The organism is Neoakkermansia glycaniphila, assembly GCF_001683795.1.
GTDB classification, from domain to species: domain Bacteria; phylum Verrucomicrobiota; class Verrucomicrobiia; order Verrucomicrobiales; family Akkermansiaceae; genus Akkermansia; species Akkermansia glycaniphila.
The window spans coordinates 56437-114107 of record NZ_LIGX01000040.1 but is presented as its reverse complement, the minus strand read 5'-3'; the positions used below and the strand labels follow the sequence as shown (position 1 = coordinate 114107).

Here is a 57671-nt window from a genome sequence, read left to right as displayed (position 1 = left end):
GCCGAGGGTGGGATCGTAGGCTCCGTCCGTTTCTTCCGCGAGGCGGCAGGCCAGTTGCAGGGATTGGGCGAGCGGCCGGGAGATGGGGAAGGGGCTGCCGGACGGGGCATTGTTGAGGCGGTTCAGTTCGCTTGCGGCATCCCGGCAGGAGAGTGTTTTTTCCAAAGCTGCTGCAGCCTCGAAGGCACGAGCAAGAGCTTTTTCGACTTCGGAGGCAGGCAGGTTCGTGTAGAGATGGGCCGTGAAGGCGGTTCCCGCCATGGGGCGGGTCATGGTCCATGCACGGAGTTCTGCGTGTTCCGCGAGGCCGGACGGAGGCGAGGAGCGCGATTCCGTTTTCTCGCCGCATGAACAGAGGAACCCCATGGCTCCAAGCAGGATCATGGGGTTCCGAAGAGGGTGCATGCTGCCGGATATCAGGCAAAGAGCTTGTGGATGCGCCGGCACACTTCGTTCACGTTGTCGCGCGTGTTGAAGGCGGAGATGCGGAAGAATCCTTCCCCCATGGAGCCGAAGCCCGCGCCGGGCGTGATGACGACGAGGGCTTCTTTCAGCATTTTGTCGAACATTTCCCAGCTGCTCGTGCCTTTGGGGCATTCGACCCAGATGTAGGGGGCGTTTTCACCGCCCCAGACGCGCAGGCCGACCTGGCGGCAGGCGGAGGCAAGCAGGGAGGCGTTGCCGAGGTAGTGGCTGATGAGGGTATGGGTTTCGAGCAGGCCCTGTTCGGTAAAGAGAGCCGCCGCACCGCGCTGGACAATGTAGCTTGCTCCGTTGAATTTGGTGCTGTGGCGGCGTGCCCAGAGCTGGGAGACGGGGACGCGGTTGCCCTGGCCGTCCTTGCCGGTGAGTTCCTGCGGGATGACGACGTAGCCGCAGCGCACACCCGTGAAGCCGCCCTGCTTCGAGAAGGAACGGAATTCGATGGCGCAGCGGCGCGCACCGGGGATGTCGAAGATGGAGCGGGGAATCAGCGGATCGGTGATGAAGGCCTCGTAGGCTCCGTCGTAGAGGATGATGGCATCGTTCGCCAGTGCGTATTCGACCCATTTGATCAGATCGTTGCGGCGCGCGACGGCTCCGGTGGGGTTGTTCGGGAAGCAGAGGTAGATGAGGTCCACCTTTTCCTTGGGAATGTCCGGCACGAAGTTGTTTTCCGGAGTGCAGGGCAGGTAGACGAGCCCTTCGTAGGTGCCGTCTTCCTGAATGTTTCCGGTGTTTCCGTTCATGACGTTGGTGTCGACGTAGACGGGGTAGACGGGGTCGGGTACGGCGATGCTGTTGTCTGGCCCGAAGATGTCGAGGATGTTGCCCATGTCGCACTTGGCGCCGTCGGAGATGAAGATTTCATCGGCGGAGACTCGGATGCCGTGCGCGGCGTACGCGTTTTGGGCGATGGTTTCGCGGAGCCATGCGTAACCCTGTTCGGGGCCGTATCCGTGGAAGTTTTCATGCGTGGCAAGGTCGTCGACGGCCTTGTGCATGGCTTCGATTGCAGCCGAAGGCAGGGGTTCCGTCACGTCGCCGATGCCGCAGCGGATGATTTGCCCGGCTTTGTCGGGATGTTCCGCGGCGAAGGCCTGAACGCGGCGTCCGATCTCCGGAAAAAGGTATCCGGCCTGGAGTTTGAGGAAATGTTCGTTGATGCGTGCCATATCATCGGAAGTATGTGCAATGTTTTGTGCCAGGGCAAGTATGGAATGAGGCAGTAATCTAAATGTTTGGAGACATAATTAGTGATTGTGGGCGAGCGTGTTCGATGGTATATTGCACGCGCAATGTCCCTGCTTCGTTTCCTCCTTTCCTGTAGTGTATCCCTTTCCATTGCCGGTCAGGGGTTTGTGCATGCTCAAAGTGTTGTCGCCGATCCTGTCGACGCCACGGAGCCGCCGATTGCCGAAGAGGTGGAAGAAGATGTGGTGCAGACGGTGAAGATGGCCGGCGACCGTACGGATACGGTGTCGGGTACGGGTGAACGCGAAGGCGTGGACGAAGCTCCGGAGTTCGAGGCTGTGCCGGATACTCCGACACCGGGCAATGTGGGAACTCTGCCCACCTACAAGCCGCTGCCGACAAAACCCGCCATCGGTACGGATCCGTTTGACCCTTCCCGGGTGACGTATGCCAGCACCCGCAAGGATGCACGGACGATTTCCCTGCTGATTCCCGCTCCGCGCGGCCAGATTACCGACCGTTTCGGCAACCCTCTGGCGCAGTCGGAAGTCGCTTACCGCGCTTCCATCGTGTTCGGGCAGTTGAAGGATGAGAGCGATGCCCATATTTTGTCCGTGGCCCGCAACTGCCTGGCCGAAGTGGCCCGCCTCGGTATTGAGGTAGGTGAATTCAAGGATGAAGATCTGATTGCGCATTACCGGGATCGCCGGTGGCTGCCTCTTCCCATTTCCGATGTGCTCCGTGCCAAGGATGCCGACAAGTATCGCAAGCGCATACAAAAGATCGAGGCGGCGGAATTGTCTCCCCAATATATCCGCACTTACCCCGGCAAGAACAGCGCATGCCATCTGCTTGGCCATCCGGGCGTGAAAAGCAAGCTGGCGAAGGGGCCGATCAATTACAACGACCCCGTGTTCGAGTTCAGCGAGGGGCGTTCCGGCCTGGAGCAGAAATACGACGCGCAGTTGACTGGCAGGCCCGGCGTGCGCCGCCTGATGTTCGATGAAAACGGCAAGGAGCTGATCAACAATATCCAGTCTCCACCCAAGCCCGGCGGTACGGTGGTGACGACCCTGAATGCGAAGTGGCAGAAACTGGCGGAGAAGGCTTTGCAGGGTACGGCGAAACGCGGCGCGCTGGTCATTCTCGATTGCCGGACAGGTGAGGTTCTGGCCATGGCTTCGAATCCTACCTTCGATCCGAATTCCTTCGTGCCGGGCATTTCGCAGAAGGAATATGACAAGCTGCGCAACGATCCCAGCAGCCCGCTCGTCTCCCGCGCCTTTGCAGGCGTGTATCCTCCTGCTTCGACTTTCAAGGCGATTACCGTCGCTTCGGCCCTGTACAACGGGGCCATTACGGAGGATACGCTGATCGATTGTCCCGCTTCGATTACGATCGGCAATCACATTTTCCGCAACCACAGCAAGAATCCGGCCGGTTCCATCAATTGCGTGCAGGCGTTGGCATCGTCGAACAATGTGTTCATGTACAAGGCTGCCGTGTACAGGATGAAGAACGAAACGCGCCTGCTGATGGATACGGCCCGCCGTTTCGGCTACGGTTCGACGACGGGTATTCCGCTTCCCGACAAGGCGGGATGCGTGCCCGACGAGTTGTTCATGTCGCGGAGGATGAACCGGACGAAGGACAAGCCTTATCTGGAAGGCGATAGCGCCAATATGTCGATCGGGCAGGGAGTGCTGCTGGCGACTCCTTTGCAGGTGGCGCATGCCATGTGCGGCATTGCGAACGGCACCTATCTTCCCAAGCTTCATCTGGTCAAGCAGATTCTCGATATCAACGGCAATGTGGTGTATAACGCCAATATGCCGGAGATTCAGAATAATCTGACGGATTACAAGGATGCCTGCGCCGTTGTGCGCAAGGGGATGCGCGCCGTCGTGGACGGCGGCACCGGCAGCCGCGCCGCCTTGAGCTATACTTCCAATTCCGGTAAGACGGGCACCGCCCAGTGGGGCAAGGAGAGCGACGAGTGCCTCCTGGCATGGTTCGCCGGATTCCTGCCGAGCGATAATCCCCGCTATGCGTATGCAGCCCTGTATGAGGGCAGTCCTCATGAAGTGATCGCGGGGGGGCGCGTGGCGGCATCCATCGTGAAGAAGTTTTTCGAAAGCGTGAAGGATGATGTGAAAGCCACTCTGGTGGAGGATGCGAATGCCCAGAAAATCAATGTGCCGGAACTTCCCGCAGCGGATCGCCCGGCGATTGCTCCCTCTGCCGGCGATGATGCCGCTGCTCCTTCCGGCGGCGGGCAGGCTCCCTCCGGCTGGGATGACGGGCGCAACAACCGCACGACTGTCGGCGAGATTCCCCGGTGATGCTTTGCATCCGCCGTCTGCGGCATGTAGTCTGCGCCGACGCGGGGCCATCTTGACCTGCAACGGAAATTGTGTTACCGTTGCAGGCGATGTCACGCATTCTAGAAACGCTCATTTTGAGCCTTTGTGCCGGTACGGCCGCTCAGGCCGTGGAAGCCGTATGCTCCCAGACACAGCCCGTATTTTACGCCGGACTGGAAAAACAACCCCTGCTTCGCGTGCGCATAGCGGACGGGCAGGCCGGGAAGCTGGACAAGCTGACGTTCGATTTCGAAGGAACGAGCGATCTGAAATCCATCGGCAATGTAACGCTGTACTGTTCCGGCGGCACACCCTACTTCTCGCTGAATGCTCCCGACCACTACCGGGCGAAACCCGTCGATATGAAGATGGTCAAAAAGGGTGGCCGGGAAATTTCGTTCGCTGGCAACCAGAATCTTCCGGCTTCCGGTGATGCCTATTATTGGCTGGTGGTGGATATGAAGAAATCCGCCCCCGGCAATGCGAAGGTGGATGCGGAATGCACGAATGTGACGGTGAACGGCCAGCAGGCGAAGATCGAGAATCCTTCTCCTGCGGGTGCTGCCAAGGTGTTCCCGTTCAAATACCGCGTCGTGCCGTATTTCCGCAGTTCGAATCTGGTGGACTGGTTCCCGGATCTGCTGCAGCCCGACCATTTCAAACTGATTACCGATATCATCTATTTCAATGTGAGCGTCGATCAGGAGGGCAATATCGTAGGCGGCGAGGATCCGAAATTCCTGCAGGGTTTGGAAAAGCTCAAGAAGCTGCGCGGCAAACGTCCGGTATCCATCATTCTCGGCATCGCCCATTCGTCGCCCGGTTTGAAAGCGACGAGCGCATCTCTTGACAAGAGGATGAAGCTGGCGAAGACGCTGGGCGAGTACGTCAAGAAGCACGGCTTCGACGGTGTCGATTTCGACTGGGAATATCCGGACAACGATGAGGACTGGCAGAATTTCGCGTGGCTGCTCTGCGAGGTGAAGCCCGTGCTGTTCGAGCAGGGATGCTCCGTGACGGCGGCTTTCACACCCTATTACAAGATGGCTTCTCCCAGTGTGCTGGATCAGCTGGACTGGGGCAATACGATGAGCTATGACAAAGGCGGCGAACACTCCACCATGCAGGCCATGCTGGACGATATCAATACCTGCCGCAAGGCGGGTATGCCGGACTGCAAGATCGTGGCCGGAGTGCCGTTTTATTCGAACGAGGTGGAGAACCGCAACTGGGACGAGCAGAAGGGCTACAGTTATATCGTGAGCTCGTTTCCGCGCATGAAGGCTTCGGAGAATACGTTCGTCGATCCCAAGTCGAAGAAGAAGCATTACTTCAACGGTCCGGACCTTATCAAGCAGAAGGGGCAGGAGATCATTCGGCAGAAAATCGGCGGTGTGATGATCTGGGGATACGACACGGACGTTCCCTTGTCCAATGCGCGCTCATTGTCTGCTGCTCTGGGCAATGTGATGAAAGCCGTTGCCAAGTGAATTCTGCCGAATCTTGAAAAAATGTTAGTTTGTTAGGTTGAAATGGCATGGTGATCGTGAGACAGTCGTTTCGTAGGGCATAATTCTGTGCGATTACGAACCCATACCCAGTTCACCATGACACAACGTAACATCACGAGGTACACATACGAGACAACGTCGTTTCAGGGCTGGAGATTGAGTATTTGCCGTAAATGGAATCAGTTTACGAAGTACTTCTCCGACCGCCAATACGGTAGCGAAGAGGCCGCCTTCGAAGCGGCGCTGCAGATGCGCGACAAGATTTTTGAAGCGCTGCAGAAGAATCCGAGCGAACCCCGTACCGTTTTCGAAAGCTTCAAGAACAGCGGACCGGAAAAGGCTCTCCAGAGCGAAGAAACGGTTGCGGCAAAGTCCTGAAAGCAGAGATTTCCATCCAATCCCGGACGTATGAGTCGATACGTCCGGGATTTTTTTGTCTGGATGGGTGGCGGGTTGCATGGTTCAGGCGGTGCCGGTTTAGTGGGTGGAGGTTTCCGGCGCGATGTTCGTTTCGGCGAGCAGGGCGACGAGGAGGTTGAACCGCTGCTCCGTTTGTTTGCCGGGATGCAGGGTGATGTGCGTGCCGGCCGGAGCGGTGCCGGGCTCTCCCAGCCACACGAGCAGCGGCTGCCGTGTGCCGTCGGCGGGCGGCCAGTAGGCAAAATCCTCGGCGGGGAAATGCGGGATGGCGGCAATGGCGATGATGCCCGCTCCGGCAAGCGTGTAGGCCAGTTCAGCCAGCCGTTGTACGCCATCGGGGGAGGGTACGGACGTTTCCGGCTGCGTTTCGGCGAGGTAGTATGTTTGCAGGCCTCGTGCGAAGAGTTCCTGCTCGAGCGTTTTGGCCCAATGGCGGGACTGTTCGGCATCCGTGCCGGAAAGCAGGATGGCCCTGCCTGCATAGCCCTGCCTCCGGATGCGCTGGGTGGCGGTGATGTACCCCTGTTCGAGGGAGATGGGAGTGAGTGCCGCCGGAGCCGATGCTGTGCCGGAGCCGTCGTTCTCTTCGATGGGACGCAGGATCATGGCGCCGCCTGCCGTGGTGTTGGTGACGGGGTCGATCAGGATGAAGACTCCTGTGGAGCGGTTGTCCCGGTAGTTGTCCAGATAGAGAGGAGCGACGGTTTCGAGCCGGATGCGGGCGACGCCGTTGAGGGGGATATTGTCCGCGGCCTGCTGTTCGAGCGTATTGACGTCGATCTGGTGGACGATGTCCGTGATGTGGGCCTTGACGTTGCGCCCGGCATGGCGCAGGAGGTAGTTGTTTCCTTCGCGCAGCGGGGTGTCCGTCATCCAGATGACGATGGCTTCCAGGTGCCGGGAGACGGTGGGCAGGTTGTCCGCTTTGACGATCATGTCTCCGCTGCTGATGTCGATTTCGTCTTCCAGTTCCAGCGTGACGGCCTGGGGAGCGAAGGCTTCGCCGAGGTCGCCGTCCGCTGTGACGATGCGCTTGATGCGCGAGGTGCGGAGGGAAGGAAGTACGGCGATTTCGTCTCCGGTTCGGATGGTGCCCGAGACGACCGATCCGGCAAAGCCTCGGAAATGCAGGTCGGGCCGGATGACGTACTGGACGGGGAAGCGGAAGTCGTCGAGGTTCCTGTCCGCTGTCGTATCCACTGTTTCAAGGATGTCGAGCAGGGAAGGGCCTTCGTACCACGGAATGGCCTCGGAGGGCTGGACGATGTTTTCGCCTTTCAGGGCGGAGAGGGGGATGTAGCGGATGTCCGGGATGTGGAGGCCCGTGGCGAATTCCTCGAAGGAGCGCCGGATGTTGTCGAAGACGTTCCGGTCGTAGTCGAACAGGTCCATCTTGTTGACGGCGACGATGAGGTGCCGGATGCCGAGCAGGGAGACGATGAAGGCGTGCCTCCGGGTCTGGGTGAGCAGGCCGTGCCGCGCATCGATGAGGATGATGGCGAGGTCGGCCGTGGAAGCTCCGGTGGCCATGTTGCGGGTGTACTGGACGTGTCCGGGGCAGTCCGCGATGATGAACTTGCGCTTTGGCGTGGTGAAGTAGCGGTAGGCTACGTCGATGGTGATGCCTTGTTCCCGCTCGGCCTTGAGGCCGTCGAGCAGGAGGGCGTAGTCGAATTCTCCCGCTCCGGTGGTGCCGCTTTTTTCGCTGTCGCGCCGGAGGGCGCTGAGCTGGTCGTCGAAGATCAGCTTGCTGTCGTAGAGAAGGCGGCCGATGAGGGTGGATTTGCCGTCGTCCACGGAACCGCAGGTCAGGATGCGGAGGAGGCTTTTGTTTTCATGTTCGTTGAGATAACTGTCGATGTCCATGTTCGTGAAATGATTCTGGGTATAGTGGTGGTCAATGTCCGGGCGGGCGGGATCAAAAGTAGCCTTCGCGCTTTTTCTGCTCCATGGAGGAGTCTCCGTCGTGGTCGATGATGCGCGTCGAGCGTTCGCTGAGGCGCGTCTGAAGCATCTCGGCCACGATTTCTTCCACGGTGGAGGCCGAGGATTCGATGGCTCCCGTCAGCGGATAGCAGCCCAGCGTGCGGAAGCGGACGAGGCGTTCCTGTGGTACTTCGCCGGGTTGCAGGGGCAGGCGGTCGTCGTCCACCATGATGAGGGTGCCGTCCCGCTCGACGACGGGGCGTTTGCGCGCGAAGTACAAGTCCGGGATTTCGATTTTTTCATGGCGGATGTATTGCCAGATGTCGATCTCCGTCCAGTTCGACAGGGGGAACACGCGGACGCTTTCGCCGGGATTGATGCGGCCGTTGTACAGCGACCAGAGTTCGGGACGCTGGTTTTTCGGGTCCCACTGGTGGTATTTGTCGCGGAAGGAGAAGATGCGCTCCTTGGCGCGGGATTTTTCTTCGTCGCGGCGGGCTCCGCCGAAGATGACGTCGTATTTTCCGGCCGTCAGAGCCTGCAGGAGAGCCTGCGTCTTCATGATGTCCGTATATTTGCGGCTGCCGTAGTCGAACGGGTTGACGTTGGCGGCGATGCCGTCCGGGTTGCTGTGGACGAGGAGGTCGAGGCCGTGCTTGCGGGCGAACTCGTCGCGGAATTGGATCATCTCTTTGAACTTGAAGGTCGAGTCGATGTGCAGCAGTTTGAAGGGCAGTCTGCCGGGGTGGAACGCCTTGCGGGCGAGATGGAGGAGAACCGAGGAGTCCTTGCCGATGGAATAGAGGAGGATGGGGTTCTCGAACTGGCTGACGGCATCCCGGAAGATGTGGATGCTTTCGGCTTCCAGTTGTTTCAGTTGGCTCAGGTTATATGGAGGCATGGTGGTGGATGTGGTGTGGAGTGGGATTGTTGCCGGAGGCGCCGTGTGGGCATGCCTCCGGCCGGGAGGGATGGTGTTCCGGCTGCCTGTCGGGCGAACCGGGGGGCTGGATGGCGGCGGAAGGAAGGGAATTCCGAAGGTCCGGTTCAGTGGCGGGGCCTGTTGTGCAGGCCGCATTCCTTGTGTTCGGGCTCTTCCCACCACCAGCGGCCCTGCCTTACGTCGTCGCAGAGGCGGACGGCGCGGGTGCAGCATGCGCAGCCGATGCTGGGGAAGCCGCGGTCGTGCAGGGCATTGTAGGGAACATCGTACGCCTTGATGTACTGGCGGAGATCGTCTTCCGACCAGTCGAACAGGGGATTGAACTTGTACAGGCCATGCGCGGAATCCCATTCGACGGCTTCGACGGATTGGCGCGTGACGGACTGGCTGCGCCGGAGTCCGCATATCCATGCCTTCTGGTCTTTCAATGCCCGGGAAAGAGGTTCCAGTTTGCGCACGCGGCAGCAGTCCTTGCGGTATTCGACGCTTTGCGTGAACGAGTTGATGCCGCGTTCATTGACGAGCTGCTCGACGCTGGAGCTGAGCGGGAAAAACGCCTGAATGCGGATGCCGTAGCGTTGTTCCGTCCGTTCCCAGAGTTCGTAGGTTTCGGGGAAGAGGCGTCCCGTATCCAGCGTCACGAGGGGTATTTGCAAACCCTGCCGGATGATGAGGTCGGTCAGAACCTGGTCTTCGAGTCCGAAGGAGGTGGCGCAAACAATTTCGCCCTTGAACTGGTCGGCCACTCGTTGAAGAATGTCACCGGCATTTTTGCCGGACAAGTCGCGGCTGATGGAAGAAAGCACACTGCCGGATATAGAACCGGGATCCGTGTGCACCGTTGGTTGATATGATGATTGTACGAATGCGCGCAAAGATTACCATGACAATGACGGAATGCAAGGAAAAATTGAAACTTTTTGTAATGAATCAAAATTATTGCATTTGGAATAATTATAATCAATGAGTTTCCGTTTTGTCATACTGGAATGTGCGGCAAGGTGCAAAATCCGTCGTGCAGTTGATAACTGTTATCGAATAGGCTTGTTGCCCGACTGTTTTCCTTCTATCATCCCATTATCAAGGTATGAAAAACAATATCAAACTGACAACGGCGGAAGGCGCTCCGGTGGATAACGATCTCGCGTCGATGACGACAGGGCCGCGCGAGGGCTACACGATGATGCAGGATGTGCATTTGCTGGAAAAGCTGGCGCATTTCAACCGCGAACGCATTCCCGAACGCGTGGTGCATGCCAAGGGCGGGGGTGCTTACGGCTATTTTGAGGTGACCAATGATTTGTCCAAATACACTTGCGCCCGCTTCCTTTCGGAAGTCGGCAAGAAGACGGAAGTTTTTGTCCGCTTCTCGACGGTCGGGGGCGAACGCGGTTCTTCCGATACGGCGCGTGACCCTCGCGGTTTTGCCGTCAAGTTCTATACGGAGGAAGGGAATTACGACCTCGTCGGCAACAATACGCCCATTTTCTTCATCCGCGATGCCCTCAAGTTCCCGGATTTCATCCACACGCAGAAGCGCAATCCCCAGACCCACCTGCATGATGCGAACGCGTTTTGGGATTTCCTTTCACTGACGCCGGAATCCCTCCATCAGGTGACCATTCTGTTCTCTGACCGCGGCACGCCCATGAATTACCGCCGCATGGGCGGCTTCGGCAGTCATACGTTCATGTGGTACAATGAGAACAAGGAATACGTCTGGGTGAAATACCATTTCCGGCCGGTCGGAGGTTGGAAGACCCTTTCCCGGCAGGAAGCGGCGGAGATGGATATGAAAGATCCGGATTCCAATATCCGCGACCTGTTCGAGGCTATCGACCGCGGCGATTATCCCGAATGGGAGGTTTGCGTGCAGATCATGACTCCCGAGCAGGCGCAGGAGTACCGTTTCGACCCCTTCGACATCACGAAGGTGTGGTACCATCAGGATTTTCCGCTGATCCCCCTTGGCCGGATGGTTCTGAACCGCAATCCCGACAATTACTTCGCGGAAGTGGAGCAGGCCGCCTTTTCGCCGGGCAATTTCGTGCCGGGCATTTTCGCCTCACCGGACAAGCTTCTGCAGGGCCGTCTGTTCGCCTACCATGATGCCCACCGCCACCGCATCGGGCCGAACAGCACGCAGGTACCCGTCAATATGCCGAAGCATGCCCCGGCCATGACCTTCCAGCGGGATGCAGCCATGGCTGTGGACGGCAACGGAGGTTCCGGACAGAACTATTATCCCAATTCCTACGGTACGGCTGTTTCTCCGCAGGTTGCGCCGCCTCCTATCGAGCTGATGCCCGCGATGATCGGCCGCCATACGCGCCCCATCGAGGCCGTGGATTTCGAGCAGCCTGGCGTGTTGTTCAGCCGCGTGATGGACGATACGCAGCGTGAACACCTGATCGGCAATATCGCCGCCCATCTCGGGAATGCCTGCGAAGCTCTGCAATACCGCCAGTGCGCCCTTTTCTACAAGGCACACCCGGATTACGGTTTGCGCGTGGCTGCTGCGCTGAACCTCGTTCCTGCCCGCGTGGAAGAGCTTGGCAAGATGCATCAGGAAGAACTGGTGGCTTCTACTCCGATCGCCTGACATCGCGGCAGTGCCGTTTTCCGAAGAGCCGCCCTGATGCAGGGCGGCTCTTTTGTGCCTGATGCATGCGGTTTCTCGTGGACGGGCGGGAATGGTTATGCTATGCTTGCTGATTGATGAATATGTTCGCCATGGCATGGGCGGTATGTGCCTGCGGGTTGCTTGTTGGTGGAGCATCCGGTTCTCCCTCCGCCAAGGTTGCCGCAAGCCCGGAGGAGGAGTCTGCTTGGTCTCCCGAGCGGTTGCCCGATAATGTCCGTTATGATGCCGTGCTGTGGCTCTGCGCCCACAATGCCATGAGCAACAGCGAGGATGGCTGGCATTTTCCGAATCAGCAGGGGAAGATGGAATCGCTGCTGGATGCCGGGGTGCATGCTCTGATGTGGGACGTTTGGATGCAGGAAGGCAAAGTCGTGTTGCGGCACGGGCCGGAATGGGCCGCGGTTTTGGGCAGCCGCCCGCTGCAGGATGCGCTGGGCGATTTGAAAACGTGGCTGGATGTCCGTCCACAAGCCGTCGTGACGCTGATTTTCGAATCGTATGTGGATGCGGAGCAACTGGCTGTGGAATTCGACCGTGCCGGACTGTCTTCCATGTGTTACGCACGGGAGGAGGGGAAACCTTGGCCCACCCTCGGCGAAATGCGGCGTAGCGGCAAGCGGCTGGTCGTGATGACGGACAGGCCCGGAATTTCTCCCGCATGGCTGATGCCTGTATGGAAGCAATGCGTGGAAACGCCGTGGCAGGCATCGGCCGCTGCCGAATTGAAGAATACATTCAACCGGGGGGATAAGAAGAACGATCTGCTGATCGTCAACCACTTCGTGACGCCGCTGACAGCTTCCCGCGGTGCGTCGGAGCAGGTCAATGCACTGAATGTTCTGAAAGCCCGTGAAGAAGCCGTGCGCCGCGAGATGGGGCGCAATCCCAATTTCTGGGTGCTGGATTTTGCCGAATTGGGCGACGGTTTGCGTTTTGCGGCGGAGGTGAATCAGTCACGACTGCACGGCAAGACTCCGGCCATGGAAATCAAAGCCGGGTTCCAGCCTTGAACCGGTCCGATGCAAGGCTGGAAATTTGCCGATTACTTCACGACGATATCTTGTCCCGGTATGGTTTCAGCCGTCTTCTCGCCTTGAGGTGTCAGCAGCCGCACGATCAGTTTCCTCGTCGCCGTCGGGCGGTTGCCTTCGACGATACGGGAAGAGATGCGCACTCCGTCCGGCGTGCTTTCCGCATGATAGCGGGTGAGATTGTAATCTCCGGTCGTATAGCCGTATCCGTCTCCGGCATCCTGATATAATTCGCCCTGCGCCTTGCCATGTTCATCCAGATTGACGATCAGGGTCGTTGTTTCCAGCATGGGTTCTACGGTGCTTTGGACCTCTGCTCCCAGAGGGATGATGGCTCCGGGGCGTACTTTAAGAGTCGCCTGCCTGTCGTTGGCATCCTTGCCGCCCTCCAGCAAGGTGACGGGCAGCCAGTTGCCTGCAGGCAAATCGGGATTTTTGGCGAATGTGGGAATAACCAGCAAGTCTTCCCCTACGAGGAAGGTCGTCTGTTCGTCTCGCAGTTTCCTGTCCGCCGGATCGGCAAAGAAGGTGGGTTTCATGATGGGCTGGCCGTTTTTCGAGGATTGCCGGAACAGCGTGTAGTAGTAAGGAATCAGGCGGTATTTGCGTTGAATGGCGGTACGAGCCACTTCTTCCACGCCGGGACCGAATGCCCAGGGTTCCTTCTGATTGGTCCCCTTGCAGGCGTGCGCCCGGGTAAAGGGGAAAAAGACGCCGAAACTTACCCACTGTTCGAATAGCTCGGGCGATGCATTGTTGCCGAATCCACCCAGATCGGGCCCGTTGAACGGTTGGCCGGACATTCCCATGTTCAGAGTCATGGGGATGGACATTTTCATGTGCTCTTCGGTACTGAAATTATCCCCCGTCCAGGTAGCTCCGTAGCGGTGGCCGCCCAGAAAATTGGCGCGAGACAGGAGGAACGGGCGTTTGTCGGGCTGTGCGGCCTGCATGCCGTCCAGTGTGGCCGACATCATCAGCATGCCGTAGATGTTATGATATTGCACATGCGGGCCCGGCTGCAACTGGGCATCGCCGCGGTGATAGTTGTTCACTGGCATCGTGTGGCCGGGAGAATTGAAGACGGCAGGCTCGTTCATGTCGTTCCAGATTCCGTCCACTCCGTTCTTTTGCATGAAGTCCTTGTACAGCCCAGCCCACCAGATACGCGTTTCTTCGCGTGTAAAGTCGGGGAACTTGCAGTCTCCCGGCCACACAGGACCGACAAAGTCCGTTTTCATGTCCGGCTTTTTGACCCACACATCGTTGGCGTTGCCCGATTGAAACACGAAATACCCGGGATCGGCCTTGACGCCGGGGTCGATCATCCATACGCCCTTGAAGTTCATCTCATGCAGAGCTTTACTGTATGCCATGGGGTCCGGGAAACGCTCTTTATCGATGGTAAAGACGCGGTAACCGTCCATGTAGTCGATATCCATCCAGATCACATCCGCCGGTATCTTTCTGCGGCGGAATTCCCTAGCAATGTTGAGCCCTTTTTCCGCTGTCTCGTAAGAAAAGCGGGATTGCTGGTATCCGAGAGACCACAGAGGCGGAAGAGCCATGGTGCCTATCCTCTCGCTCAACTGGGTCAGCACAGACTGAGGGGATTTGCCCTCAATGACGATGATGGGGAAGACAGGTCCTTCCGAATCAAAAATGATCTCCGTATCCGTCGCCTCCAGTGTGGAACGCCATGTCGTATCGGCAATGATACCGAAAGCCGTACCATCTTCCCGAACACCCATCATCCAAGGATGGGCCTGATACAGCCGTTTTCCTCCGTCAGTGCCGTATCCGAAATTATCCGTGTTCCAGATGCCGATCTTGGTTCTGTTCCGCTGCAAGTCTCCGAACACTTCTCCCTGTCCGTATAAATCCGTTCCTTGGGGGAATCGGACGAGAGCGCGGGATCGGCCCATGGAATTGTCGAAATGAACTCTTGTTTGCCAATCCTTGGGCAAAGCCTTGGAAATCGGCTGCGGCTTTTTTACCCAAAGGGGAGAGTAGTCCCAATCCTGCCATTTCAGCATAGGCGGCATGAAAACAGCCTGTGTCGCAGAAATAAGGAAAGACGGCCCCGGATCATTGACGATCAATTGATCCTGCAGAGTCGCTTCCTTTTCGGTCATTTTGCCTTGGACGGTCGGGGAACAGCTCCATACAACCGTTGCCATCAGGGCCCATAATTCCATCTTTCGAACGAATGCCATGTACAAATATACGGATGTTCGGTAGAAATATTTCAGGTGTACTCTTTTGTATGTTGATATTCAGACAGAGAATGCCCCTCGACCGGAAACAAAAGAGCCGCGCCCTTCTGGGGAAGGGCGCGGCAGGCACAAAAGCGGAGGCTTCGCTGGTTAGACGATGCCCTGATCGATCATGGAGTCGGCCACCTTGACGAAACCGGCGATGTTCGCGCCCGTGACGTAGTTGGTGAAGGACTTGTCGGAAGCGTATTCCTTGGCATGCGAGAAGGCATTGTCGTGAATGTTCTTCATGATGCTCTTGAGTTTCGCGTCGACTTCTTCGCGCGTCCAGGAGAGGCGCTGGCTGTTCTGCGACATTTCGAGGCCGGAGGTGGCTACGCCGCCTGCATTGGCTGCCTTGGCGGGACCGTAGAGGATCTTGGCTTCGAGGTAGGCGTTGATGCCTTCGAGGTCGGTCGGCATGTTGGCACCTTCGGCGACGAGCTTACAGCCGTTCTTGATGAGGGTGCGGGCTTCTTCGCCGTTGATTTCGTTCTGCGTGGCAGACGGGAAAGCGCAGTCGCAGGGGACGTTCCAGGGGCGCTGTCCTTCGAAGTACTGGGCCTTCGGGAAGTGCTTGACGTATTCGGAGATGCGACCGCGGCGGACGTTCTTGAGGTCCATGATCCAGGCGAGCTTGTCGGTGGAGATGCCTTCGGGATCGTAGATGTAGCCGTTGGAGTCGGACAGGGTGACGGGTTTCGCGCCGAGTTCGTTGAGTTTTTCAACGGTGTACTGGGCCACGTTGCCGGAACCGGAGACGAGGCAGGTTTTGCCCTGAAGGTCGTCGCCGACGGTGGCGAGCATGTTCTGGGCGAAGTACACGCAGCCGTAGCCGGTGGCTTCCGGGCGGATGAGGGAGCCGCCCCAGCGGAGGGATTTGCCGGTAAGGACGCCCGTGAATTCGTTGCGGATGCGCTTGTACTGGCCGAAGAGATAGCCGATTTCGCGGCCACCTACGCCGATGTCGCCGGCGGGAACGTCGGTGTCTGCACCGATGTGGCGCTGAAGTTCGGTCATGAAGCTCTGGCAGAAGCGCATTACTTCATTGTCGCTCTTGCCCTTCGGGTCGAAGTCGGAGCCGCCCTTGCCGCCGCCCATCGGGAGCGTGGTGAGGGAGTTCTTGAAGACCTGTTCGAAGCCGAGGAATTTGAGGATGCCGAGGTTGACGCTCGGGTGGAAGCGGAGGCCGCCCTTGTACGGTCCGATGGCGCTGTTGAATTCGACGCGGTAGCCGCGGTTGACCTGTACATTGCCCTTGTCGTCGATCCACGGCACGCGGAAGATGATGGTGCGTTCCGGCTCGACGATGCGTTCGAGGATGGCGGAGTCTTCGTACTTCTTGTTGGCGGCGAGTACGGGTTCGATGGTGGAAAGAACTTCCTGCACGGCTTGCAGGAATTCCGGTTCGGAGGCGTTCTTGGCCTTGACGCCTTCGAGGACGCGTTGTGAGTAGGATGCCATTGTCTCTTGGTTTGGTTTGTTTGGTGTTGAGCCGGGAAGGCGGCGGATGGTTCCGGTCGCACTCGCAGGCGGCGTCATCTTGTATCATGCGCGGGCGGGTGCGGAAAGGAATTTTTTCAAGCGGAAAGAAAGGGGACGGTGAGAAAATGGAAACAATGAAATCATTCTTCGATTTTGGAACAGACCCCTGTGTTTGACGAGAGATGTTTTGGCCCTTCGGGTGAAGCCCGGTTTCGGAGGGGATGAGCAGCCCCGGCGGGTGCGTTACCGTGTTTCGGCGGTGATGCGGTCGATCCATGCGCGCACCTTGGCATCTTCCGCATACATTTTCTTGGCCCGGTGGAGCAGGGTGCCGAGGGAGCGCGGAGTGCCCATGTTCAGGCGGTTGGATATCCACGCATAGGGGACGATGGTGGTTTTGTGGACGGCGAGGGCAATGACGAGTTTGTCGGGGTGGCTGTAGGCGGTGGAATGCAGCTCTTCCTGTGTGAGGCCGAAGGCGCGGCAGCCGCGCTTGACGATGTTTTCGGCGAGGTGTTCCGAGGCTTCCTGTCCGCATTTGCCGAGGGAGCCGTCTGCAGGGCGGCGTGTGTATTCCTTGAGGTTGGAGAGGATGGATTGCCGGAAGGCCTTGGAGCCGTAGCACCAGCCGCGCTGGACGGTGCCGGGCCCGGTGTGGCCGAGGGGGATGAGGGAGCGTTCGTCCATGCTTTCCGCTTCGTAGCGGGCGAGCAGGTGGTTGTAGTATTTGAGGCGGCCTTCTTCGGTATCTTCGCAGGCGAAGCAGGCAAGGCCGCGTTCGGGCTGGATCCACGCGGGCCTGTGTTCCGGTGCGGCCATCCAGGCGGGGAGGCTGGTCCATTTGCCTGCTCCTTCGAAGCCCCGGACGCGGGCGATGCCCGAGCGGGCGGGGTTCAGGTGGATGTAGTCGATGATGGTGGAGAAGTAGTGGGAGTTGGCGGCCTCGACGAGCATGGAGTGGTAGCGGCCGCCGAAGAGGTGGCCCGTGTAGCCGTGGCGGCGGTTGAAGCGCTGGGTGTAGGCGGTGAGCATCCATTTCATGCCGTCGGAGAGGTTGGGTTCGACGGTTTCGAGCAGGAGGTGGAAATGGTTGTCCATGAGCGCGTAGGCATAGACATTCCAGCGGCAGCGTTCGGTGGCTTCGCGGAGGGTGGCCAGGAAGAGGTCGCGGTCGTCGTCGTCTTCATAGATGGGCATGTTGCGGTTGCCGTAGTTCTGGAGGTGGTAAACGGCTCCCGGATATTCGATGCGCAAGGGGCGTGCCATGGTTCGATTGTGCCATGGACGGAGGGGTGTTGGCAAGTTTTATTTGCGATTTTTGAACCGACACCTATTGCCGGACTCCGCTGCAAAAAATAGTGTCATCATTCGTTGCCGGAAGGGAATCGAGGATGTTTCGACCCCATGCGCCATGACGGTGACGGGGTCAATAGTCGAATTCGTCTCGCACGGGCGGAGCGGCCGGGGAGATGTAGGGGACGGTGACGATTTCTGCTCCCTGCCGGAGGAATGCCTCGTGTGCGGTTTCGGGCAGGTTGTCTTCGGTGATGAGGGTGGCGGTGCGGACGGTCGGGCAGGGGAAGGGAGCGGCGCTGCCAAAGCGGGAGGCCGGGCAGGCGATGCAGACGCGGCGGGCGAGAGGGGCGGCCTGCCGGATGAAGTCGGCTCGGGCGAAGCTCCGGTAGGCCGGGGTTCCTTCGGGGGTGACGGAGTCCGGCGCGGTGAGGAGGAGGCCGATGCCGAGGTGCCGGAGGCTTTCGACGGCTCCGCTGCCGATGAAGAGGCCCGTTTCCTTGTCGAGGAAGCCGCCCGTGGAGAAGACCTGCTGGCGCATGGCCCGGGGGGAGAGGGTTTCGAGCAGTCCGATGCTGTTGCTGGCGACGGTGAGGGGGATGGGGGGGAGTTGCGCGGCGGCGGCGAGGGAGACGGGTGAGCCGTCGAGAAAGATGCAGTCGTTTTCCCGGAGGAGGCCGACGAAGGCGGCGGCGAGCGACTGGACGGCGCGCAGCTCGGTGCCGGGTTCCGTTGCGCCGGGAGGCGGCAGGTAGGCGGCTCCTCCGTGGACGCGGCGAAGGAGGTGGTCGCGTTCGAGGGCGAGGATGTCGGTGCGGACGGTTTCGTCGGTGACGCCGAGGTCGCGGGCGACGGCGACGGTGCGGATGGTGCCGCGTTCTTCGAGGAGGCGGAGGATGTAGTCGCGGCGTTCGTTGACGAGGTACATGGCTGCGGGTCAGGATGCGGGATGGAGTTGTCCGCCGGAGAGGGTGAATTTGGGCAGGGAGGCGTTGTCCTGTGCCCAGGAGTCGTGCGTGGTGGTGATGAATACCTGGGAGTCGCGCGGGATCATTTCCATCAGACACTGGCGGCGGGAAGGGTCGAGTTCGCCGAAGATGTCGTCGATCAGCAGATAGGGGGCGATGCCCGTTTCTTCGCAGAGGAGGGAAGCCTGGGCGAATTTGAGGGCGGCGGCGAGGGTGCGCCGCTGGCCTTCGGAGGCGTAGTCGGCGGCGGGCATGCCGTTGATGCACAGGCGGAAGTCGTCGCGGTGGGGGCCGTAGCGGGTGTGGCCGCAGCGAAGGTCGTCGTCGAAGCTGCGTTCCAGCATGTCGGCGAGCGGTTCTTCCGTGGAGCGGATGTAGTGGAGTTCGACGGGTTCGGCGCGTCCTGCGATGCGTTCGTGGCTCTGGACGATGTGGGGCAGGAGGAGGCGGAGGAGCTGCGCGCGGAGGGAGACGAGGCGTTCGCCGTGTTCCACGAGCAGTTTCGTGTAGCTGCGGATGGATGCGGGGTTGCGGCTGCCGTATTTGAGAAGGTGGTTGCGCGATTTGAGGGCCTTGCGGTAGCGGAGGAGCTCGTTGCGGTAGCCGGGGTGCCACTGGGTGCCGAGGAAGTCCAGATGGGCGCGCCGCTGTTCGGATGCGCCCATGATGAGTTCCATGTCCTGATTGCCGAACCAGACGACGGGCGCGCTGTCCGACAGGTAGGCGGCGTAGTCGGCACGCTGTTCGTCGTTGACGCGGAGGTCGAGCTTGCCGCCGTTCCAGACGATGCGGCGGACGATGTCCTGCACGGTGAGGCGAAGGCCGAATTGCGGTGCGCCGTGGCGCAGCATTTTGGCGGCCTGCGCGGTGCGCGGCGAGTGCAGGCGCAGGGCGAAGCAGAGGGCTTCGAGGAGGGTTGTTTTCCCCTGGGCGTTGTCCCCGAGGATGAGCGCGCCCCTTTCCGGCACTTCCCAGGCCATTTGGAAGTAGCAGCGGAACTGGTAGAGGCGCAACTCGCTGATCATCGAGGGAGGCGGAGATTACGGCTCCGTCGGGAGCGCGCGGATGGCGTTCATGACCTTGTCGGCGATGTGCTGGTAGGCATCCTTGCCGCGGGCCTTGAGTTCTGCCGGGGTGAAGTCGATGGGGTCGCCGACGCTGACGGTGACCTGCCGGAAGCGCGGGAAGCTGCTGCCGATGGGGAGGCAGTCGTAGGCTCCGTGGATGCGGAGGGGCTGTACGGGGACGTTGGCCTTGCTGAGGATGAGGGAGATGCCGGGCATGGCGTCGTGGATTTCTCCGTCGGGCGTCCGGGAGCCTTCCGGGAAGACGAGGACTCGTTCACCGGCGCGCAGGAGTTTGATGACGGCTTTCATGCTGGAGCTGTCCGGATTCTCTTGGTCGATGGGGATGGCCTGGCATTTGGGAAGGGCCTTTTTGAAGATGCCTTTGAAGAGGGTTTTGCGGGCGAAGAAGTAGATGGGGCCTTCGTACGCGATGCCGAGCATGGGCGGGTCGAGGAAGCTCTGGTGGTTGGCTACGATGAGGACGGGGCCTTCTTCGATGAGTTTTTCCCGGTTGATGACCCGGTGGCCGAAGAATGCTCTGGATGCCGACTTGAACAGGGTGTAGAAGACCCAGTAGAATGCGTTCATCTTCATGAGTGAGGAGAAAAGGAGGCTGCTATTGGGTGAGTTTGGCGCGGATGTCGTCCGCGATGCAGGCGACGACTTCGTCGATGCTCATATCGGAGGTGTCCACGAGGCGGGCGTCGGGAGCCTGCGCCAGCGGCGAGGCTGCGCGCTGGGTGTCCTTTTTGTCGCGTTCGGCGATGGAGTCGGTGATGCCTTCGGCGGCGCGGCGGGCGGCGCGCACTTCTTCCGAAGCGGTGACGAAGTATTTGAAGGGAGTGTCCGGGAAGACGACGGTGCCGATGTCCCGCCCTTCCATGACGACAGGTTCGCTTTCGTTGTATTCGCGCTGCTTGCGGACGAGCAGGGCTCGCACTTCGGGGATGGCGGCTACGGTGGAGACAAGGCCGTTCACTTCCTGCCCCTTCAGTTCGTCGGTGAGAGTGCGGCCTTCACAGACGACGGTGGAGACGGAGCCGTCCTTGCCGAAGGAAAGGGGGATGCCGGGCAGGGCAGCGACGACGGCGGCGGTGTCCTGCGGGTTGATGCCGCGTTGCAGCAGATACCATGTGACGGCGCGGTACATGGCTCCTGTATTGATGAAGGTGTATTGCAGCTTCTGGGCGATCAGCCTGGCTACGGTGGACTTGCCGGAGGCGGCCGGGCCGTCGATCGCAATGGCGGGGTACATCATAGGCACAGAGGATAAACAAAAAGCCGCCGTTTGTCGAGGACTTGTCCGGCGGGAGACGTTTTTTCGGCGTTTTTTGCTGGATATATGGCCGTTTTGTGTTATTCTCCCGGTCATGGCACACGCCCGACAGCCTAAAATGGTGGATATACGCGACCTGCTCGGAGAATCCGTCCACATGCCTGCTATTGTCGCCTCTTCGGCCGAGCGCGTACTGGGGCTGACCCGCCTGAACAATGCGTATGCCAAGATCGTGCGCGATATGGAGGCTGGGACGCATGAGAACTTTTTCTCGTTGGCTGTCAAGTATCTGAACCTGCGCTACCATCTGCGGCAGGGCGATATCGACCATATCCCGAAGACGGGGCCCGCCATCGTGGTGGCCAACCATCCCCACGGCCTTTCGGACGGCCTGATGTTCGGCGATCTGCTGACGCGCGTCCGTTCGGATGTGCGCATCGTGGCGAATGAGCAGCTGACGCTTTGCAAGGAGTTGGAACCGTGGATGATCCAAGTGGATGTGTACGGAGGCGAAGAAGCGACTCGCAAGAATTACACGGGCATCAAGCAGATGCTGCAATGGTTGAAGAACGGCGGCTGCATCGGCATTTTCCCGGCGGGTACGGCTTCTTCCTATTCTCACAAGGATAAGCAGGTGACGGACGATCCGTGGAATACGCATATCGCCTCCATGATCCGCCGGACGAAGGCGACGGCGGTGCCCGTCTATCTGCCGGGGCGTAATAGCCTTCTTTTCCAGGGGATTTCAGTGATTAAGAAAGAGGCTCGTGTGGCCTTCCTTCCCCGCGAAGTGGGGCGCGATTCGCGCCGCGTGCATCATATCATGATCGGCAAACCCGTATCCGGCGCGTCGCTGGCGCTGCTGCCGACGGACGATGCGATCGTGGCCCAGCTCCGCCTCCGCACCTACCTGCTGGCGAAGTGCTACGAAAAGAGCCGCAACCCGTTCCAGAAAAAGGTTTCCAAGCATTCCCGGCAGGATGCGGTGATACCGGCCATTCCTTCCGAAGAGCTTCGCGCCGAGATCGACGCCCTGCCGCCGGAGAACTGCCTCGTCGCGCCGGAATCGAACGGTTGGCGTGTGTATGTGGCCGCCTCATCGCAGATTCCCAAGGTATTGCGAGAGATCGGACGCCTGCGTGAAATCACGTTCCGCGAAGCAGGGGAGGGCACAGGCTCCAGCTGCGACCTCGACGCCTACGACAACCATTATCGCCACCTGTTCCTTTGGGACGGGGATGCGGACAAGATGGTCGGCGCCTACCGCATGGGTTTGACGGATGAAATCCTCCAGCAATACGGAGTTAAGGGGCTGTACAATGCCGAGTTTTTCGATTTCTCGCCGTCCGCTCTGCAGATTCTCGCGCAGGGGCTGGAGATGGGACGCGCCTTCATCGTGCCCGAGTACCAGAAGAGGCCGGCCGCACTCAGCATGATCTGGGAGGGAATCGGCAGCTATATGGTGCGCCATCCGCAGTACCGCTACCTTTACGGTACCGTGAGCATTTCCCGCGAATACACGAATCTTTCCCGCTCACTGATCGTTTCCTACCTCGAATCGAAGGAGATGGAGAAAGGGCTGTGCATGGGCGTGCGCGCCTACCATCCGCCGCACAAGATGCGCCTCAACGGCGCGGAACTCCGCATTCTGCCGGTCGGCCTGACGGATTCCCAGCATCTCTCCGGAGTCGTCGCCGAAATCGAGGACGACGGCAAGGGCATTCCCGTGCTGCTGCGCCAGTATTTGAAACTGAACGGCAAGATTCTGGCGTTCAGTATCGACAAGTCGTTCGGCGATGTGCTGGATTGCCTGATTCTGGTGGATATTTACAAAACGCCCGCCCGCTCTCTGAAGCGTTACCTCGGTGCAGAAGCCTGTGCTGCGATTCAAAAATTGAGTGAAAGCGGCGTGATTGCAGGAGAAGCTGCGACGGCAGGTTCCTGATTGTTGCCGGAAAAAGGTCTTGTTGTGGAGGGCCGTATTGTCATCCGGCATTCGTTATTCTGAAAAAACGCCCTCGGATCGGAATCCGGGGGCGCTTGAAAAAGACTCTGCCTGTGGTGCTGTGGCCGTGTTGCCGCTTTTACTTCCTGCGGCGGCGCATGGCCAGAGCGGAGAGTGCCAGCAGAGACAGGGCGGTTGAGGACGGTTCGGGTACCTGGATGTAGATTCGTCCGTCAAGATCAATACCGTGTTCGTTGAGTTCTGTTCCGGTCAGGTCGACGCCTGCTTCCGTGCCGAGTTTCACTCCCTTGAGGCGTTCGGGATCCGTGATGATCTTCCACTTGGGATCGCACCCCGTCAATTGAATGTTTACGTCGCTGTCCGCCGCCAAGGCGCCCAGTTCGACTGCGAGCACTCCATAATGATTCCCCGGATTGTAATGGCAGTTGGACAGATCGACCGTCAGTTGTCCGGATACTTTGATGCTGTGGCTATTGAATATATTGGCGCTGACGACGGGGGCGACGGTTTTGCTGGACAGCGTACCCGTGATATTGGCATTCACAATCTGCAATTTCGTATTTTGAAGATTGAGCGTGGCCGTGGCTCCCGCAGCTGCCGTGATCTGGGAGCCTGTGCCGAGGACGACATCATTTAAGGTGACCGATGCATTCTGTGCGAGAGAAACCGTTGTATTGTTCAGGATGGCATGGTCAATGGTCGCACCTGTTCTGTTGATGGTTACCTTGGCGTTGTTGAGTGCTGCCTTGACGGTGCCCGTCGTATCGACGGAGACGATTCCGGATGCCGTCACATTGGCATTGGAGAGGGTGGCATTGGTTCCAGCTGCCTTGGCCGTGACCTGCACGGTGGAAGTTGCCTGGCTGCTGCCTCCTGTACAGATGCTGCCCGTGTTGGAGATGGAGATCGTGCCCCCTGCCGCGACGTATGAATTGCCCGTGCCGTACATGTTGGCATTGACATGTACAGTGCCTTGCGCAGCTGTTGTTGTTCCGGTAAAGGATTTATCGCCGCCGCTGATGGTCAGGGTGCCCTGTCCGGTCTTGTACAAGCGGCCCGAACCGGAGATGTTGCCGTTGAGTGTGACATTGTGGCCGTTGGTGTTGAGCGTCGAGGATGTGGAACCGTTGACGGCGTAGCCGACGCCGGATGCCGAAGTCCAATCGGCATCGGCTTTGATGGTAGTTCCTCCATTGAAGTTCACGGTACCCGTTCCGGATACGCCCGACGAACCGATGTTCAGGGATGCCGTGTCGGACAACGTGATTGATCCGTTATTGATGGAAATGCCGGCCGTGTTGACGACGGAGGTGTTCTGGATGTTGAGCGAACCTGCCGTGCCGGAACCGTTGCCGATGTTGATGGTTCCGGTGGAACCGTTGACGGTGGACGAGCCTGTGATGTTCAGTGTACCCGTGCCGGACGTGCCCGTGTTGCCGATGTTGATGGCGCCACCGGCTCCGAGGGTGTAGGTGGCGCTGTTCATCGAGAGCGAAGCGCCGCTGTTGATGGATAGGTTGGCGGAGTTGACGGTTCCCGTCCAAACGTCGTTGAGACCGGAGATCACGGCGTCGCCGCTAAGGTTCAACCTTCCGGCGACGGTGTTGTGTCCGCCTATCGACAGGTAGCTGCCTGCGGCAATCTGCTTGCCGGTTCCCGTGGAGAGGTTGGCATATCCCTGTGCCGTGAGGGCGCCTGTGATCGTCGCATCCTGCGCGAAGTTGACGGCGGAGGCGATGGTGGATGTACCCGCCTGCAGGGTCAGAGATCCGGCTGTAACAAGAGCGTTGAATGTGCGCGTGGCGTGGGCTGCATCTCCGGCGAGGCCGAGGGTCAGCTTGCCCGTGATGTTCACGGCTCCGTTGGCTGTGGTGAACTGGCTGCCGTTGAGGGTGAGGTCGGAACCTGCGGACAAGGTGCCCTGGAGGGTGGTCAGAGTCGGATCAAGCGTCAGCGTGCTGGCAACATTGCCGAAGGTGATGTTGTGGCTCAGGGCTGTTGCGCCTGTGCCTTCTTTCAGCGTGATGGAGGCTGCACTGTTGTCGAAGACGAGAGCGCCCGAACCCGTGATGCCGAGAGTGCCTGAGTAGGTGCTTCCGTTCACCTGGAGGGTTGTGCTGGAGGCGATGTTGACCGTTCCTGCCAGATTGCTGCCCGCAGACAGGTTGAGATAGACAGTTCCCAAATTGATATTGAGCGTGCCGCTGAATGTTTTGCTGGAGCCGCCGATGGTCAGGGTGCCGGAACCCGTTTTCGTCAGAATGCCGGAACCCGTAATGTTTCCGTTGAGGGTGGCATTGTGGCCGTTGGTGTTGAATGTGGAGGCAGTCGAACCGTTGACGGCGTATGTGACGCCTGAAGCCGAACTCCAGTCGGCCGATGAGCCGATGGTCGTACCGCCGTTGAAATTAATGGTACCAGTACCGGATATGCCTGTTGAGCCGAGGTTCAGTGTTGCCGTGTCGGACAACGTGATCGATCCGTTGTTGATGACAATGCCGGCCGTGTTGACGACGGATGTGTTGCCGATATTGAGCAAGCCCGATGTGCCGGTGGCATTGCCGATTTTGATGGTTCCGGTGGAACCGTTGACGGTGGACGAGCCTGTGATGTTCAGTGTACCCGTGCCGGACGTGCCCGTGTTGCCGATGTTGATGGCGCCACCGGCTCCGAGGGTGTAGGTGGCGCTGTTCATTGAGAGCGAAGCGCCGCTGTTGATGGACAGGTTGGCAGAGTTGACGGTTCCCGTCCAAACGTCGTTGAGACCGGAGATCACGGCGTCTCCGCTAAGGTTCAACCTTCCGGTGACGGTGTTGTTGCCCCCGGTGGAGAGGTAGCTGCCTGCGGCAATCTGCTTGCCGGTTCCCGTGGAGAGGTTGGCATATCCCTGTGCCGTGAGGGCGCCTGTGATCGTCGCATCCTGTGCGAAGTTGATGGCGGAGGCGATGGTGGAGGTGCCCGCCTGCAGGGTCAGAGATCCGGCTGTAACAAGAGCGTTGAATGTGCGCGTAGCGTGGGCGGCGTCCCCGGCGAGGCCGAGAGTCAGCTTGCCCGTGATGTTCACGGCTCCGTTGGCTGTGGTGAACTGGGTGCCGTTGAGGGTGAGGTCGGAGCCTGCGGACAAGGTGCCTTGGAGGGTGGTCAGTGTCGGATCAAGCGTCAGCGTGCTGGCGACATTGCCGAAGGTGATGTTGTGGCCAAGGGTGGCGGCGCCGGTGCTTTCCCTCAGCGTGACGGTTGTTGCGCCATTACCGAAAACGAGGTTGCCGGTTCCCGTGATTTTCAAGGCGGAAGCATAGGTTCCGGTATTGAGTTGCAGCGTAGCTCCTGCGGCGATGCTGTAGGACTGCGCCATGGACAGGATATTGGCTGTCGAAACGTTCATGGCCAATGTGCCTGTGCTGACGGTGATGGACGTACCCGTGAAGGCTTTGTCGGCTCCGTTGATGGTCAGTGTGCCGCTGCCCGTTTTGGTGAGGCTGCCCGTTCCTGTGAGAGCTCCGGTGAGTGTGATGTTGAAGGTGCTGGAACTGATATTGGCGGCATTGGCGCCGAAAGCGATGGTGGATGTAGCGGATGAAGTCCAGTTGTCGATGGCGCGCAGCGTTGTGCCTGCTCCGAGGTTGATGGTACCCGTACCGGTGATGCCTCCGGAGCCGATGTTCAGACGCCCCGTGCCGCTCAGGGTGACGGATCCGTTGACGAGGGCAAGAGTCTGCGCATTGACGACAGCCGTGTTCTGAATGGTCAGGGAACCGGCGACCCCCGAACGCCCGACGGTGATGGTGCCCGTGTTGGCGTTGATGATGCCCGATCCGGTCACGTTCAGAGTGGCTGTACCCGATGATCCCTGGGAGCCGATGGTGATGGCGCCGCTTGCTGCAAGGTTCAGCGTGCCGCTCAGTGTGAGGGTGCCGCCGTCGTAAATGTTGACTGATCCCGCGCCGACGGTGCCGGTCATCGTGTTGCCGGCATTGTCGATGTCGATATTCTGGGAAATGGAAAGATTGGCTCCGATGGTTGCGTTCCCTCCGGTCGCAAGAAATTTCTGCGCGGTCACGCTGCCTGTGATATTGGTATAGGCTCCGGCATTTACTGTTCCCGAGATGCTGGTTCCTCCTGTGAAGGCTGTGCTGGCGATGTTGCCGGATTCTCCGGCCTGAAGGGTGAGCGATCCGGCTGTGACGAGCGCATTGAAGGTGCGAATCAAACCATTGTCGGCCTTGTTGATGGTCAAGGCATTGGTGACGGTTACGGCTGCTCCGAATGTCATCGTCGCATTGGCATTGATCGTCAAATTATTGAGAGATGTAATCGTGCCGGAGACCAAGGATGTGCTTTCGGAAAAGGTCAGGGCGCATGTATTCGAGCTGTTGTCGAATAGGATGGCGTTGGTAACGGTGTTTCCACTGCGGGCCTGAATGGAAGCAGTGCCTCCTTTAGTGAATTGCAGGGTCCCCGTACCGCTCAGTTTGAGGGTGCCGTATGCTCCGTTGGTACCCATGACCAGCGAGCTTGTACCCTGAATATCGTAAGCGGAGTTGAAACTGAGAAGATTGGCAAGAATAGTCGGATTGAGTACCAGTTTTCCCGATTTAACAGTCATCAGATCGACGAGAGTCAGCGTGGCAAAATCCGAAATGGTTAATGTACCCGTACCGTCTTTGGTAAACTGTGAGCCTGCCAGACTCAACCCGGTGAGAAGTGAAATCGTCGCACTGTCCGTACCTGTTACCGTGACCGTGTTGCTGCCCGTCGTCAAAATGACAGGCTGTGAAGAACCGTTCGTCAAGGTGATGTCGACGGCAGTTGCTGGTGCAACCATGGAAACCATGACGACTGAAAGCAGGGCAGGATGAAGATGAGGTTTCATGATGATGAAGGTGCGTGATACAACGTATCGTCTATGCGTCGACTATGCTCCTGCTCAGACTTGAGGTCAATAAGAAAATCTATCTTATAACAATGTAGTGTTAGTTTGTTTTTCTGCTGGAAATATTTTTTTGCATGTTGTTGATTTCTTTTTTCTGAAATTTTTATTTCTTTTATTTTCAATGCAAAATACAAGTTATTAGAATTAGTAATACAAGTGTGCAAAATGTTTGTGTAGGGATTTTTTCTTACCTAACACAAAAATTGTATAACCAGGATATAATCTTGTTAGTTTTTGTTAGTGTGTATACAATGAAAAATGAGAATTTCGAACCCAAAAAACGAAAAAATGAAGAGGAAATAAATCGGATGTGCAAATATCCGTTCCGCCATGCCTGATGGAAATGTTGCCGCATCTATCAAGATGCGTTTACCCAGCAAGGGGGCGCCGTGTCAGGTGCGGGAGGGCATGGCGTGGTTCAGCACGTCGATGCCGAGGCCCTGATGCTGCCAGCGGTGGTGCGCGGCGATGGATTGCGCCACGAAGTCGAGCGCGGAAGAGACGGCTTCGGGAAGGGGGAGGCCGTGCGCCAGCAGGGAGGCGATGGCGGAGGAGAGGCTGCAGCCCGTGCCGTGGGTGGAGACTCCGGAGATTTTATCCCGCGTCCATTCAAATGTTTGCCCGCCGGGGAGGGCGAGGATGTCGTGGCAGCGGTTGCTGAGATGGCCGCCTTTGCCGAGTACGGCGCAGCCGTATTTGCCGCAGAGGGCATGGGTGGCTTCTTTCAGCCGTGCGGCGGTAGTGATGGTCCCGCAGCCGAGAAGGCGGGCGAGTTCGTCGGTATTGGGGGTGAGGAGGGTGGTGATGGGGAGGATGTCGCTTTCGTAGGCGGTGATGGCGCTTTCGAGCATCAGGGGATCGCCTGCGGTGGCGATCATGACGGGGTCGACGACGAGGGGCAATCCGGACCGGCGCAGGAGGGGAGCGCAGGCGCCCACGATTTCGGGCGAGTAGAGCATGCCCGTTTTGACTGCGGCGACGGGGAATGTGTCGAGGCAGATGCGTACCTGGTCGGCGACGAGTTCCGGCTCAATGGCCTGGATGGCGCTGACATCGCCCGGCACTTCCGAGACGACGCAGGTGACGGCGGTGAGGGAGAAGACTCCCAGTGCGTGCGCTACCTTCAGGTCGGCCTGAATGCCCGCTCCCGAGGAGCAGTCGGAACCGGCGATGCTGAGGATGACGGGGGGAGTCATGGCGCGTGCTGGAAGGGGCGGCCATGCCGCAGCGCGGCGGCTTGCGGCATGGCGGCGGTGCCTGTTATCTGTATTGCAGGGTTTTGATCTGCTTGCCGAGGTGGTCGAGTACGGCCTTGTGGGCGGCATCGACTTCGGCGGCAGTCAAGGTTTTGTCTGCCGCCCGGTACAGGAAGGTATAGGCCATGGATTTGCGGTCGGCCGCGAGTTTGACGCCCGTCGGGTCGGCGAATACGTCGAAGCACTTGTAGCTGACGAGCAGGGGCTGTTTGGCTCCGGCGATGGCTTTCAGGATGTCCGCATTGGTGGTGGTGGCGGGTACGTCCATGGCTGCGTCGCGGGAGGAGCCGGGGAACTGCGGGAGTTCCTTGACGCGCATCGGCGCGGTGGCGATGTCCTGCAGCTTGCGGAGTTCGATGGCGCAGTAGTACGTTTCTTCCGGCAGGCCGAGTTCGCGGCAGCGGGCGATGTTCATCCGGGCGAAGTAGCCGCAGGCGGTGCCGTTGATCTGTACGTCCGCGCCGATGGCCGCTTCGGGGCGGGGGCGGGCAGGTGTGAGGGTGACGGCCGCATTCGGCACGAGGCTGCAGATGACGGCGGTGAGGTCTTCAAAGGAGATGTTGCCGGGTTTCGGATTGCTCCACGAGGCCGGGGCGGATTTGCCTGCCATGAAAATGCCGACGACGTCCGTTTCGATGTCCTTGCCCTTGCCGCCGCCCGTGTTGCGGAAGAAGCGGCCCATTTCGAAGAAGCGGAGGCTGGTCATGCCCTGGTTCATGTTGCGCACGGCGACGGAGACGAGGCCGGGGGCAAGCGAGGGGCGGAGGACGGCATGGTCTTCGCTGAGGGGGAGGGCGACGCGGATGACATCGCCTTCCATCAGGGGGCGCAGGGGCTGCGCGTCGCGGAGCTGCGGCACGGTGCCGTCCGGGGACTCGGTGGCGATGAGTTTGAGCGTCTGCGCTTCCCAGAAGCCGAGCGCGGCGAGGCGGCGGGCGAGGCTCATGCGGAAGTCGTGGGCGCGGTCTACGGCGGATTCTTCGCTGTAGCGGGCGATGTAGCGGGAGGGTATGTTGTCCAGCCCATACACGCGGATGATTTCTTCGAGAAGATCGCAGTCGCGTTTCAGGTCGAGACGCCACGGCGGGCAGTCCCAGTTGCCTTTGCCGTCGGTATCATTGCAGCCGAGGCGTTTGAGGATGGCGGCGGCTTCGAGGTGTGGCACGGCTCCTCCGGCCATGCGGTCGAGGGCGGACCAGTCGAGGTGGACGTTGTCGAGCGCGTAGTAGATTTTGGCTTCCGTCCCCTGTTCGATGACGGTGGCGGTCGGAGCCGCGCTTTCGGGGACGAGGGTAGGGGCCTGCCCGCCGACGCGGACGGGGCCTGCCGTGCCTCCGGCGATTTCGAGGATGAGCTGGCGGGCGCGGGCTGCGGCGCGGAGGACGTTCCACGGCGAGGTGCCGCGTTCGAAGCGGTAGGAGGAGTCCGAGCCGAGGGCGAGCCTGCGGGAGGTGAAGCGGATGCCGGAGCGCTGGAACCAGGCGGATTCGAGGACGATGTCCGTGGTGGCTTCGGTGACGCCGCTTTCGGCTCCGCCCATGACGCCGCCGAGGGCGAGCGCCTTGCCGGAGTGGTCCGCGATGACGAGGTCTTCAGGGGTGAGGGTGTAGGTGCCGCCGACGAGGGCTTGGAACTGCTCGCCGTCATGCGCGGGGCGCACGGCGATGCCTTCCGAGATTTTGGAGGCGTCGAAGGCGTGGAGGGGATGGCCGATTTCGTGGAGAACGTAGTTGGTGATGTCCACGATGTTGTTGATGGGGCGCAGGCCGATGGAGACGAGGCGTTCGGCGAGCCATTCCGGGCTGGGGCCGATCTTTACGCCGCTGATTTTGACGGCTGTGTAGAGCGGGCAGGCGGCGGGGGCTTCGAGGCGGATGTGGTCGCCCGCATCCGTGGTTTCGATGCTGCGGGCGGCTTCTTCGGCGGGATCCGCCTTGAGGGTGCGTCCGGTGATGGCGGCGAGTTCGCGGGCCATGCCCCAGTGAGAGAGGAGGTCGGGGCGGTTCGGCGTGATTTCGAGTTCGAAGATGGTGTCCGTCTTGACGAAGGTACGCACGGGGGTGCCGATCTTCATGTCTTCGGGGAGAATCCAGAGGCCGTGCGTGGCATCCGGCAGGCCGAGTTCGGAAGCGGAGCAGAGCATGCCGCGCGATTCGACGCCGCGGAGCTTGCCTTCCTTGATTTCAATGCCGCCGGGGAGCTGGGCGCCGGGCAGGGAGCAGGGCACTTTGTCGCCCACCTTGTAGTTCTGTGCGCCGCAGACGATCTGGCGGAGGGAGCCTTCTCCGGCATCGACCTGGCACACCTTGAGGCGGTCGGCCTGCGGGTGGGGGTCGGCGGAGACGACTTGTGCGACGACGACGAGGTCGCTTTTGACGCCGCGTTCCTGGATGCCTTCGACTTCAATGCCGGCGAAGGTGAGCATGTCGGAGATTTCCTGCGTGCCGAGCCCTTCGAGGTCGATGTATTGGGAAAGCCAGTTGAGTGAAACGTTCATGTGAGGAAAGGGGGGAAATGTTTATTGGAATTGGGCGAGGAAGCGGACGTCGTTTTCGATGAGGAGGCGGATGTCGCGGATGCCCCAGCGGATCATGGCGAGGCGTTCGAGGCCGATGCCGAAGGCGAAGCCGGAGAGTCCGGCGTAGTCGCTGCTGCCGCGCGAGGCGTCCACCGCTTCGAGGACGGCAGGGTCGATCATGCCGCAACCGGCGATTTCGATCCAGCGCGGAGCCTGTCCGGCGACGGTGAGCTTGACGTCGATTTCAAAGCTGGGTTCGGTGAAGGGGAAGAAGTGGGGGCGGAAGCGGACATCCGTTTCCGAGCCGAAGAGGGCTTTCAGGAAGTATTCGAGGGTACCCTTGAGGTCGCCGACGGTCACGTCTTTGTCCACATAAAGGCCTTCGATCTGGTTGAAGGCGGAGAGGTGGGTGGCGTCGATCTCGTCGCGGCGGTAGGCGGAGCCGGGGGAGATGATGCGGACGGGCGGCGCCTGCTTTTCCATGGCGCGCACCTGCACGGTGGAAGTATGGGTGCGGAGAAGCTTTCCGCTGTCGAAGTAGAACGTATCCTTCTCGTTGCGGGCGGGGTGGTCAGTCGGCGTGTTCAGGGCATCGAAGCAGTGGAACTCGTCTTCGATTTCAGGGCCTTCCGCGAGGGCGAAGCCCATGCGGCGCAGTACGCGGACGGCTTCGTCGCGCACGAGGGTGAGGGGATGAAGGCCGCCTGCGGGGAGGGAACGGGCGGGAAGCGTGAGGTCGATGCCTGCGACGGCTGCCTTGTCCGCCGCTTCCTGCAGGGCGTTCTGGCGTTCTTCGAGGGCGGCCGTGATGGCGGCGCGGGCTTCGTTGAGCATCTGGCCGACGGCGGGCTTGTCTTCCTTGGGCACGTCTTTCATGCCCTGCTGGGCTTGCGTCAGAGTACCCTTCTTGCCGAGAATGGCGACGCGGGCGTCTTCCAGCCCTTTCATGTCCGCGATTTCTGCGATGCGCGACATGGCTTCCGCTTGAATGCGTGCGATTTGGTCTTTCATACGTTCGCGAAGGACTATACGCGCGGCGGGGGGCGGGGTCAAGCCGTAACTGTGCGTCCGGCGGGAGTTCCCGGCAGCTTCGGCGCCAGGGCGGACGGCCTGCCGGGAAGCGGGCTTGGAGATGTTTTCGGATAGGGTTTGCGGGCTTGCGCCGCTTGACATGGACGGGGGCATTGCCTATACTTCGGGAGATGGGCGGTTCCGCGTCCACCGATTTTTTGAAAATTGATACGACGATGAACCGACTTACGATTCCCCCTCTCGATACGCAGGCCGAACAAAAAGCCGCCTCCCGCATGGACAGGCTGGCCAAGCCTCCTTACGCTCTCGGCAAACTGGAACCCCTCGCCGCCCGCATCGCCGGGATGGCGGGCAATCCCGCTCCGCGCCTCAAGGACAAGGCCGTGGTGCTGTTCGCCGCCGACCACCATATTGCCGACCACGGCCTGAGCCTGACAGGTGCGGAGGTGACGCATATCCAGACGCGCAATTTCATCGACGGCGGCGCGACCATCAGCGCGTTCACGCGCAATGCCGGGGCACGCCTCACGGTGGTGGATGTGGGAGTGGATTACGATTTCGGCGGCTATCCCGGCCTTGTGGACCGCAAGGTGATGCGAGGGGCGAACGATTTCAGCGAAGGCCCCGCGATGTCCCGCGAGCAGGCGGAACGATGCCTGGAAATCGGTATCGAAATGGCTCGCGCCGAGAAGGCGAAGGGGCTGGACATCATCGCCGCCGGGGAAATGGGCATCGGCAATACGACTCCTTCCTCCGCCATCGTCGCCGTGATGACGGGCAGCCCGGTGGAACTGGTCACAGGCAAGGGTTCCGGCGTGCGTGCGGACATCATCCGCCGCAAGATCGAGCTGATTGAAAAGGGCATCTCCCTGAACCGGCCCGATCCGAACGACGCCATCGACGTACTCGCGAAGGTGGGCGGCCCGGAGATCGGAGCCATGGCCGGGCTGATGCTCGGAGCGGCCTCGCTGCGCGTGCCGATCGTGATCGACGGGTTCATTGCCGGAGCCGCCGCCGCCATTGCGCAGGGAATCGACCCCGCCGTGGCTCAATACTTCATCGGTTCGCATACCTCGGCGGAACCCGGCCATGCCCTGATCATGAAGCATATCGGCGTGACGATGTACCTTGATCTCGGCATGTGCCTCGGCGAAGGCACGGGAGCGGCTCTCTTCTTCCCGATACTGGATGCGGCGACGCGCATTCTTTCCGAGATGAAGACGATCGACGAAATGTGCATCATTCAGAACAAGTGACCTCCTTTCCATGCTCCGCCTGTTGACCGGTATTCGTTCCGCCTTCGGTTTCCTGACCCGCATTCCCGTGGGGCCGTGGCCGCTGCAGCGGGATCTGCACGGCATTTCCGCGTGGCTGCCGCTCGTCGGCATCGTCGTGGGCGGATTGGCCGGGCTGCTGCTGTGGGGAGCCTCTCTGATGTTCCCCCCGCTTCTGTGCGGCGTGATCGCCTGTGCGGTCTGGGTGGTGGTGACGGGCGGCCTGCATCTGGACGGCGTGGCCGATTGCGGCGACGGCCTGCCGGTGGAAGTCTCCCGCGAGCGGCGGCTGGAGATCATGAAGGATTCCCGGCTCGGTACCTTCGGCGGCACCTTTCTGTTGTTCAATCTGGGGTTCAAGGCTGCGGCTCTGGCCTGCCTGGCCGGAACGGGAAGCGTATGGATGATGATCGTTCCCTGCGCTCTGGCCGGACTGCTCGCCCGCGCCCAGATATTCATCGCCATGCAGTACCCGAGTGCAAGGCCGGGCGGCATGGGCGACGCGTTCCGGCAGGGGACGCGCCCCGTGCATGCGTGGATCGCCGCCGCGACGACTCTCGCCGCCTGTGCTGTGGCGGGAATCAGGGGATGGGATGCGCTGGCCGTCGCGCTGGCGGGATCGTTCCTGATGCTTTCCTACGCCCGCCGGAGGCTGGGCGGCGTGACAGGCGACGTGTTCGGCTGGACGGTGGAAAGCACCGAATGGCTTGTGCTGCTGACTTTCTGCGCCTTCTGATGAAATGCCGCGTTCCAGGACTGAAGATCGGAGGCACGTCGTTCATCGTGCCGGATGATTACGTGCCCGCCGTGCGCGGCTGCGCCGAATATCTGGACGATATTTCGCTGCTGCTGCTTCAGGTCGGGCCGAAAGGCGAATACCTGCTGCCCGCATCCGATATTGACGAGCTGAAACGCATCGGAGACGGCGAGGGGCTGACATGGAACGTTCACCTGCCGACGGACGGCGATTATTCCTCCGACAAGGCCGCGCTCGAATTTACGGACAACCTCTGCCGGGCCATCGACCGCACCCTGCCGCTCGCGCCCCATTCCTGGGTGCTGCATGTGGAAGCGGACAAGACGCCGCGCGAATATATGGTTCCCCCGCTGACGGAAGCGGAGACGGAACGCGCCCTTGCCTCGCTGGAGCGCGTGCGGCATCATTTGCCCGCTCCGGAATATCTCGCTCTGGAGAATATCGAATGGCATCCGGCCGATTATCTGGACGGCATTCTGGAGCGGATGCCCTTTTCCCGCTGTTTCGACATGGGCCACGTGTGGAAAGACGGGCATAAGCCCGAAGAGCTGCTCGACAGATGGCTGCCGGAAATCCGCATGTGCCACCTCCACGGACTCGAAAAACGCGACCACAAATCCCTGCACCACATGCCGGAAGACAAGCTCGATGCCCTGCTGCACAAGCTGTGGGACATCCGCTTCGAACCCGTGATTACGCTGGAGGTCTTTACGCTGGACGACTTCCTGAACTCTCACCAAGCCATGATGCAATCTTATGAACGCTACCGACGACTTTACTCCTGAACCGGGACGCTCCTCCCTTACCCTTGTGCTGGGCGGTACGCGCAGCGGAAAAAGCGAACTGGCCGAAGGCATCGCCGCCCGCTGCGGTTCCCGCATCGTCTATGTGGCGACGGCGGAAGTTCTCTCCGGCGCAGGCAGCATGCAGGAGCGCGTGCGGAGGCATCGCGAACGACGCCCCGCCGACTGGGCGACGCTCGAATTCCCCCGCCATGTGGCCGCCTCCGTTCGCCAATCCGGCGCACTGGCCGGAGCCGATGCCGTGATGCTGGATTGTGTGACGCTGCTGGCGAGCAATACCCTGTATGCCGGGGATCCCGAAGACGGTGCAGCCTTTGAAACCCGGCTGCGCGAAGAACTCGACGGGTTGACCGAACTGGCGGCAAGCTCCGGCCTGCCGTGGATTGTCGTCAGTTCCGAAGCGGGATTGGGCATCGTCTCCGGCAGCCGTGAAACGCGTCTGTTTTGCGACGGCCTCGGCCTGGCGAACCAGTGGCTGGCGCAGAAGGCTGATGCCGTATTCCTGTCTGTGGCTGGGCTTCCCTTGAGGTTGAAATAGGGAAATTTCTAACTAAATTTTCAGGAAAGGCGATTTTTCCTTTTCGACCACGCGCCCCTATAGTATTGTTGGGGCGATCCCCTCCATGTACTATTCCTACGCCCACTCTCTCCCCGGTACCACCGACCTCAACCTGTGGGAACCGATCTATACCTATGAAGGAGACGGTTCCTCGACCATCGGCCATGCCAACCGCACGGCCGAGCTGTGCGCCCGGTTCGCCGAGGCCATGACCTTCGGAGTGAACGATGAGTGGAGGAAATGGGGGTGGCGGCTCGGGCTCTGGCACGACCTTGGCAAATTCTCCCGCGAGTTCCAGAAGCACATCGGTGCGACCGGAGATTCGGAAGAAGAGCATGCCGCGACGGGCGGCCGGGTAGACCATTCCTCCGCCGGAGCGAAATACGCGATGGAGCAGAATCCCGTTCTCGGCGATTTCATGGCCTACGCGATTGCCGGGCACCACGGCGGCCTGCCGAAAGGAACGGCATTGTTTTACGAACGTTTGAAGGGAGACCATCCCGAATGGCGTTCGTTCGCCCACCCCGACCTCCTGAAGCACGACCCTGTGAAGAAGCTCTGGAGCGACGATGCCCTGGCTCTGCTGAATGAACCCCGCCGATTCGGGTATGCGACGGCCATGCAGATCCGCATGATGTTCTCCTGCCTCGTCGATGCCGACTTCCTTTCCACGGAAGCTTTCATGAATCCCGCCCAGCAGGCGGAACGCCCCCGGTGGCCCGGCGACATCCTCGACCGCATGAGCGGCATGCTGGAAAGCCGCCTTTCCGCTTTGGAGGAAGGGGCTGCACCCGGCAAAATCTCCTCGCTGCGGGCGGAAATCCACCGCTCCTGCTTCGATCATGCCGACCGAAAGCCCGGCGTGTACCGCCTCAATGTGCCGACGGGAGGTGGAAAAACATTGTCCTCCCTCAGTTTCGCACTGCGCCATGCCGTGCAGCACGGCCTGCACCGCGTCATCTATGTGATTCCCTATACCAGCATCATCGAACAGACGGCGGAGGAATTCCGCAAGGTATTTGCCGAACTCTCCGAAGAGCTGGGGCATGATTGCGTACTGGAACACCATTCCAATATCGAGGCCGACCGCGATACGGTGATGACCAAGCTGATGTTCGAAAACTGGGATGCGCCGCTGATCGTGACGACGAACGTGCAGTTCTTCGAATCCCTGTTTGCCCACAAACCGTCTGCCTGCCGCAAACTGCACCGCATCGCGCGTACCGCCGTCATCTTCGACGAGGCTCAGGCCTTGCCCGCCAACCTGCTGGCTCCCTGCCTCGAAGCGATGAAAACCCTGCGCCGTGATTACGGCTGCACCCTCGTCCTCTGCACGGCCACACAGCCCGCCCTCATGCACCGCAAGGATAAATTCCCCATCGGCTGGCAGGAAACGGAGGTGGAAAGTCTGCTCGGCGACGAACAGGAAGCCATGCTGGCCCGCGAGATGAAGCGTGTGGAGATCGCCCACCTCGGTACGCGGAGCAGGGAAGAAATCGTCGAACACTTTCTGGGCCTCGGCGTCGGCTCAGCCCTGCTGATCGTCAACACGACACGGCAGGCGCAGGAACTTTTCTCCGCGCTGCGGGCATCTCTGCCGGACGGTACAGCATGCCGCCACCTCTCCGCCCGCATGTGTCCGCAGCACCGCAGCGAAGTGTTGCGAGAAGTCCGCTCCCTGTTGAAGGAAGGTCTGCCTGTGGTGCTGGTGGCGACGCGCGTCGTCGAAGCCGGGGTGGACATCTCCTTTCCCGCCGTTTACCGCGAACATGCGGGCATCGACTCGCTGGCGCAGGCCGCCGGACGCTGCAACCGCCACGGCGAAATGCCCGGCGGCGGGCTTGTCTTCTCCTATGAAGCGTCGGATGCAGACTTACCGCCCGTTCTCGTCGATCTGGTCGCCGCCGCCCATGCCGCCCGCGACGTGCGCGATACCAACCCCGGTGCCGACATCCTGGCTCCCGACATCGTGAGAAGATTTTTCGAATTGTACTACAAAACGCGCGGCGACCAGACCGGGCATTGGGATGAACACGGCGTACTGGATCTCAGCAGATGCACCGCCGAAGAGACCGGTTTCCGCCATATCGGCTTCCCGGAGATCGCCCGGAAGTTCCAGCTCATTCCGGGAGGCCAGCACAGCGTGATGATTCCATGGGGTGAAGAAGGGGAAAGTCTCCGCGCCGAGTTGCAGAAGCGGAAAAGCCTCGGTATTCTGCCCGACAGGAAACTGTTCCGCCGGATTCAGGCGTGCAGTATCCAGATTTACCTCCAGGACTGGAATTTTCTCGAACGGCAGGGGCGAGTGGAAAGCTATGCCGACGGCATGGTATACGTACTTCCGACTCTCGACAGCTATTACGATTCTCACATGGGCTTCCTGCCCACCAAAAATTACGACCCGAACCAAACACTCTACAACTGCTAATTCATGCCTAAAACCGTCAAACTCCATGTCTGGGGTGATTTCGCCTGCTTCACGCGTCCGGAACTGAAAGCCGAACGTTTCAGCTACGACGTCATCACTCCGTCCGCAGCCCGGGGCATCCTCGAGGCCATTTACTGGAAACCCCAAATGTGCTGGGTTATCGACCGCATTCACGTGCTGAAGCCCATCCGCTTCACCCAGATCCGGCGCAACGAACTCGGCGTCAAAATGTCCAAACCCAAGGCCGAACTGCTGCAGGGCGGCATGGGCAATGTGGGCATCAACATCGAGGACGCCCGCCAGCAGCGCGCCGCCACCGTGCTGAACGGAGTCGGCTACGTCATCGAAGCCCATGTGGAACTGAGAAGCCGGGATGAAAACCCGGAAATCGATTCCGAAACCAAGCACTTTGAGATGTTCTGCCGCCGTGCGGCAAAAGGCCAGTGCTTCCACCAGCCCTACTTCGGCACGCGCGAATTCCCCGTCGATTTCACCCTTCTGGAAGACGGCGACATGCCTGCCTCCGAACTGCCGGAAGAGCAGCAGAACCGCCACCTCGGCATGATGCTGCACGACATCGAATACATACCCGACAAGAAAGGCAAGATCGTCAGTTCCAACGACGGCCGTCGGTTGACAGCCAACCCCCGCTTCTTCATGGCGGAGCTCCGCGGGGGCATCCTCGACGTTCCGCCGCTCGCACAAACCCACTCCTGACGTATGATTCTTCAACAACTTTCAGCCCTGTACGACCGCCTCGCCGCCGATTCCGAACGCGGCGCAGACCTGCCGACGCTCGGCTTCAGCAAGCAGAACATTTCCTATGCCGTCGTGTTGAAGCCGGACGGAACCCTCGTTGCCTTCGACGACATCCGCGTCGAAGTGCCGAAAGGCAAAAAAACGGCCATGGTCTCCCAGAAACGCATGGTTCTGGGCGGGACGAAACCCTCCGGCTCCGGTCTGAACCCCTGCTTCCTGTGGGACAACACGGGCTACCTCCTCGGCTACAAGGGCAGCGGAGAAGAGAAGGCGGAAAAGCGGGCGCAGGAAGCCTTCGCCGCCTTGCGCGACAAGCACCTTGCCCTCGAAACGGTCGTCAACCATCCGCAGTATTCCGCCGTCTGCCGCTTCCTCGAAGCGTGGGATCCGGCGCGTGCGCCCGAACTTTTCACCAATCCCGACCTGCTGACGGGTAACGGGATTTTCCGCATACAAGGCGAGGAAGACTACGTTCACGAGCTGCCCGAACTCCGCTCCTGGTGGCTCGACGGCGGCGAAGACCTCTGGAAAGGTGCCGACGGCAAGAAAGCCAAAGACGAGGGAGAGAAAGGCATGTGCCTCGTCACCGGACGCATGGCGAAAATCGCCGTGCTGCACGAACCCATCATCAAGGGCGTCGCCAATGCCCAGTCGATGGGCGCGAAGCTCGTCTCCTTCAACTGCAATTCCTTCACCTCCTTCGCCAAGGAGCAGAGCGCGAACGCCCCCGTCGGCGAACATGCCGCCTTCGCGTACTGCAATGCGCTCAACTACCTTCTGGGCAGGCAGGAAACTCGCCAGTTGATCGGCGATTCCACCACCGTCTTCTGGGCGGATGTGCCGCCTGCGAAAATGGAAATGCTGGAGAGCATCGTCGGACGCGCCATCTCTCCCCCACGGGATGCCATGCACGCCGGAAACCTCTCCCGCGTACAGGAGGTGCTGGACAAGCTGGCTCAAGGCAAATTGAAAAAGGACGACCTCGACGATGCCGGGGCTCCGTTCTATATCCTCGGCCTGTCGCCCAATGTTTCGCGCCTCTCCATCCGCTTCTGGTTTGAATCCACCTTCGGCGAGCTGATGGAATCTGTGCAGCGGCATTACGACGCTCTGCGCCTGCAACCGCAATGGACGGAAAAGAACAGCAAAAATCCCGACCCGAAGTTGATTGCTCCGAACTCCATCCTCCGCGAAACGGCGCGTGAACCGAAAGACATCCCGCCGCTCTTCTCCGCGGCACTGATGCGCTCCATCATCGGCGGTGCGCCCTATCCGGACGCCATCGCACAGGCTATCCTGCGCCGCATCTCCATCGACCACGACGTCAACTACATCCGCTGCTCCTACCTCAAGGCGTGGCTCCTCCGCAAAAAATCAACCGAAACACAATCCATCATCACCCCCATGATAAACAAGGACAACAAAGAACCCGGCTACCTGATCGGGCGGCTCTTCGCCGCCTATGAAAAGACCCAGCTCGACGCCAACAGAGACCGCAAGCTGAACAGAACCATCCGCGACAGCTTCTACTCCAGCGCATCCGCCACGCCCCGGGGCGTGATGGCCCGCCTGCAGCGGCTGTACTCCCACCACCTCAACCAGCTCGACCCGGGAGCCAAGATCAACCGCGAAAAGCTCATCCAGAGCATCGTCGGCGACCTGACGGCCATCCCCGCCCACATGAGCCTTGAGCAGCAAGCGCAATTTACACTCGGCTACTACCAGCAAATGCAGGATTTCTACACCCCGAAGAACGACCAGGAAAAAACCGAACAGGAATAAACCGCCACCACATTTTTCAACAACCAACCAAAATACCACAATACCATGAATAAAATCGACTTTGTCCTCATCTACGATGCCCTCGACGCCAACCCCAACGGAGACCCCGATGCCGGCAACATGCCGCGCGTGGACGTCGAAAGCGGCCACGGCCTCGTCACCGACGTATGCCTCAAGCGCAAAATCCGAAACTTCGTCCAGCTCACCCGCGACGGGCAGCCCGGCTGCGACATCTACGTCCGTGAAAAAGCCATTCTCAACAACCAGAACGAACGCGCCTACCAAGGCATCAAAAAGGAAGCGAAGAATGCCGACCAGGCCGTCAAAGATGAAGCCCGTGCCTGGATGTGCCAGAACTTCTTCGACATCCGCGCATTCGGCGCCGTGATGACCACTGATGTGAACTGCGGACAGGTGCGCGGCCCCGTGCAGCTCTCTTTCTCACGCTCCGTGGACCCCGTCTTCAGTGCGGAATACGCCGTCACACGTTGCGCCGTCACGACCGTCAAGGAAGCCGAAAACCAGAAGGGCGACAACCGCACCATGGGTCGCAAATACACCATCCCCTATGCCGTTTATACCACGCGCGGATGCGTGAACCCCTTCCTCGCCGCCCAGACCGGATTCAACGAATCCGACTGGGAACTCCTCAAGGAATCCCTCGTCCACCTCTTCGATTTCGACGCCTCCGCCGCACGCCCCGCCGGCTCCATGGCTGTCCGTAAGCTTATCGTCTTCAAGCACGAAAGCCAGCTCGGCAACGCTCCGGCTCATAAACTGTACGACGCCGTCAAAATCGTTCGCAAGGAAGGCATCGACGCTCCGCGCTCCATCGAAGACTACGACATCATCATCGACAAGGCTGCCATCCCGGCCGGTGTCACCGTCGAAGAAATCGACTGCTAACCCCATCCTTCCGGCAGCGGCAATCCTCGGCCTGCCGCTGCCGGATACCCTTGCCCATGGAAGACGGCCTCCCCATCTCCTCCCTCCAGCACTACATCTATTGCCCGAGACAGTGCGCTCTCATCCACGTCGAACGCCTGTGGGCGGACAACATCCACACCGCGAGCGGCAGCATCGAACATGAACGCGTCGATGCCGGGCAGGGCAACACCTCTCGGGGCATCCGCATCGAACGGAGCGTCCACCTCCTCTCCGAACGCTACGGCATGCAGGGAGTGGCGGACGTCGTCGAATACCACGGCCCCCGGGGACGGTACGACCGCATCGTACCCGTCGAATACAAGCACGGCAAACCCAAGGCTCACCGTGCAGACGAAGTGCAGCTCTGCGCGCAAGCCATTTGCCTCGAAGAAATGCACGGCATGGACATCGAACGAGGCTACCTCTTCTACCTCAAACCCCGCCGGAGAACAGACGTCCTCTTCGATGAAGAACTGCGAAACCTCACCATCCGGACCATTCTCGACGTGCGTTCCCTCATCGACAACGGTGAAACTCCTCCGGCCCGCTATGAAAAAAGCTGCGAGCAATGCTCCATGATCGACCTCTGCCTCCCGCACCTCGGCCCGCACATGAAAGGCATCGGCAAAGTCCCCGCCTCGCAGTACAACGACCGCCAATTCTCCCTCCTCCTGAACAACGAACCGTCCGAACCTTGAAACAGCACCTGAACACCCTCTACGTCACCCGGGAAGGAGTATGGCTCGCCAAAGACGGGGAAACCGTCAGCATCATCGACCATGGCTCCTCTCTGATGCGCGTACCCCTGCATAACCTCGAATCCATCATCACCATGGGGTGGGACATCGGCGTCTCTCCCCAGCTCCTTGCCGCCTGCGCGGCAAGCGGCATCCGCCTCTCCTTCTGCGACCCCAACGGGCGTTTTCTCGCCGCCGCTACGGGATTCACCCCCGGCAACGTCCTGCTGCGAAGGGCGCAATACCGTTGTGCGGACCAGCCCGAAGCCGCTCTGAACATCGCTCGGGAAATGATCGCCGCCAAAATCCTCAATGCCCGCCATGTCCTCCTGCGTGTCGACCGCGACCGCTCGGGCATCAACCTCGAGCCTGTCATCTCCTCTCTGGCATACTCGGTGCAGGCCGCCCGAAAAGCGCGCGACGCCGCCGAACTTCTTGGCATAGAAGGTAACGCGGCGGACGCCTACTTCTCCGCCTTCCCGACAGCCATCGCCCACGATGACCCGGCCTTCATCTTCTGCGGACGCTCCCGGAGGCCTCCGCGCGACTCCGTCAACGCCCTCATGTCCTTCGTTTACGCCTTGCTGGCGCACGACTGCCGCTCTGCGCTCGAATCGTGCGGCCTTGATGCAGCCGTCGGCGTCCTGCACCGCGACCGGCCGGGCCGCCCCGGACTGGCCCTCGACCTCATGGAAGAATTCCGCGCCGTACTGGATGACCGCCTCGTCCTCACCCTCATCAACCGCCGCCAGATCAAACCGGGCGACTTCACTCGGGAAGAAAGCGGCGCCGTCTTCCTCAAAGAAGAAAGCCGGAAAATCGTCCTCAGCGCATGGCAGGAACGCAAAAAGGAAACCATCATGCACCCCGTCATCGGCGAAAAAATCACCATCGGCCTGCTGCCGCACATTCAGGCGCGCCTGCTCGCCCGCCACCTGCGCGGCGATGTGGACGCCTACACCCCCATGCTTTGGAGATAACATGTTCGTCATCATCAGCTATGATGTGGCTACGGCCACGAGGACGGGAGCCCGGAGACTGCGGCGCATTGCACGCATCTGTGAAAACTACGGACAGCGCGTGCAGAACTCCGTCTTCGAATGCAAAATCCCGCCGAACCTCTTTGTCTCCGTCAAACAGCAGCTCCTCGATACCATGGACCCGGAAGAAGACAGCCTGCGCTTCTACTTTCTGGGCAAGGATGATGAAGGGAAAATCCTCCATGTCGGAGCCAAGAAAAGCTACGACATCGACGGCACGCTCATCATCTGAAACATCAATCGACCGCAGGCAGGGCGCAACACGCGCGAACCCCAAGCTGTACCGAAATTCCCGGAACATCCGCGAAATCGGCAACAGCCTCGTGTTCATCAGATTGACAAACAAGCCCGCTTTATGAAGTTGTCAAATAATGTATATTGACAGCTCGTCGGCGGAAATAAAGGAATTGCCTCTTTGGTGACAACATGTTACAAAGTGGCAGTCGCACCCCTCGCGGGTGCGTGGATTGAAACCGGAAAACCGTCACATCAAGCCACACGTCATCCCGTCGCACCCCTCGCGGGTGCGTGGATTGAAACGCGAGATATGGTTGACAAAGGACGGGAATGCGCCGTCGCACCCCTCGCGGGTGCGTGGATTGAAACAACATCAGAAATATCGTGCGAGCATACGATAGCGGTCGCACCCCTCGCGGGTGCGTGGATTGAAACAACACAGGCATCATGGAGATGCAGCGTGCGACGAAGTCGCACCCCTCGCGGGTGCGTGGATTGAAACACCGATACCCGCGGCCGCCGCTTCGAGTTCGGCCGGTCGCACCCCTCGCGGGTGCGTGGATTGAAACTCCGATGGTCAGCCAATTGCCCAGTACATCACAAGTCGCACCCCTCGCGGGTGCGTGGATTGAAACTTGAGGTGCTGACCGCCAGTCGCAAGCTTGTCATGGTCGCACCCCTCGCGGGTGCGTGGATTGAAACCGATGATGCGGGAAAACGTGTCGGGCGTGGAGGGTCGCACCCCTCGCGGGTGCGTGGATTGAAACGGGTACTGCACGACATTGCGTATGCCTGCCGACGGTCGCACCCCTCGCGGGTGCGTGGATTGAAACCCGCTGCCTGTCGCAGCCTCTGCTAGAACGGAATGTCGCACCCCTCGCGGGTGCGTGGATTGAAACCCGGTCGGGGAATCCCGCACGTATTCCCGGTCGCGTCGCACCCCTCGCGGGTGCGTGGATTGAAACTTGAGGTGCTGACCGCCAGTCGCAAGCTTGTCATGGTCGCACCCCTCGCGGGTGCGTGGATTGAAACTGTTGTCGATGGCTTCTTCGATCATGTCCACGAAGTCGCACCCCTCGCGGGTGCGTGGATTGAAACACGGACTCATATCGCAACGGCAGCAACATGGCCAAGTCGCACCCCTCGCGGGTGCGTGGATTGAAACGACGGCGAGGATGGCATCCGTGGCGTTGCAGGCTGTCGCACCCCACGCGGTTGCAGCGGGGTTGCAGCGGGGTTGCAGCGGGGTTGCAGCGGGGTTGCGCTTTGTTGGGGTAAGGGCCGTTTACTGAACGTTGTAGATGTTCATGGCGGCTTCGATGCCGTGGGTAGCGGCGTAACGGGCGGCATCCGCCGCCTTTTCGATGGAGACACCGAGGAGTTCCTGTTCGTCAGGGCGGAATTTGCCGAGTACGTGGGCGGTCATTTCCTTGCCGCCGGGGGCTCCTATGCCGATGCGGAGGCGGGGGAATTTGTCTGTGCCCAAGTGGGCGATGAGGGATTTGATGCCGTTGTGTCCTCCGGCAGATCCGCCGGGGCGGAGTTTGAGGGTTCCGACAGGGAAGGCGATGTCGTCGTAGATGACGAGGATTTGTTCGGGGGAGAATTTGAAGTACCGCATGAGGGGGCCGATGCTGGCTCCCGAGTCGTTCATGTAGGTTTGCGGTTTGACGAGGAGGACGCCGGGGCCTGCGGCCAGTTCGGCTTTTCTCGCTTTGTCAAGTTTGTAGGGTATATTCCAGTGGCGTGCCAGCGCATCAAGCGCCATGAACCCGACGTTGTGCCGGGTTCCGGCGTATGTCTGCCCCGGGTTGCCGAGGCCGACGATGATGCGAGGCACGCTGCTCATGGATGGGTCAGCATTCGCGCATTTGGCATGCCGGGATGGTGAGGGACCTGTTGACGGCGTTCAGGTAGGCGCGGACCGAGGCTTCGATGATGTCGGTGGCGGCGCCTTTGCCGGAGACGGGTTTGCCTGTGCCGAAGTCGACTTTGACGAAGACTTCGCCGACGGAGTCCTGCCCCTGCGAGGCAGCCCGTACGTTGTATTCGACGAGTTTGCCTTTTGTTTTGGTGATGCGGTCGATGGCTTTGAAGACGGCGTTGACCGGGCCGTTGCCCGTGGCGCAGTCTTCGCGTTTGTCGTTGTCGATGATGAGGCTGAGCGTGGCGGTGGCGCGGGCGTGAGTGCCTGCGACGAATTGGATGAAGTCGAGGCTCCAGAGTCCCTGTTGGCTGTCCAGCGAGTCGTTGACGAGGGAGGAGATGTCGTCGTCATAGACGAATTTCTTGGAGTCGCCTACTTTTTTGAAGCGTTCGAAGACGTGGGTGAGTTCTTCTTCCGTGAGGACGTAGCCGAGTTTTTCGAGGCGTTGGCGGACGGCGGCTCTGCCGGAGTGTTTGGTGAGCGGGAGTTCCGTCGCGCCCCAGCCGATGGTTTCAGGGTCGATGATTTCGTAGGTTTCTCGTTTGCTGAGGATGCCGTGCTGGTGGATGCCGGAGCCGTGGGCGAATGCGTTTTCACCGACGACAGCCTTCGATCGCTGGACGGGCATGCCGCTCATGCGGGCGACGACCTGCGAGGTTTTGACGATTTCCTTGATGTGGACGCCGTGGGTGACTCCTCCGAAGGCTTCCGGGCGGGTGGAGATGGCCATGATGACTTCTTCCAGCGCGGAGTTGCCTGCGCGTTCGCCGATGCCGTTGATGGCTCCTTCGACCTGCCGGGCTCCCGCCTTGACGGCTGCCAGCGAGTTGGCGACGGCAAGGCCGAGGTCGTTGTGGCAGTGGACGGAGATGATCGCCTGTTCGATGTTGGGCACGTTTTCCTTGAGGTAGGTGATGATGCGTGCGTATTCGTCCGGTGTGGTGTAGCCGACGGTGTCGGGGATGTTGACGGTGGTGGCTCCGGCTGCGATGACGGCTTCGACGACCTGTGCGAGGTAGTCGAGTTCGGTGCGGGAGGCGTCTTCTGCGGAAAATTCGATGTCCTGCACGTATTTTTTGGCATGGGCGACGCCTTCGACGGCCATGACGAGGATTTCCTCTTTGGTTTTCTTGAGTTTGTACTCGCGGTGCAGGGGGCTGGTGGCCAGGAAGATGTGGACACGTGCGCGGTCTCCGGCAGGAGCCAGAGCTTTGACGGCGGCATCGATGTCGCCAGGCACGCAGCGTGCGAGGCCTGCGATGGTGCAGTGTTTGATTTCCGTGGCGATGGTGTGGACTGCTTCAAAGTCTCCGTCAGAGATGCAGGGGAAGCCTGCTTCGATGATGTCCACTCCCAGTTTTTCTAGCTGACGGGCGACTTCGAGCTTTTGACGAAGGTTCATGGAGGCCCCGGGGCATTGTTCTCCATCTCTCAGTGTCGTGTCAAAGAAGCGTATTTGATCAGCCATATTATTATGTTGGTTTGAATCCGCACTATAACATGGCGATGCGGGTATGCAAGTGCCCAACCTGTCATGGTGGCGGGTTGGGTTCGCAGGGCAAGAAGTTCCCTGTTCGGGGCGAGTATGCGGTTAACGGGCCGGGGGTGTGGCGGGCTGTGCCTGTTGCTGCGCGACGAGCGAAGGATCCAGTGAGAGGACATTCGCCAGTTCGGGCGTGACCAGCCCGTTGAGGATGAGCCGGTCGATTTGTCCGGATACGTTATTCCATGCCGAATTGAATTGATCCTTGAGTTGCAGGACTTCCTTTTCCTCTTCGGCGGTCGGGTCGGGCAGTTCGCTTTGCCGGACGGCGATGGCGTTCATTGTCATCCTCTGGGTTTCAAGCTGCGGGATGGCGTTCCGGATGCTTTCCGCATCGTAGCACATGCTCAGGATGCTGTCCGTGGCATGGAGGAGTTCGATCAGTTCCTGCGCGAGGATGTAGTGTGGGGAGGAGGGTTGGCTTTGTTGCGCTTCACCGGAAACCGCCAAGGCGGGCATGGCGAGGGGCAGGAAGCAGATGGCTGTGTTCATCGGGATGAGTGTGGGTTGCGGAGCCGCTGTGCCGTACCGCAGGAGGGGCAGCGGAACCATTTGAAGAGCAGGATGTGCAAGGCAGTGGGGACGACGCGACCCAGGCCCCAGATCGTGTGCATTTTCCTGTTGCGCACATAGCGTTGCCACGAGAAGATGCGTATTTTACAGACGCTGCACCGGCATCGGAAGGAGACGATCAGGTAGAGGAAGAGGATTAGGCCGATGAAGGCGAAGGCGATGATGTGCCAGCGCAACAGCGCATGATTGAAGAGGAGGATGTACGGCAGCAGGAAGATCAGGGAGAGGCCGCACAGCCAGAAGAGGATGGCGATGACTGCACCGAGCCATGTACGGATCGGCGTGGTGTGCCGGATGCCGCGAGGATGCATGTAGCGTTCCGAGACGGATCGATCGGCAGTTTCTTCCCTTGCCTTGCGGTGCGAGGCTGCCGGGGTGCGCTTGTGGTGCGTCAGGACGGGGAGCGCTTTTCCTCCAAGGCGGTTGGGCAGGTTGTCTGTTTCTTTGACGGCACCGGTTTCCTGTTCCTGCGGGACGGCCGTTTCTTCCCGGACGATGGTCTGAGCCTGGGCGATCCATCCTTCTACCAGCCGTTCGTCGGGAAGGGGGAGGTTGCGTTCGAAGTGGGTGTTTGCCAGCCGGAGGTCGTTCAGCAGTTGTTCCGCATTGTACCTTGCCAGTGTGGCGGGGGACTTTACTCCCAGTATGTCGAGCAGTTCGCGGTGTTCGGCGGTCAGGTGGACGATGCGGTTCATGGACGCAGGTTTGGTGCTGGCGTTATAGCAGGGCGGAGAGCATTCCGGTCAGTTGTGCCTGTTTGCTCTGCCATTCGGTCAAGCGGGCGCGTTCCTGTGCGACGACATCGGCGGGTGCGCGGTCGATGAAGCCTGCATTTCCGAGTTTACCTTCGCATTTGGAGATTTCCCGGGCGATTTTTTCGAGTTCCTTGCGGATGCGTTCGCGTTCGGCGTCTACATCGACGAGGCCTTCGAGCGGGAGGAAGAGTTCACCGAGGGGGGTGAGGCTGGCAGGTGTTCCTTTTTCGGCTGCGTAGGCAGGTTCGATGCCGACGGTTTCGGCTCCGGCCAGCAGGGCAAGGCGGGAGGCGGTGTCGGGGTCGACATTCATGGAGGGTTTGAGGATGAATTGAACCTTTTTGTTGGTGGCGAGGTTGTATTCGGCCTTGAGGTTGCGCGCGCGGTTGGCGGTTTCGTAGAGGGCTGCGGCGAGCGTTCCTGCGGCTGTGCGTTGTTCTTCGCCGATGTTTTGCAGGAGGCTGGAGGGATCGGGCAGGGGGGTGACCATGAGTGGCTTGCCCGCTTCTGCTGCTGCAAATCCGAGCGATGCCCACAGTTCTTCGGTGATGTGGGGCATGATGGGGTGGAGCAGTGCGAGGTAGTGGCGCATGACGGTGTCCATGGTGCCGAGGGTGGCGGCGCGGGCGGACGGGTCGGCTCCTTCTCGGAGGTCGTTTTTGATGGCCTCAAGGAAGAGGGCGCAGTATTCGGACCAGAAGAATTGGTAGAGGGCCTGGGTGTAGGCGTTGAATTCGTAGGCGGCGAGTGCGTCCGCGACGTCGGTGTGGAGTTGTTTGAGTTTGGCGAGGATGTCGATGTGGACGGCGGTGTAGGCCGGTTCTGCGGCGGCATCGGTTTCGCCCTGCATCATGCGGAAGCGCGCGGCATTGTAGAGTTTGTTGGCGAAGTTGCGGCCTTCGCCGATTTGCGATTCGTCGAAGCGGACGTCCGTGCCGGTGGGGGCGATGCGCATGAGGCCGAAGCGGAGGCCGTCTGCGCCGTAAGTGGCCATGAGGTCGAGCGGGTCGGGCGAGTTGCCGAGGGATTTGCTCATTTTGCGGCCGAGGATGTCGCGGATGATGGAGGTGAAGAAGACGTTCGAGAAGGGTTTCCTGTCTTCAAAGCGGTAGCCTGCCATGATCATGCGGGCCACCCAGAAGAAGATGATGTCCGGTCCGGTGACGAGGTCGCTGGTGGGGTAGAATTTGGCGCGGAGTTCTTCATCCATGGTGCCGAAGGGCCAGAGCCATGAGGAGAACCATGTGTCGAGCACATCGCCGTCCTGTTCCCAGTTTTCGGGATCGGCAGGCGGTGTGGTGCCGACGTGGATGTTGCCCGTGGCTTCGTCGGAGACGTCGAGGGAGGGGGCGGCTTTCAGGGTGTCGGCTGCGTTTTTGCGGTACCAGACGGGGATGCGGTGGCCCCACCAGAGCTGGCGGGAGATGCACCAGTCCTGAATGTTTTCGAGCCAGTGCGCGTAGGTTTTCGCCCAACGTGCGGGGCGGAAGGTGATGTCTCCGGAGGCAACGGCTTCGGCTGCTTCCTTGACGCAGGGGTATTTGAGGAACCACTGCATGGAGAGGCGTGGTTCGATGGGGACGTCGGCGCGTTCGGAGTAGCCGACGTTGTTTTCGTATTCTTCGACTTTGTGGAGGAGACCGAGGCCACGGAGGATTTCGACGGATTTGTCGCGGGCTTCGAAGCGGTCGAGGCCGTGCAGCTCGGGGCAGCCGGGGCATTCGATGCGGCCGTCCGGGGTGAGAACGTCGATAATTTCGAGGTTGTTTTTCTGGCCGATTTCAAAGTCGGCGCGGTCGTGGGCAGGGGTGATTTTGAGCGCACCTGTGCCGAATTCGATTTCGACGTGTTCATCCGCGATGATGGGGATGGGCGCAGCACAGAGGGGGCGGATGACGTTTTGCCCGATGAGATGGCCGAAGCGGGGGTCGTTGGGGTTGACGGCGACGGCGACGTCCGCCATGATGGTTTCCGGGCGGGTGGTGGCGACGAGCAGTTCTCCCGATCCGTTTTCCAGTTTGTAGCGGATGGTGTAGAGCTTGCTCTTTGTGGGCTTCATGATGACTTCCTCGTCGGAGAGCGCGGTCAGGGAGACGGGGCACCAGTTGACCATGCGGCGGCCGCGGTAGATGAGGCCTTCCTTGAAGAGTTCGACGAAGGCGCGGCTGACTTCGTGGGTGAATTGCTCGTCCATGGTGAAGCGTTCGCGTTCCCAGTCGCAGGAGCAGCCGAGCTTTTTGAGCTGTTTGAAGATGATGCCGCCGTGTTTGTCTTTCCATTCCCAGACGAGTTTGAGGAATTCGTCGCGGCCGAGGTCGTGGCGGGTTTGGCCCGTGCGCTGGCGGAGGTCTTTTTCCACGCGCACCTGGGTGGCGATGCCCGCATGGTCCGTGCCGGGAAGCCAGAGTACTTCCTTGCCAAGCTGGCGTGCGCGGCGTGCGAGAATGTCCTGAATGGAGTTGTTCAGAACGTGGCCGAGGTGAAGGACTCCCGTGACGTTGGGCGGAGGGATGACGATGGAATAGGCGGGTTTGGAGGAGTGTTCGTCGGCATGGAAGCAGTGCTCCGACATCCAGCGAGACTGCCATTTTTCTTCTACAATCTGAGGTTCGTACGCCTTGGGCAATTCCGTCATAACGCGGGCAATTACACTCCAAAACGCCTCATGTTGCAAGTTTTTTTTCGGCCTTGCACCGCTTTCGGGATGCCGGGGAAATTTGCATGCAGTCGCACTTGCGGGTTGTCATGGGTGAAAGAATGGGGTACTTTACTTCGTACTGATGACTGTTATGCTTGCCAATTTGTTTAGTCCGACGCAATTGACGATTGTCCTGATCATTCTTTTCCTTCTTTTCGGGGCGAAGAAGCTTCCCGAATTGGCTCGTGGCCTCGGAAAGAGCCTTGGCGAGTTCAAGAAGGCCAAGAAGGAGTTTGAAGACGAGATTTCCGGCGTGACCAAGGACGAAGCCAAACCGGTGGAGGCTCCCAAGAAGATCGAAGCTGCCGACGAGGAGAAGAAGACCGATACTTCCGATTCCGGCAAGGTCGCTTGAGGCTGTTGCGATCGGAGTTTTGCCATGGCCGGGGCGAATTGCCCGGCTGGTTGATTGCCCGTGGTGTTGTGCCACGGGTTTTTCGTTGGCCTGACCGGACGTCAAGGTTCGTTGCAGAGGTCGCAGAAGGGGTAGGGCGAAATCAGGCCTTGACGAAGATGCGTTGCCTGTACATGCCGAAGAGCAGGAGCCACAGCAGGATGATGTAGCTTGCGGCGAAGAAGAGGGGGGCGTAGTCCGGTTCCAGCAGCTCGGCACATCCGGAGAAGATGCGTTCGTTCAGGGTTCCGAAGTCGATGAGGGAGGTCAGGATGTAGGCAAAGAGCGCATTCATGCCGATGACTTTGAGCGGGAAGCTCCAGGCCCGCAGGTTCCAGACGTCGATGACGAGATAGAACAGGGCGAGCAGGAACATGCCGATGCCGCCTGCAGCCAGAACGAAGGTGGAGGTCCAGATGCGTTTGATGATGGGGTAGTATTCCGCCGTGACGAGGGAGATGCTGAGCAGGGCGGCTCCGCACAGGAAGATGAAGCCGAAGCGCATGAGAGGAGTGCATTCCTTGTACTTCAGCGCTGCGCCCGTGGTGTAGCCCAGCAGTGCCAGCGCGATGGCGGAGACGATGCAGAGCAGGCCTTCGGGGTCGTAACCGCCGCCGTGCAGGATGCCGGGCAGCCAGCTGCGGTCGATGATGGCGTTGATGCTGCCCTCAGGGGTGAAGTCGCCGAAGTTGAATTGCAGGTAGGCGATGCCTCCGAGGATGAGGAGCGCCGTTGCAGCGACGGCAGCCGTTTTGCGGACAAGTAGGATGATGGTGCCGCTGACGGCGCAGGAGATGCCGATCAATCCCAGTACGGACGCGAAGCGCATGTTTTCCGGGTTCCAGCTCAGGGCCCCGTTGACAAGGCATCCGAGGAGGATCAGGACGATGGCCCGCTTGTACAGGTGAAGCAGAGTTTTCCACCATGCGCCGGGTTCTCCGCTTTTTTTCAGCAGGGAAAAGGCCATGGAGACGCCCGCAATGAAGACGAACAGCGGGAAGACGAGGTCATAGAGGGCGAAGCCTTCCCATGCCTTGTGGCCGAATTGTTCGCTGAATGTCTGCAAGGATGCCTGTTCCGGAAAGGTTTGAGCCAGAATGCGTGCGAGGGAGTCCAGCCCGACGATGCACAGCATGTCGAGGCCGCGCAGGGCATCCAGCGATTGCAGCCGCCGTTTGGGTTCGGGGGCGGCGTCTGTTGCTTCCGGGCTGGTCATGCTGCCGGGTGTATCGTCCGGCAGTTGAAGGCTATCGGGAAGGGCTGCGTCTTTCATTTCCGTATATACGCCGATATGCCATCGTTTTTTACGGGAAAATCCGTTTTCCTGTTTTTTATCTTGCCCGGGGATTCGGCTCAGACTTTGATGAAGATGCCCTTTCTGTACATGCCGAAGAGGAGCAGCCAGAGCAGGAGAAGATAGGTGGACGCGAGGAAGAGGGCCGACCATGCAGGAGGCATGAATGCGGCGAAGCCGGAGAAGATGCGTTCGTTGATCGCATCGAAGTCGACAACTTTGGCGACAATGTAGGCAAATATGGCATTCATGCCGACGATTTGCAACGGGAAGCTCCATGCACGGAATTTCCAGATGTCGATGACCAGATAGAAGAGCGACAGAGCCATGATGCTGATACCTCCTGCCGTGAAGACGAATGTCGCCGTCCAGATATGCTTGATGAGCGGGTAATGTCCTTTGGCAACGAAGGCGATACCGGCGAGTGCCGCTCCGCTCAGGAAAAGCAGTCCGAAGCGTTTGATGGGGGTATGTACATTGCTTTTCAGTATGGTGCCGGCTACGTAGCCGATGAGAGTCAGGGCGATGGCGGAGACGATGCAAAGGATGCCTTCGGGATCGCTGTGTCCTTGTGCGATATGGCCGGGCAGGCAATGTTGGTCGATGAGGGCATTGATGCTGCCGCCGGGCGTGAAGTCGCCGAAGCCGAATTGCAGGCAGGCGATGCTTCCGAGGATGAATGCGATGATGCCGATCATCCATGGCAGGTTGCGGACAAGTAGGATGATGGTGCCCCCAATGGCGCAGCAGATGCCGATCAACCCCAGTACGGACGCGAAGCGCATGTCCTGCACATTCCATGTGAGCGTGCCGTTGACGAGAAATCCGAGTAGAATCAGGATGGCGGCCCGGCGGTACAGGTGGAGGATGGCTTTCCTCCTCGTGGCCGGGTCGGCGCTTTTGCCTGCCAGCGAGAAGGCCATGGAAGCCCCGGCAATGAAGACGAAGAGGGGCAGCACCAGGTCGAGGAGAGCGAAGCCCATCCATTGCTTGTGGAGGAATTGCTTCACCACCAGTTGGCAGAAGCCGTTGTTCGGGAAGATGCCAGCAAGAGCGTATACGACGATGTTCAAGCCGACGATGAGGAGCATATCCAGGCCTCGCAGGGCATCAAGCGATTGGAGCCGTTGTTTGGAAGCCGGTTTTGTTGAGGGAAGCGTGCCGGGCTCCGCAGGATTTGCATTGGCTGGCGATTCTGGCAAGGGGGCGGGTTCTTCGTTGTTGCAGGAAGTCTGAGAGAGAGTCATGTCGTTCGTTTCCGGATTTATAAGAATGAGATCAGGGGGCTCAGGTAAGCGGCGTTTTCGAAGGATTTCTCATTGTTCATGAGCTGGAGGGAGTAGTCGTTTTTGCTGATGTACCAGATGGGTTTGTCCGGCGGCAGGGCATGGAGGAAGACCGGGGCGCCTGTATGGTCGATGAAGCCGACGTAGGAGGGTTTCCGTTTGTCGTGCGCTGTTAGCCTGTTTTTCACTTCCTGTTCATACGGCGGGTTTTTGTGGCGTTTGAACCAGTCAGCCCATTGTTGTTCCTCTTTGAGGGTGGTGGGATTGGTGGCGAGCCAGCAGGCTGCGTTCAGTTCCACGACGTTGTCGCGCAGGTGGTGGTGGAAGGAGGCTTTGTCGCGTTCGAATGTGTCAGAGAAGCAGGCTCCCGGAATTTCAGGGTGGGGGTAAGCCTCGATGAAGTCGAGTATTTTGCCGTAGAAGTATGCTTTGGCCAGTGCCGGGCATTCCGGCCTGTCGTAGTCGATGATGCGGCCGAGTATGCGGAGGAGGTTGGCTTTCCCGTAGGCAAAGTCGGGTTCCTTGAGTCCGGCCGCCTGAAAGAAGTCGGTCAGATCGATCGTGTCGATGGATGCGATCTGGTTGGCGGGAATGGTGGCCGTGTTGTTGCTGAGGGCGGAGAAGCGGGGGTCGATGGGCGAGCGTTCGACGATGTATTCTCCGTCGCGCGCCGAGGGACGCATTTCTGCCAGATAATACTGCCCCGACTGGGTGCGGATGCGATAGTAGGGTTTTTTGAAGTTTTGGTTGCGGAAGAGTTCTGCGATGATTTCAAGCTGCTGCTGGGTGATCGGCTGCTCCGGGGTGAAGGTCGGTTGACCGTTCAAGTGGATTTGTTTGCTGCGTTCGATGCGTTCGGCATACGTGTTGTCGCCGGAGAATTGCACCAGAGCGACGATTTTGTCGTAATCCGGCAGTTTGCCGGACATGGCAAGGGCGTTCTGGACAGGCTGGTATTTGGCAGGGGAGAGTAGCTGGAGATAGGCCTTGAAGGTTTCCAGTGTGCGCGCTTCCCTGAGCTGGGCTTCGACAGAACGCGCCTGTTCGATGCTGTGCAGGATGCTGTTGATATCGGATAACCGATCATTGATGGGCTGGAGGATGTCGATCGAGAGGCCGAGTTCGCGCTGGTTGGCGGTGAAAAGCTGTTTGTTCTGTTCGAGCTTTTGCTGCTGTTCGCTGAGTTTTTGCGCATCCGTGTCGAAGTTGCCGGTCAGTTCGGGCATGGGGATGCTGTCGGCAGAGATTTGGGAAAGGATATGGTTGCGCCTGTTCGTCAGCATCTGTTCGTAGGTGCGTGTAATGTTCGCCCATTGTTCCATGCGCCGGGTGCGGTATTCGAGAGGGAGGCGGTTGATGCTGTCTCCGAAGGCCAGACGTTCCGACGGGTCCCACAGGGCGAAGATGTCCGGATTCGCGTCGAGCTGGTTCAAGGCGTTGTCGATGCTGCGAGCCAGCAGCCGGATGTTGCTGCTCCAGCGCTGGAGGTTGTCCAGCTGGTTGCCGAGGCCTCCGAATGACGGCAGGATGCTGTTTTCATGCACGGTTCCGGCAAGAGATTCGGCCTCGGAGAGTTGCTGGTGCTCCATCAGGTCTTTCAAACGGCCTGCGATGTTGCTCGCTTTGCTGTCGAGGTAGTAGTAGATTCCTCCGCAGAGCAGGAAGCCTCCAGCGAGGCTGAGGGTGAAGCGCAGGGCGAGGCGGCGTTTGCGGGAGACGGTGGCCTTGGCCCGGTTCCAGCGGGAGATGGCGGCTTCGGCCCTTTCTCCCATATCTTCGGGAATGCCGATATCCGCCCGGCGAAGCAGGGTGAGCTGTTTGCGGAGTTTGTCGATTCGCGCATGCAGGAAGGATGCCTTTTTTTCTTCGAGTTCACCGTCGCCGGATGCTTCCATGTTTTCCAGCATGGAGCCAAGACGTTCGATTTCGGTGGCGGCGTATTGTTCGCGGTCCCGCTTTTCCTGTGCCTGCCTGATGGTTGTTTTGAGGGCGGCGAGGGATTGCTGCTGCGGCGCAGTGAGGTTCAGCCGTTTGGCGGAGGTCAGCGTTTCGATGTTCCGGAGGAGGTCGGCTTCCTGTTCTTCCGTAGCCGTGCTTCCGATGCAGCCGATGAGTTCTGCTAGTTCCGCCTCGTCGCATTCATGCTGCCAGCGGGCGAGCGCTTTCTGCCAGTCGGCGTATTCGGGCAAGGCGGCGTGGAGTTCTTTTTCGGTAGCCAGTTCCAGGAGGCGGGCGAGGTTTGTTTGCAGGGCCGACATATCGCCCCGTTGCATGAGGTCGTTGATGACAGGGGTTTCCCTGGACAGGTGGTTGCGGAGTCTGCGTTGGAGGTCGCGGGCGGCGGTTTTGTCGTGCGGGTCGGCCTGGAGGATGCGGCGGATGGCGGCGAGAGCCCCGGCTTCATCGCCCTGCAGGACTTTCTGCCTGTATTCCCTGTATAGTTCTTCCGTGTGGGGTGAGTCGCTCATGGCCGGGTTGTGGTCGCAGGCTGTTCTTTGGGGACTTCCTTGAATAGCCAGGTCAGCTTGTTGTTGTGGAGGGTGATGGTATCCAGTTCCAGCTGGATTTCCGAGACTTCTCCGGACAGGCGGTTGTATTCCACTTCAAGTTGTTTGGTGATATAGTCGCGGCATGCCTGCATGACTTTGGCGTATCCTGCCTGTTTGTCGATTTCAGATCTCCGTGTCGCTGGGGAAGTATATTGTGATTTGATGTTCAGTTTTTTCGTGGCGAATCTGTCGAAAGCGGCATCGTTGAGTATGGTGTCGTACCGGTCGACATGTTTTTCCGTCGATTGCCGGGCTTCGCTACTGGATTTGATGCTGCTCAGGACGCCGTAGAATTCGGCAAGGCTGGCTGCCTGCCTGTTTGGCCGTTTGGCGACGATGCTCGCGAATGCCTGTTCCAGCCGGTCGTTGATGGGCCATGCCGTTTCACAGGAGACGGCGTAGATGTCGAAATCGCCGTTTTGTTTGAACTTGCATTGCCATGCGTCGGGGTCAATCAGCAGGGCATTGTCCGATATGTTCCGGAGCCGGGGCAGGCGGATGTAGCTGGCTGGTTTTTGCGGGTTGCTGGCATATTTCAGGATCGGCGAGACGAGGAAGAAGCCTTTTTTCCGGAGTTTGAGGCTGTAGCGGTCGGGAGATTGTGCATCCGGATAAGCGTCAAGGTCTCCTGCTTTGATTTGGAAACTGTCCGGAACGGGTGGTTTGGCGGTTGAGGGGATGGTGGCGATCATGCGCGGTACAATGATGAGACGCATGTTCCGGTTGTTCCGGTTCAATTCGATGTCGATGATGACGTCTTTCGGGGTCGTGCCGGAGATAGAGCCGTC

The 57671-nt window shown here is 59.8% G+C and carries 43 protein-coding genes and 1 CRISPR repeat array (2 of these 44 only partly in view); of the genes, 18 read left to right on the top strand and 25 right to left on the bottom strand.

Going from position 1 to position 57671, the window contains the following annotated elements:
- Together AC781_RS11785 and AC781_RS11780 are read right to left on the bottom strand one after the other, a co-directional pair.
- Positions 1-384, bottom strand: partial view of an FAD:protein FMN transferase gene (locus AC781_RS11785; protein WP_067777664.1) — the start only. The gene continues 561 nt to the left of window position 1, outside the view; the window shows 384 of its 945 coding nt (coding positions 1-384); it begins with the start codon at positions 382-384; its stop codon lies off the left edge, out of view.
- 32 nt (positions 385-416) lie between these two features.
- Positions 417-1655 carry an LL-diaminopimelate aminotransferase gene (locus AC781_RS11780; RefSeq protein ID WP_067777663.1) on the bottom strand — a complete coding sequence of 413 codons (1239 nt, stop codon included), beginning with the start codon at positions 1653-1655 and terminating at the stop codon, positions 417-419.
- Positions 1656-1841: 186 nt separating this feature from the next.
- On the opposite strand from AC781_RS11780, the gene AC781_RS11775 reads away from it, so the two are divergent.
- The 3 genes from AC781_RS11775 (at position 1842) to AC781_RS11765 (ending at position 5926) form a co-directional block, all read left to right on the top strand.
- The gene (locus tag AC781_RS11775; RefSeq protein ID WP_172801827.1) at positions 1842-4016 is read left to right on the top strand and encodes a penicillin-binding transpeptidase domain-containing protein; all 2175 of its coding nucleotides are present in this window, start codon (positions 1842-1844) and stop codon (positions 4014-4016) included.
- 89 nt (positions 4017-4105) lie between these two features.
- On the top strand, positions 4106-5527 hold the full coding sequence (locus AC781_RS11770; protein WP_067777661.1) for a glycosyl hydrolase family 18 protein: 1422 nt from the start codon (positions 4106-4108) through the stop codon (positions 5525-5527).
- 117 nt (positions 5528-5644) lie between these two features.
- Entirely contained in the window at positions 5645-5926 is a 282-nt protein-coding gene (locus tag AC781_RS11765; RefSeq protein ID WP_141675905.1) for a hypothetical protein, read from the top strand.
- Positions 5927-6025: 99 nt separating this feature from the next.
- Here AC781_RS11765 and cysN read toward each other — a convergent pair whose 3' ends face one another.
- From cysN to AC781_RS11750, 3 genes are all read right to left on the bottom strand, one after another.
- Positions 6026-7870 carry a sulfate adenylyltransferase subunit CysN gene (gene cysN / locus AC781_RS11760; protein WP_281241784.1) on the bottom strand — a complete coding sequence of 615 codons (1845 nt, stop codon included), beginning with the start codon at positions 7868-7870 and terminating at the stop codon, positions 6026-6028.
- A 16-nt stretch (positions 7871-7886) separates the two neighbouring features.
- On the bottom strand, positions 7887-8795 hold the full coding sequence (cysD, locus tag AC781_RS11755) for a sulfate adenylyltransferase subunit CysD (protein ID WP_067777658.1): 909 nt from the start codon (positions 8793-8795) through the stop codon (positions 7887-7889).
- A 146-nt stretch (positions 8796-8941) separates the two neighbouring features.
- Positions 8942-9643: a phosphoadenylyl-sulfate reductase gene (locus tag AC781_RS11750; protein WP_246777973.1), complete on the bottom strand. Its 702-nt coding sequence runs from the start codon at positions 9641-9643 to the stop codon at positions 8942-8944.
- 281 nt (positions 9644-9924) lie between these two features.
- Here AC781_RS11750 and AC781_RS11745 point away from each other — a divergent pair, with 281 nt between their 5' ends.
- Together AC781_RS11745 and AC781_RS11740 are read left to right on the top strand one after the other, a co-directional pair.
- Positions 9925-11439: a catalase gene (locus tag AC781_RS11745; protein WP_067777657.1), complete on the top strand. Its 1515-nt coding sequence runs from the start codon at positions 9925-9927 to the stop codon at positions 11437-11439.
- A 116-nt stretch (positions 11440-11555) separates the two neighbouring features.
- Entirely contained in the window at positions 11556-12491 is a 936-nt protein-coding gene (locus AC781_RS11740; RefSeq protein ID WP_067777656.1) for a phosphoinositide-specific phospholipase C-related protein, read from the top strand.
- Positions 12492-12523: 32 nt separating this feature from the next.
- On the opposite strand, the gene AC781_RS11735 is transcribed toward AC781_RS11740, so the two are convergent.
- From AC781_RS11735 to cmk, 7 genes are all read right to left on the bottom strand, one after another.
- Entirely contained in the window at positions 12524-14692 is a 2169-nt protein-coding gene (locus AC781_RS11735) for a TIM-barrel domain-containing protein (protein ID WP_172801828.1), read from the bottom strand.
- Positions 14693-14878: 186 nt separating this feature from the next.
- Positions 14879-16231: an NADP-specific glutamate dehydrogenase gene (gene gdhA / locus AC781_RS11730; RefSeq protein ID WP_067777655.1), complete on the bottom strand. Its 1353-nt coding sequence runs from the start codon at positions 16229-16231 to the stop codon at positions 14879-14881.
- Between the two features lie 264 nt (positions 16232-16495).
- Positions 16496-17518, bottom strand: coding sequence for a transposase (locus tag AC781_RS11725; protein WP_067777654.1), 1023 nt, complete (start codon positions 17516-17518; stop codon positions 16496-16498).
- A gap of 160 nt (positions 17519-17678) precedes the next feature.
- A complete protein-coding gene (locus tag AC781_RS11720) occupies positions 17679-18473 on the bottom strand; it encodes a DeoR/GlpR family DNA-binding transcription regulator (RefSeq protein WP_067777653.1) in 795 nt (264 codons plus the stop codon).
- 9 nt (positions 18474-18482) lie between these two features.
- Entirely contained in the window at positions 18483-19538 is a 1056-nt protein-coding gene (recF, locus tag AC781_RS11715; RefSeq protein WP_067777652.1) for a DNA replication/repair protein RecF, read from the bottom strand.
- Between the two features lie 15 nt (positions 19539-19553).
- Complete coding sequence (locus AC781_RS11710; protein ID WP_245741036.1) at positions 19554-20174, bottom strand: lysophospholipid acyltransferase family protein; 621 nt, start codon at positions 20172-20174, stop codon at positions 19554-19556.
- A 22-nt stretch (positions 20175-20196) separates the two neighbouring features.
- Complete coding sequence (cmk, locus tag AC781_RS11705; RefSeq protein ID WP_245741037.1) at positions 20197-20838, bottom strand: (d)CMP kinase; 642 nt, start codon at positions 20836-20838, stop codon at positions 20197-20199.
- Positions 20839-20950: 112 nt separating this feature from the next.
- Here cmk and AC781_RS11700 point away from each other — a divergent pair, with 112 nt between their 5' ends.
- Positions 20951-22801, top strand: coding sequence for a bifunctional lysophospholipid acyltransferase family protein/GNAT family N-acetyltransferase (locus tag AC781_RS11700; protein ID WP_172801829.1), 1851 nt, complete (start codon positions 20951-20953; stop codon positions 22799-22801).
- Positions 22802-22940: 139 nt separating this feature from the next.
- On the opposite strand, the gene AC781_RS11695 is transcribed toward AC781_RS11700, so the two are convergent.
- The 4 genes from AC781_RS11695 to pheS all read right to left on the bottom strand — a co-directional run bounded on the left by AC781_RS11695 (position 22941) and on the right by pheS (position 32540).
- On the bottom strand, positions 22941-27695 hold the full coding sequence (locus AC781_RS11695; protein ID WP_083077044.1) for a PEP-CTERM sorting domain-containing protein: 4755 nt from the start codon (positions 27693-27695) through the stop codon (positions 22941-22943).
- A gap of 452 nt (positions 27696-28147) precedes the next feature.
- Complete coding sequence (gene thiD, locus AC781_RS11690) at positions 28148-28951, bottom strand: bifunctional hydroxymethylpyrimidine kinase/phosphomethylpyrimidine kinase (RefSeq protein WP_067777649.1); 804 nt, start codon at positions 28949-28951, stop codon at positions 28148-28150.
- A 64-nt stretch (positions 28952-29015) separates the two neighbouring features.
- Positions 29016-31508 (bottom strand): phenylalanine--tRNA ligase subunit beta, encoded by a 2493-nt coding sequence (pheT, locus tag AC781_RS11685; protein WP_067777648.1) that lies wholly within the window; start codon positions 31506-31508, stop codon positions 29016-29018.
- A 21-nt stretch (positions 31509-31529) separates the two neighbouring features.
- The gene (pheS, locus tag AC781_RS11680) at positions 31530-32540 is read right to left on the bottom strand and encodes a phenylalanine--tRNA ligase subunit alpha (RefSeq protein WP_067777684.1); all 1011 of its coding nucleotides are present in this window, start codon (positions 32538-32540) and stop codon (positions 31530-31532) included.
- A 236-nt stretch (positions 32541-32776) separates the two neighbouring features.
- Here pheS and cobT point away from each other — a divergent pair, with 236 nt between their 5' ends.
- The 11 genes from cobT (at position 32777) to cas2 (ending at position 43859) form a co-directional block, all read left to right on the top strand.
- The gene (cobT, locus tag AC781_RS11675; RefSeq protein ID WP_067777683.1) at positions 32777-33817 is read left to right on the top strand and encodes a nicotinate-nucleotide--dimethylbenzimidazole phosphoribosyltransferase; all 1041 of its coding nucleotides are present in this window, start codon (positions 32777-32779) and stop codon (positions 33815-33817) included.
- 10 nt (positions 33818-33827) lie between these two features.
- Positions 33828-34571 carry an adenosylcobinamide-GDP ribazoletransferase gene (cobS, locus tag AC781_RS11670; RefSeq protein WP_067777647.1) on the top strand — a complete coding sequence of 248 codons (744 nt, stop codon included), beginning with the start codon at positions 33828-33830 and terminating at the stop codon, positions 34569-34571.
- Entirely contained in the window at positions 34571-35377 is an 807-nt protein-coding gene (gene cbiR / locus AC781_RS11665) for a cobamide remodeling phosphodiesterase CbiR (RefSeq protein WP_067777646.1), read from the top strand. Before cobS ends, cbiR begins: the two co-directional genes overlap by 1 nt.
- Positions 35349-35933, top strand: a complete 585-nt coding sequence (locus tag AC781_RS11660; RefSeq protein WP_067777645.1) for a bifunctional adenosylcobinamide kinase/adenosylcobinamide-phosphate guanylyltransferase — start codon at positions 35349-35351, stop codon at positions 35931-35933. The genes cbiR and AC781_RS11660 overlap by 29 nt, the downstream gene beginning before the upstream one ends.
- 85 nt (positions 35934-36018) lie before the next feature.
- A complete protein-coding gene (locus AC781_RS11655; protein ID WP_067777644.1) occupies positions 36019-38382 on the top strand; it encodes a CRISPR-associated helicase/endonuclease Cas3 in 2364 nt (787 codons plus the stop codon).
- Positions 38383-38385: 3 nt separating this feature from the next.
- Positions 38386-39099 (top strand): type I-C CRISPR-associated protein Cas5c, encoded by a 714-nt coding sequence (cas5c, locus tag AC781_RS11650; protein ID WP_067777643.1) that lies wholly within the window; start codon positions 38386-38388, stop codon positions 39097-39099.
- A 3-nt stretch (positions 39100-39102) separates the two neighbouring features.
- Positions 39103-40923 carry a type I-C CRISPR-associated protein Cas8c/Csd1 gene (gene cas8c / locus AC781_RS11645; RefSeq protein WP_067777642.1) on the top strand — a complete coding sequence of 607 codons (1821 nt, stop codon included), beginning with the start codon at positions 39103-39105 and terminating at the stop codon, positions 40921-40923.
- A 45-nt stretch (positions 40924-40968) separates the two neighbouring features.
- Complete coding sequence (gene cas7c, locus AC781_RS11640) at positions 40969-41829, top strand: type I-C CRISPR-associated protein Cas7/Csd2 (RefSeq protein WP_067777641.1); 861 nt, start codon at positions 40969-40971, stop codon at positions 41827-41829.
- 50 nt (positions 41830-41879) lie between these two features.
- Complete coding sequence (gene cas4, locus AC781_RS11635; RefSeq protein ID WP_141675903.1) at positions 41880-42548, top strand: CRISPR-associated protein Cas4; 669 nt, start codon at positions 41880-41882, stop codon at positions 42546-42548.
- Complete coding sequence (gene cas1c / locus AC781_RS11630) at positions 42545-43567, top strand: type I-C CRISPR-associated endonuclease Cas1c (RefSeq protein WP_067777639.1); 1023 nt, start codon at positions 42545-42547, stop codon at positions 43565-43567. Before cas4 ends, cas1c begins: the two co-directional genes overlap by 4 nt.
- Before the next feature lies 1 nt (position 43568).
- Entirely contained in the window at positions 43569-43859 is a 291-nt protein-coding gene (cas2, locus tag AC781_RS11625) for a CRISPR-associated endonuclease Cas2 (protein WP_067777638.1), read from the top strand.
- Positions 43860-44069: 210 nt separating this feature from the next.
- A CRISPR array of direct repeats spans positions 44070-45029; the repeat unit is 32 nt; unit sequence GTCGCACCCCTCGCGGGTGCGTGGATTGAAAC.
- Between the two features lie 120 nt (positions 45030-45149).
- On the opposite strand, the gene pth is transcribed toward cas2, so the two are convergent.
- The 5 genes from pth to AC781_RS11600 all read right to left on the bottom strand — a co-directional run bounded on the left by pth (position 45150) and on the right by AC781_RS11600 (position 51297).
- Complete coding sequence (gene pth, locus AC781_RS11620; RefSeq protein WP_067777637.1) at positions 45150-45713, bottom strand: aminoacyl-tRNA hydrolase; 564 nt, start codon at positions 45711-45713, stop codon at positions 45150-45152.
- A gap of 7 nt (positions 45714-45720) precedes the next feature.
- Complete coding sequence (locus tag AC781_RS11615; RefSeq protein ID WP_067777636.1) at positions 45721-47259, bottom strand: 2-isopropylmalate synthase; 1539 nt, start codon at positions 47257-47259, stop codon at positions 45721-45723.
- Positions 47260-47382: 123 nt separating this feature from the next.
- Entirely contained in the window at positions 47383-47826 is a 444-nt protein-coding gene (locus tag AC781_RS11610) for a hypothetical protein (protein WP_067777635.1), read from the bottom strand.
- A complete protein-coding gene (locus AC781_RS11605; protein ID WP_067777634.1) occupies positions 47823-48602 on the bottom strand; it encodes a DUF4332 domain-containing protein in 780 nt (259 codons plus the stop codon). Before AC781_RS11605 ends, AC781_RS11610 begins: the two co-directional genes overlap by 4 nt.
- Positions 48603-48624: 22 nt before the next feature.
- The gene (locus tag AC781_RS11600) at positions 48625-51297 is read right to left on the bottom strand and encodes a valine--tRNA ligase (protein ID WP_067777633.1); all 2673 of its coding nucleotides are present in this window, start codon (positions 51295-51297) and stop codon (positions 48625-48627) included.
- A gap of 145 nt (positions 51298-51442) precedes the next feature.
- Between AC781_RS11600 and AC781_RS11595 the strand changes: the two genes are divergently transcribed.
- Positions 51443-51715 carry a Sec-independent protein translocase subunit TatA/TatB gene (locus AC781_RS11595; protein WP_083077041.1) on the top strand — a complete coding sequence of 91 codons (273 nt, stop codon included), beginning with the start codon at positions 51443-51445 and terminating at the stop codon, positions 51713-51715.
- A gap of 142 nt (positions 51716-51857) precedes the next feature.
- On the opposite strand, the gene AC781_RS14155 is transcribed toward AC781_RS11595, so the two are convergent.
- From AC781_RS14155 to AC781_RS11575, 4 genes are all read right to left on the bottom strand, one after another.
- Entirely contained in the window at positions 51858-53027 is a 1170-nt protein-coding gene (locus tag AC781_RS14155) for an acyltransferase family protein (RefSeq protein WP_067777631.1), read from the bottom strand.
- A gap of 80 nt (positions 53028-53107) precedes the next feature.
- Complete coding sequence (locus AC781_RS13825) at positions 53108-54295, bottom strand: acyltransferase family protein (protein WP_067777630.1); 1188 nt, start codon at positions 54293-54295, stop codon at positions 53108-53110.
- Positions 54296-54312: 17 nt separating this feature from the next.
- The gene (locus tag AC781_RS11580) at positions 54313-56802 is read right to left on the bottom strand and encodes a hypothetical protein (protein WP_067777629.1); all 2490 of its coding nucleotides are present in this window, start codon (positions 56800-56802) and stop codon (positions 54313-54315) included.
- Positions 56799-57671: the final stretch of a GAP1-N2 domain-containing protein gene (locus tag AC781_RS11575; protein WP_067777628.1), read on the bottom strand. It continues 1551 nt past the right edge of the window; only the last 873 of its 2424 coding nucleotides appear in the window; its start codon lies beyond the right edge, outside the window; the stop codon is at positions 56799-56801. The genes AC781_RS11580 and AC781_RS11575 overlap by 4 nt, the downstream gene beginning before the upstream one ends.

What these genes read in the sequence shown, in the direction of transcription:
- cysD (WP_067777658.1), bottom strand. Translation starts at nt 8,795, where the DNA reads ATGCCTCCATATAACCTGAGCCAACTGAAACAACTGGAAGCCGAAAGC.
- AC781_RS14155 (WP_067777631.1), bottom strand. Translation starts at nt 53,027, where the DNA reads ATGAAAGACGCAGCCCTTCCCGATAGCCTTCAACTGCCGGACGATACA.
- cbiR (WP_067777646.1), top strand. Translation starts at nt 34,571, where the DNA reads ATGAAATGCCGCGTTCCAGGACTGAAGATCGGAGGCACGTCGTTCATC.
- cobS (WP_067777647.1), top strand. Translation starts at nt 33,828, where the DNA reads ATGCTCCGCCTGTTGACCGGTATTCGTTCCGCCTTCGGTTTCCTGACC.
- AC781_RS11770 (WP_067777661.1), top strand. Translation starts at nt 4,106, where the DNA reads ATGTCACGCATTCTAGAAACGCTCATTTTGAGCCTTTGTGCCGGTACG.
- AC781_RS11735 (WP_172801828.1), bottom strand. Translation starts at nt 14,692, where the DNA reads ATGGCAACGGTTGTATGGAGCTGTTCCCCGACCGTCCAAGGCAAAATG.
- thiD (WP_067777649.1), bottom strand. Translation starts at nt 28,951, where the DNA reads ATGACTCCCCCCGTCATCCTCAGCATCGCCGGTTCCGACTGCTCCTCG.
- cobT (WP_067777683.1), top strand. Translation starts at nt 32,777, where the DNA reads ATGAACCGACTTACGATTCCCCCTCTCGATACGCAGGCCGAACAAAAA.
- AC781_RS11610 (WP_067777635.1), bottom strand. Translation starts at nt 47,826, where the DNA reads ATGAACACAGCCATCTGCTTCCTGCCCCTCGCCATGCCCGCCTTGGCG.
- cas7c (WP_067777641.1), top strand. Translation starts at nt 40,969, where the DNA reads ATGAATAAAATCGACTTTGTCCTCATCTACGATGCCCTCGACGCCAAC.
- AC781_RS11695 (WP_083077044.1), bottom strand. Translation starts at nt 27,695, where the DNA reads ATGAAACCTCATCTTCATCCTGCCCTGCTTTCAGTCGTCATGGTTTCC.
- AC781_RS11710 (WP_245741036.1), bottom strand. Translation starts at nt 20,174, where the DNA reads ATGAAGATGAACGCATTCTACTGGGTCTTCTACACCCTGTTCAAGTCG.
- cas2 (WP_067777638.1), top strand. Translation starts at nt 43,569, where the DNA reads ATGTTCGTCATCATCAGCTATGATGTGGCTACGGCCACGAGGACGGGA.
- gdhA (WP_067777655.1), bottom strand. Translation starts at nt 16,231, where the DNA reads ATGGCATCCTACTCACAACGCGTCCTCGAAGGCGTCAAGGCCAAGAAC.
- cas8c (WP_067777642.1), top strand. Translation starts at nt 39,103, where the DNA reads ATGATTCTTCAACAACTTTCAGCCCTGTACGACCGCCTCGCCGCCGAT.
- AC781_RS11605 (WP_067777634.1), bottom strand. Translation starts at nt 48,602, where the DNA reads ATGAACCGCATCGTCCACCTGACCGCCGAACACCGCGAACTGCTCGAC.
- recF (WP_067777652.1), bottom strand. Translation starts at nt 19,538, where the DNA reads ATGATCAGCGAGTTGCGCCTCTACCAGTTCCGCTGCTACTTCCAAATG.
- pth (WP_067777637.1), bottom strand. Translation starts at nt 45,713, where the DNA reads ATGAGCAGCGTGCCTCGCATCATCGTCGGCCTCGGCAACCCGGGGCAG.
- AC781_RS11745 (WP_067777657.1), top strand. Translation starts at nt 9,925, where the DNA reads ATGAAAAACAATATCAAACTGACAACGGCGGAAGGCGCTCCGGTGGAT.
- AC781_RS11580 (WP_067777629.1), bottom strand. Translation starts at nt 56,802, where the DNA reads ATGAGCGACTCACCCCACACGGAAGAACTATACAGGGAATACAGGCAG.
- AC781_RS11700 (WP_172801829.1), top strand. Translation starts at nt 20,951, where the DNA reads ATGGCACACGCCCGACAGCCTAAAATGGTGGATATACGCGACCTGCTC.
- AC781_RS11655 (WP_067777644.1), top strand. Translation starts at nt 36,019, where the DNA reads ATGTACTATTCCTACGCCCACTCTCTCCCCGGTACCACCGACCTCAAC.
- AC781_RS11660 (WP_067777645.1), top strand. Translation starts at nt 35,349, where the DNA reads ATGAACGCTACCGACGACTTTACTCCTGAACCGGGACGCTCCTCCCTT.
- pheT (WP_067777648.1), bottom strand. Translation starts at nt 31,508, where the DNA reads ATGAACGTTTCACTCAACTGGCTTTCCCAATACATCGACCTCGAAGGG.
- AC781_RS11780 (WP_067777663.1), bottom strand. Translation starts at nt 1,655, where the DNA reads ATGGCACGCATCAACGAACATTTCCTCAAACTCCAGGCCGGATACCTT.
- AC781_RS11765 (WP_141675905.1), top strand. Translation starts at nt 5,645, where the DNA reads ATGACACAACGTAACATCACGAGGTACACATACGAGACAACGTCGTTT.
- AC781_RS11600 (WP_067777633.1), bottom strand. Translation starts at nt 51,297, where the DNA reads ATGACGGAATTGCCCAAGGCGTACGAACCTCAGATTGTAGAAGAAAAA.
- cas5c (WP_067777643.1), top strand. Translation starts at nt 38,386, where the DNA reads ATGCCTAAAACCGTCAAACTCCATGTCTGGGGTGATTTCGCCTGCTTC.
- AC781_RS11595 (WP_083077041.1), top strand. Translation starts at nt 51,443, where the DNA reads ATGACTGTTATGCTTGCCAATTTGTTTAGTCCGACGCAATTGACGATT.
- cmk (WP_245741037.1), bottom strand. Translation starts at nt 20,838, where the DNA reads ATGATGTACCCCGCCATTGCGATCGACGGCCCGGCCGCCTCCGGCAAG.
- AC781_RS11720 (WP_067777653.1), bottom strand. Translation starts at nt 18,473, where the DNA reads ATGTACCTCGTCAACGAACGCCGCGACTACATCCTCCGCCTCCTCGAA.
- AC781_RS11615 (WP_067777636.1), bottom strand. Translation starts at nt 47,259, where the DNA reads ATGGCTGATCAAATACGCTTCTTTGACACGACACTGAGAGATGGAGAA.
- AC781_RS13825 (WP_067777630.1), bottom strand. Translation starts at nt 54,295, where the DNA reads ATGACTCTCTCTCAGACTTCCTGCAACAACGAAGAACCCGCCCCCTTG.
- AC781_RS11725 (WP_067777654.1), bottom strand. Translation starts at nt 17,518, where the DNA reads ATGGCACGCCCCTTGCGCATCGAATATCCGGGAGCCGTTTACCACCTC.
- pheS (WP_067777684.1), bottom strand. Translation starts at nt 32,540, where the DNA reads ATGAAAGACCAAATCGCACGCATTCAAGCGGAAGCCATGTCGCGCATC.
- AC781_RS11740 (WP_067777656.1), top strand. Translation starts at nt 11,556, where the DNA reads ATGAATATGTTCGCCATGGCATGGGCGGTATGTGCCTGCGGGTTGCTT.